Here is a 57,671-nt window from a genome sequence, read left to right as displayed (position 1 = left end):
ACGTAGCCGGTGCCACCCCCGACGAGTGGGATCAGCCGCTTCCGTACGAGACGGATCTGATCGTCGTGGGCGCCCGGCCCGTAGAAACCGCCGTAGCGCAGCACCGCCCCGCCAGCCCTGACGACCACGTCCTCGAGGTGGGTGATCGCCTTCGTCCCCTCGACCACCTCCAGCGGATCCTCCTCGGTCTTGACCCAGCCGCCGTCGCGGACTCCGTTCATGCTGGCGTGGCCCTGCGCGACGACGTGGGAGACACCGGTCGCCTCGGCCGCGGCCAGCAGGTGGTCGATTCCCTCGCTGCGCAGCCGGTTGGTGATAGACGCCCTCGGCGCCCATCTGCTCCAGCAACCCCAGCTTGCCCGCGCTCGTCGTCGTCGCGGTCACGTGATGGCCACGGGCCACCAACTGCGGCACCAGACGACGCCCGATAACCCCGGTCCCGCCCGCCACGAACACTCGCATAACTCATCCTCGTCATCCGGTACCGGCTCTCGTCACCGAGACGAGACGGCCCGGCAGCCCCGTGACATGGGAGACGGCCCCGCGGACGTCGGTTGCGTCGGAACATCATCGAACTCAACGGGTAACGCTCACCGGCGTGGCTCAGTTTCTGGCAGCCAGCACCGTTCTGTCCGACGAAAGACAGGTCGGTGGCATCCGATCGGAAAGTGTTAATCTGGCGGCGTTTGATAGGTGTCACTGACAGTGATCAAGTGTCGGACGCTTGGTAGGCGGATTTTCGGTAGGCGTGCTGCTGCTGGCGGGGGGCGGTCCAAGATGGGCGTTCGGCTGGGACAACTCCAGGTCGGAGCCGGCGTGATTCTCCTGCTGGCCGCCGGGTGCACCGACCCACCCGGCACCGAACCGTCGCCGGGCGCCGTCCCGCCGCCAACGACAACAACCGCGCCCGGCCCCGGCCCGAGCGCGCCCGGCGTACCGGCGCCCGCGCCGAGCCGATCCCTGATCGACGCGGTACGCCGAGACGGGACGCTACGGGTGATCGTCACCCTGGCCGCGCCGTACACCCCAGAGGCCAACCTGTCCGGGCCGGACGCGGTACGGCGTCAACGCGCCGCGATCGCGGCCGCGCAGGACCGTCTCCTCGACGAGTTGCGACCGCTCCAGGCCCGGGTGCACGCGAGGTACGAGCACACCCCGCAGCTCGCGCTCACCGTCAACGAGGCGGCGCTGCTCCGGTTGCTCGCGTCGCCGCTCGTCGGGTCCGTCCAGCAGGACGCGGCCGACGGCACCGCCACCGGCTAGCCGGGCGCCCAGGAAACCGCGAGCAGCTCGCACCGGCGGGCACCCGCCCGCTCAGCCCGAACGGAGGTCACGCATTCACCGACCGGTCGTGCCAATGCCGGCCCAACCCCAACGCTAGGAGAGTACGGTGCACCAGAGACCCATCTTCCACGCGCTGTCGGCCGTCGTGATCGCCGCCGTCACCCTCGCATTCGGACCAGCGGCGAGCCGGGCCGCCGGGCCTACCCCGCCGGACCCACAGGAGAGACAGCTCATCGCCAAGGCCGAGCGGGACGGGCCACAACGCGTGATCGTACGGCTGGCCCGGCAGGGCGACCAGGACGCCGTACTCGCCGCGCTGGCGGAAGGCCGGCACCGGTTCACCACCAAGGCAAAATACCACCGGTTTCCGCTACTCGCCCTGCAGGCCGACAGCGCGGCGCTCGAGCAGCTCACCCGGTCCCGGCAGGTGACCGGGATCCAACTCGACGTGCCGGAACGCGCGTCACTCGGGTCCAGTGTCCCCCACATCAACGGCGACGACGTACACGGGCTCGGGTTCACCGGCGCGGGCCGGACCGTCGCCATCCTGGACACCGGAATCGACCGCGACCACCCCTTCTTCGGCAACCGGATCGTTGCCGAAGCCTGCTACTCCAGCAGCGACACCAACCAGCAGACGCTCTGCCCCAACGGCCAGACCGGCCAGACCGGCGCGGGCGCCGCCGACGCGCTGACGGCCGCCTGCCAGAGCGGGGGCGCGAACCTCTGCGACCACGGCACGCACGTGGCGGGAATCGCTGCGGGCAGCGCCAGCGGGGTGGCCGGCGCGCCGGGCAATGGGGTGGCACCCGGGGCGGGCATCATCGCCATCCAGGTCTTCACCCGGTTCAACAGTGCGGCGGACTGCGACCCCGATCCCGCGCCCTGCATCAGCAGCTTCGTCTCCGACCAGATCCGTGGGCTGGAGCGCGTGCTGGACCTCAGCGGCAGCCACAACATCGCCGCGGTGAACATGAGCCTGGGCGGCGGGCAGCACACCAGCGCCTGCGACAACGACTCGCGCAAGCCCGCCATCGACAACCTACTCGCGGCCGGCATCGCCACCGTGATCGCGGCCGGGAACGAGGGCTTCGGTGCCGCGGTTGGCGCGCCGGGCTGCATCTCCAGCGCCGTCACGGTCGGCGCGACCGACGACGCCGACGCGGTGGCCGACTTCAGCAACCGGGGTACGCTCCTCGACCTGTTCGCCCCCGGGGTCGCCATCGACTCGTCGGTACCGGACAACGGCTGGGCCAACCTGCAGGGCACCTCGATGGCCGCCCCGCACGTGGCCGGCGCGTTCGCTGTACTGGAGCAGGCGCTGCCCGGCCGGACCCCGGCGCAGCAACTCGCGGCGTTGCGGGACACCGGCGTACCGGTGACCTACGCCAGCGGCGGCAACCAGGTCACGGCGCCCCGGATCGACCTGCTTGCCGCCACGGGTCCGGCGATCCCGAAGCCGCCCAGCGCGGACGCCGGCGGGCCGTACCAGACGGTGGAGGGTACGCCGGTGACGCTGGCCGGCAGCGGCACCAACGCCACGGCGTACGCCTGGGACTTCGACGCCGACGGCGCGTACGACGACGCGACCGGCACCAACCCGTCCTTCGGGCTGGTCGGTCGGGACGGGGTCTTCCCGATCAGCCTGCGCGTCACCGGTCCCGCCGGAACCGCCACCGATGACACGACGGTGACCGTGCGGAACGCGCCGCCGCAGGTCGACGCGACGGTCGACGGGCCCAAGCCGGAGGGTGGCACGGTGACCGTGACCGGCACGATCACCGACCCGGGCTGGCTCGACCCGCTGTCCGCGACCATCGACTGGGGCGACGGTACGAGCGGGCCGGTCTCCGGCACCGTGGAGAACAACCCGCCGAACGCCACCCTGTCGTTCACCACCACCCACGGGTACGGCGACAACGGCACGTTCACGGTCACCGTCTGCGGCAAGGACGACGATACGACGACGTGCGAGTCGGCGCCGGTGACGATCACCAACGTGAACCCGACGGCCCGTATCGACAAGTCCACCGCGGTGGACACGCCGGCCGGCAAGACCATCGTCACGCACGCGCACCACGAGGTGGGGCTCTCCGGACGGGTGACCGATCCGGGCAGTGACGACCTGACGATCACCTGGGACTACGGCAACGGCGGCCCGTCGCCGGACCGGACCACCACCTCGCTGGTCAACCCGCCGAACACGGACCCGCCGAACAGCCCGAGCGTGCAGCCGCGGGACGTGACCGACAACGCCGCGGTCACGTACCAGCGGGCCTGCGTCTACCAGGTGGGCTTCGCAGCCACGGATGACGACGGCGGCCACGGGTCGGACCAGGTCGCCGTGGTGGTCCAGGACAACGGCCTGCTGAAGAAGCTCGCCACCGTCTGGTACGTCGAGTTCCTGGTCACGTCGCTACCGCCCGAGCACCTGCCGGACGACGTACTGGAGTGCTACCTCGACATCGCCCAGCACATGAGCGGTGTCTTCGGCGAGGCCCAGGACGCGTCGACCATCGCCAAGGCGCGCGACGTGCTGACACTGCGGCTCCTGCCGACCGCCAGGCAGCAGTTCGACCGCGAACTCCTCACCGCGTGGCTGAACTTCGCGCACGGTCCGTTCGGGGTGACGGACGGGGTGGACACCAACTGCGATCTGCACGCCGACAGCACCTTCCTGGAGGTGGTACGGCACGCTGAGGCGGTCCGGCTGGATCCGGCCGCGACCAACAGCGAGGTCCGTGGGCAGGCGGCGATCCTGGAGCGGCTCAACCTCTGTAACCCACTCTGACCACCCCACCCGGACAGTCCGCGCCGGCCGGAGACTGATCCGGCCGGCGCGCCCGCCCAGCGCGGGCAGTTCGTGGGTCGTTCCGGCGTCCTCGCCATGGTGGGCGGCTCCGTCCGTGCGGTTCCAGTGCCCCCCGACGTAGCGCAGGTCGCGACCGAGCCACGTGCAGTACCGCGCGATATCCGTCGCAGTTGCGAGGCCAGCCGCGGCCACACCTACGCCCCCACCGTCTGGTGAACACAACGACAAGAGCCGTATAACCGGGAGACTGTTGCGTACGGTTCTGTGAGGGCCCGGGGGTGAAATCCCCCCCCTGGGGGGGCTACTCGGCATCTACGACCGGGTACCGATGAGCAACCCGAGACACATCTCGTCGGCGGTTCCGTCGCCCCATACGACGTAGCGGGGTGGAAGTGGTTGAAGCTGGGGGAGCATCTTGCGTAGCTGGGTGTCGTGGGTGCAGGTGACTCGGACCACGTCTCCCTTCTTGATCTTTGCCGGGATGGCTAGCGGCCGGATGGCCTGGTCGTCGAAGTTGTCCTGCACGGCGTCGTGGCACAGACTGCCGAGCGCGTGGTGAACGTCGCTACCATCGCCGTGGTGCCGTTCATCGCGGGCATCGTCGCCCGATTACTCGCGCCCAACTACCTCACCCTGCCGGGCCGCCGCTTGCAGATCAGCCTGACGGCGATCGTCGCCACCGAAGCAGCTGCCGTGACGGGCCGCCGGCGGTGACAAGTAGCGTCGGCACCCCGGACCACACGGGGGTGCCGACGCACTCATCGGATTTGGATACCCGTTGCGATCGAGCGAGCCCAGTGTCGGGGAGGGCCGCAGCTACCTGGGCCAGTAGTCCCCACCACGCAGCCGGTCGCGGGGGCGGGTGGTAACCCCGCCCGCGCCCGCTGCTACCCGCAGCGCAGTTCGTCGGCCGTGATGGTGCCGTTGACCTGGGCGATCCGGTGGTCGTAGCAGGTGCCGTGCGGGCCCGTCAGGCGGTACCGCTGCGCGGACTCACCAACGGCGTGTCGCTCTGAGCGTGGCACGCCGAGCGTCCAGGACGCTGAACCGGTGAACGTGTTCGCCAGCCGGCTCCAGGGCGCCTGCCCGGTGTCGGCGGTGGTCTCGTCGGCGTAGTCGCCGAGCGTCATGCGCGTGGTGAGCCGGTCGTCCGGCGCGAAGGCGATAGAGGTAGATCCGTGGAAGCACTCGGACCTGCTCTGGGCGCTGCGCGGAGCGGGAAACGGCAACTTCGGGATCGTCACCTCACTCACCTACAAGGTGGCTCCGTTGAAGAGTGTCGCCTACCTGCAGGCGACGTGGGAGGGCCTCGACGACCTGTACGGGGTCTTCGACACCTGGCAGCGCACCGCACCGTTCGCCGACAACCGCCTCGGAACCCAACTCGAGATCCACAAGTCCCAGATCCTGCTGTTCGGGGTTCTCGCGGAAGGATCGGAGGCGGAGGCGAAGAAGCTGCTGGAGCCGGTCCTCTCGGTGGGCAACCCCGAGGTCACGGTGCAGACCGGGGGCTGGGGCGACACCTATGCCGGATTCCAGATACCGACCGCGGACGAGCCCGCGAACTGGAAGTTCTTCTCCCAGTTCACCAGCGAGCCGTTCCCGAAGAAGGCGATCAGCGTGATCCGCGCCTTCATGGAGGACGCCCCCTCGGAGGACAGCAACTTCTTCACCCAGGCCTTCGGCACGGGAGCTCAAACGAGCGAACCCTTCGGCGGCACGGCGTTCCGGCATCGCGACGCGCTGTTCTACTCCGAGCCCGGCGTCGGCTGGGGCACTCGTGGAGAGCCAGACAGCGGCGACGCCATCACCCCGATCGCCCAGGCCTGGATCGCCGAGTTCAGCCAGGAACTGCGGCCCTACGTGAACGGCGCCTACGTCAACGTGCCGAACATCGGAATGGCGGAATGGGAAACCGCCTACTGGGGGCGCAACTTCGACCGACTGCGCAAGATCAAGGCGAAGTACGACCCCCACAACGTCTTCCAGTACGAGCAGAGCATCCCACCCGCAACACACTGACTTGCAGCTCGCCTCGGGAAACCCGATCCTGGTTGAGACACGAGCGCGCGTGACCCACGTCAGCCCGCAGACACGCTGTCACCACCGGCAAGGCATCGACGGCTGAAAGGCCAACTCGACCTGCGGCGGGCCGCCGCCACCGCGATCCGGGGGGTGCGCCGAACGGCCATCACACCGTCGACGAGGCGGCGTCGTATTGTCGGCTCGACGGCTCAACGCCCTGCACCAACCAGCCCGGGGCACGGTGTCACCGCAGTGGGCGCCCGGGCGCCGCGAGGAGGCCGCACACGTGGAACGCATCGCGGCCGGCTACGACCGCACCTGCTGCCTGTCCGAGGTCGACATCTTGGCCGACCTGTCCCCGACGGAGATGGACACGATCGCGGCCATCGCACCGATGAAGACCTGGTGACCTCGCCGACCGCGGGCTCATCCGCCTCGGCCGGCGGAAAGATCACCCTCCTCGACCCAGCCGGCATCTCCACCGAAGCCGGCTTGGCAGTCATCTTTTCCGCAGGCGGTCCCGGCGCGGTGCGTTGGCCTGCCAGGGCCAGCGGCCGTCGAGTTCCAGCTGCAGCGAGAAGCTCAGGAAGGTCCGGACCAGCACGATCAGGGCCAGTACGCCGACGCTGGTGAAGGTGGGCGAGACCGCCACCGTACGGATGATGTCGCCGCCGACCAGGAACTCCAGGCCGAGCAGGATGGCCCGCCCGACGCCCTGCCGGTACGGCCGGTAGACGTCGATGAGCCGACGGGTCCGCCACCAGCCGAGCACGAAGACGACCGTGGCAATGGTGACGCCGACCGCAATGACCAGTACCCCGGCGAGGTCGAGCAGCACGCCGATCGTCCCGATGACCTCCTTGGTCGACACCCCGAACCCCCGTACCCGGCTCTCCGCGGAACCCACCATCTCGCATACCTGGCTACGGCCGGGCCGGTTTCCGCAGTTCCGGGCGGGACGAACCGGGAAGAGACCAATGAGATCGAGCCGGCACGCGGCGAACTCCAAGCGGCCATGGCGGCACCCAAAGCGGGACAAAGCGGAAGCATGTCGGCCTAGTGCTGGTTAGGCTGTCGCAGGAGGTGGGCCATCATGTTGACAGACGCACCGGTGCAGGCGGCCATTCCAGCGAGCGACATGGAGCGGGCCAAGCGCTTCTATCGCGACACCCTGGGCCTGACCATCTCACGGGAGGCCGAGGACGCCGTCCATTTCGAGTCTGGTGGAACGCAGTTCTTCATCTATCCCACCTCCAACGCCGGGCAGGCGCCCCACACGTTGGCGGCCTGGTTGGTCGCCGACCTCGACGCCGAAATGGCGGACCTCCGGGGGCGCGGCGTGACGTTCGAAGAATACGAGCTCCCTGGTCTCAAGACGGTCAACTGTGTCGCAGAGTTTCCGACGATGCGCGGCGCCTGGTTCAAGGACAGCGAAGGCAACATTCTCGGCATGACCCAGCCCCGCGAAGGGTAATCCCCGTAGTCGCCATCCCGCTCAAGCACGGTCGCCGGTACCCGGTGCAGACGCTGGTCGCGAATCGGCCAGAGAGCGAGGCTCACCACTTGGCCCACGGCACGGTCCAATCGCCCAGACCGTCCATGAGCTCCATCTGCCGTGGCGTGCCTCGCGCGTCCCGGACGAGCCGATGCTTGCCAAGGTCGCCCACGGCCAAGGGCTGCGGCGAGTGGGTGCAGGAAGTCGTTTGCGGCCCACGACCACGGATCGATGGCCGCTCGCGCCGAACACTCATCTCGGTGGTGACGGGGCTTCGAGTGGCTTTCCCCGGGCTCGTGCCGAGTCGGTGGCGGCGATCCCGGTCAGGACCAGGGCTGCGGTGAGGGAGACCAGCAGGGGTGGGAGGAGGACCATCGCGGGGCCTGCCAGGAGGAGGATGAGAACCCCGATCAGCCGGGGACGGGAGACGCGGGCGAACACCACGTACTCGAAGTGGGCGCGGCCGGCGACGAACAGTGCGGGACCGCCGAGGATGACCGCGGCCCAGGCTGGCATGGTGTGGCCGAGCGGCTCGGGAATGACCAGTTCGTAGCCGACGGCGGTGACGATGATGCCGAGGATCATGACCCAGTGGGTGAAGGCAGCTACCCGGCCGAGATGGATGGGGTTTTTCGACGCGGCGATGGCGTCGGCGAGGATCTGCCCGGCTCGGTAGAAGTAAATCCGCCACAGCAGGACCGTGGTGGCGAAACCGATCACGAACGCCGCTGTCGACGCGACGTTGTACAGCCCCCTGGTGTAGGCCAGGGCGACGGCCAGGACGGATTCGCCGAGGGCGATCAGGAGGAACTGCCGGTAGCGGTCGGCCAGGTGTTCGCCGGCGGCGGCCCACACGGTGACACGCCGCGTGCCGAGCTTCGGCAGGGGCCAGCCGAGCCGTGCCGCGAGGTAGTCCGCGGCCGCGGCGGCAAGCCACAGCAGTACCCGGGTCTCGTCGTGGGTGAGTGCGCCGGCAGTCCACATGATGCCCGTCAGGGTGAACCAGACGAGTTCGCGGACGAATATGCCCTGGAGTTCGTGGCCGCGCAGCATGGTCGTGAAGACGACGGACCGGCCGATCTGGATGATGACGTACGGCAGGGCGAAAGCCAAGCCGCCAGCGCCGAACGCGGTAGGCAGCGCGGCCGACATGATCAGCACGCCGAACATGGGCAGGATGACCATGGCCTGCACGGGCAGCCGGCGCGGGTCGAACCGGGCCGTCGTCCAGGCGGCCAGGGTCCACAGCCAGGTCAGCGGCATCAGCAGCAACAGCGTCTTGCCCATGGTCGGGGCAGCGGTCCACCGGTCGGCGACACCAGGTTGGCTCAGTTGTTCGGCCATCCGCAGGGCGATCCGCTGGATCACGAAAAGAAAGGCCAGGTCGAAGAAGAGCTCCAGGAAGGTCGCCTGTTGGGGGCTTCCGGGTTTGCGGAGCAGGTCGGCCTGACCGCCTACCATCATCGCCAACCCCGCTTCGCTGATCCGTCAAGCGGTCTCACCATGCCACGCCGCCTCGCCAGCACGTGACTGATCGCGGCGATCCGACCGGGTCACGTGAATCGCGCTATTGCGGTGAAGAGACCGGCGCTAGGCCGTTGCCCACCAGGCGGCGCCAACGCGGGCTGAACCTTGAGTCGGCCAACCTGGTCAGTCGGACTGAGCCCGTCAGGCCAGCAGGACCTACCTACGTCTACGACCCAGGCGTCCAGGCGTGGAGTGCCCTGCCGAACCTGAGCGTCGCCCGGGAGGCGCGCCGACAACCCGAAGCCGCACGCCGGCGCGGCCGTGACCGTACTCGACGGCAAGATCTACATCGTCGACGGCTGCTCGGCCGGGTCCGACTGCGGCTGGACGGACGTGCAGGTCTACGACCCGGCGGCGAACTCCTGGAGTTCGGGCACGGCGTATCCGGAGCGGATCTCCTGACTCGGCTGCGGCGCCATCGGAGACAAGCTGTACTGCGCGGGCGGGTACCCGGCACCAAGCACGCCCACAGCTACGAGCAGGCATCCCGCAGCTGGACTCCCGTCGCCGACCTGCCGATCGACCTGTGGGCGATGGGTTACTCGGTGGCAGCCGGCAAGCTCCTCGTGTCCGGCGGCGTGACCAACCGCTCCACCACGCTCACCAACCAGGGCTTCGCCCACGACCCGGGTTCCGATACCTGGACCGCGCTGCCCAACTCCAACAGCACTCTCTTCCGCGGCGGCTCCGCCTGCGGCTTCTACAAGATCGGAGGTTCCACCGGAAACCGCTACGCTACGAAGAACTCGGAGCTGCTGCCCGGCTATGACCAGTGCGCCGACACGACCGATATCCCCTGGCTCTCAGTGGACAGGACGGAGGTGACGATCCAGCCGGGCGAGAGCGTGGAGGTCAACGTGAATTTCAACGCGAACATCGCCGAGATCGCCCGGCCGGGTACGTTCACCGCGCAGCTTTCGATCGGCGCGAAGACCCCGTACGGGGCGATCCCCTCGGTGCCGGTGACGCTCGTGGTGGACGCGCCCAAGACCTGGGGAAAGATCAGCGGGACGGTTACCGGGGCCGGCTGCACTGGCACGTCGGCCCCGCTGGCCGGAGCGACCGTGCAGATCACCTCGAAGACGGCGAGCTGCACGCTGAAGACCGACCGGAATGGTCAGTACGCGTTCTGGCTTGACGCCAAAGAGAGCCCGCTCACGGTGATCGCGGCCAAGGACGGCTGGGTGCCGCAGACCCAATCGGTCAAGATTACCGCGGGTAAGGCGACCACGATCGGCTTCTCTCTCAAACCCGACCACACCTGCACCTGATCCGACGCTCAGTGCGGGCCGAGCCTGGCCCGTCCCGCACGGACAGGCCACGGCCCCGCCATCAATACGATGGCGGGGCCGCGACCCTTCTCGGCCGAACCCGGACGGCGGCAGGCGCGGATGAGCAGTCGGCCTCGACGACTCACCGGGCGGATGGGCGGCTTTGACCTGGGCGGCGACGCTGTCGGCGACGGAGGGCGTCGACCTGGCTGCGCTGCGAACGACGGCCGGGTACGCGAGCGTGTCGACGACGATGAACGTGTACGTGCATGCGACCCGCCGGCACCACGAGCCGGCGCGGTGGATCGTCGGGGACTTCCTCGGCGTCGGCGCGTAACCACGGGGGCACCGGTCGGGTAGCGAGGTTTACCCGACAGTGAGCAGGCGGCTGGCCGGTTGGCCCGCCGCCCGCTCGGACGGGTCAGTCGCCAACGATTTGGTGGTGCAAGGCCTCGGCGAGGACCCTCCCCTCGGCTTGGGCCGGCGGGGCGATGCCGAGCAGGGCGGCGATCGTCGGCGCAACGTCGACATGCCGTGCCTGCAGGGGCGGCACGGTTCGGCGCACTCCGCGACCGGCGAGGAGAAGAGCGGCCTGCATCTCGCCGGTGCGGCCGTGGTAACCGCGCGGGCCGTCCGGGTCGTCCAAGGCGAACGACCAGCCGGCGACGGGCTCGGCCACGAGGTCACCTAGTAGCGGGCTGGCGTGGAAGGCGTCAAGGCCGGCCCGGTTGTAGACCCGCTGCACGTGTGGCACCGATTCGAGTGCGGCCTTGGCCCGGGAAACGCCGTCGACCGTTCGGGCTGCGCCCAACAGATGCACACTGGCGACGCCGCCGACGACCATCGCCACGTCTGTTTCCGGGAGAGGAGCGGAGCCGGGGGAGACGAACTCGGGCGTGAACCCTGCGCTGCTCAAGGCGGTAAGTGCGAGCCGGCCGAATCCACGGGTGAAGGTGGTCATGCCATGGTCGCCCAGCACCACGAACGCGGTCTCGCCGTAGATACCGACGTCCTTCGTCGCTTGCACCAGTCTGCCCAGATGGGAGTCGAGCGTCGCAAGCACTCCAGGCATGTTCGCCGACTCTGCACCCTCCTGATGACCTCGCGCATCCAGCTCATCGCAGTACACGGCAAGAAGCGTGGGCGGCTCCTCGACGGTCACCATCTGGGAGCCCGACCGCACCGGACGGCCGTTCAAGATATCGATCGCCAGGTCGATTCGGGTGGAGCTAGGACCGCCGGGCTGCAGGTAGAGGCCACGGGGGTCGCCGTACACGGTCCCGTGGTTCTGGACAATGAAGAACTGCACTGACGCGACTGTCCCGCCGGCGGCGGTGACTGCCTCGGCGATGCTCTCAGCCTCGAGCGTGCGGGATTGGCTCACCGCCCGCCCCGTAGAGGGGTCGAGGAAGTACGGGGTGTTCAGGTGAGTCTGTGGCCACGCGCCGGTCGCCACCGTCGCCCACGAGGTGTTGGTAATTGACGGGAAGCAACCGGTCGTCGTGCCGAGGCTGCCGCGCCGGGCCAACTCGCTGAGGTGCGGCGTCTCGACGAGGTCCAGGTAGGCCGGATCGAAGCCGTCCCAGGCAAGCAGCACGACATGCTTGGCGCGTGGTCCGGTGCCGGCCCAGGCCTGTCCCGGAGTCATCGCCACAGCGGCCGAACCGAGTCCGGCGGCGAGAAGGGAGCGGCGGCTCACTGGGCGGGCAGCGGCGGATTGGAAGATCGGTTGGTTCATACGTCCGAGATTCAAGGGCCGTGATGAACTTCTCTCGTCGTCGAGGAGGCAGTCGGCTGTCGACCGCGCGACCAGGCTCTGCCGCAGTCGGTCACGTCTTGCTGGCCCTGCTGGCAAGAGCGAATGCCGGCAGCGAACGCTCACTGAGACGAACTCTTCATGGGCAGAATCGGGCCATTGTGAAGGGCGGGCCGGGAGGCGCGGTGGGCCGCCATACCGGATTGACCTGGATCGCCAGGGACGGTGCATGCCAGGCATCCCCTAGCTGCTGGAGTGGGCCGAACTCGCGGCGAGGGCGATTGATGTTGGCACCAGCGAGGAAGTCGATCAACATGTCGTTGGCGTCTACCCGGCCGATGACCCTTGCGTGGAAGGTTGGTACCTCGACCACCGGGATCTTGATCGCCTGGCCGGGTGGGGCCTCGGTTGCGGTCGTCGTGGGCAGGAAGGCGATAACGCGTACGTCCGGGATCGGGCACAGAATCTGGTAGCGGTAGAAGGGCGCATTATCAAGCAGCGAACGGATGAACGGCTCATCGGGCGTGCTGGGGCCTCGGTTGCCGATGGTCGTCACGTGGAACATCACCCGCAGCAGCCATCCGGTGGCCAGCCCCCAACCGGTACTGGCCTCCGGCGGAGGATAATACGCCCGCCCGACGCGGATCAGCGGGCTGAACATCGCCAGGGCCCGCGCCGGAGAGTCGGGCCGGTTCCGCAGATGGGTGCGGGCCACCATCACCCCCTCGCTCTGCGCGATCAGGGCGATCGGCCGGCCGGTCCGCCGGTGTACTGCCTCGACCTGTGCGGCGAGCAACTGCGAGCTGGACTCCAACGACCGGTGGGTGGCCTCCGGTCGGTACGGCAGCGGACGACCACCCGAGTCCAGGCCGAGGTACGAGAACAGCTCCATGTTCGGATCCGCCGCGGGCCGGCCGTCGTACGCAGAGTCGTGTCCGGCCAGCAGGATCACCGCGTAGGGCACCTGCGGCGGCAGCGGCCGGTTGAAGATCGGCGGCATGAACGTGTTGGCCTGGTTGGGGGGCTGGGAGAGCACCTGCGACATCAGCGGGACGGCCAGGGCCAGCACCACAACGATCGGCACGACCGGCACCCGCAGCCAACGTACCCGTTTCTGCAGGACGGCCGCGCGCACCGATTGCTGCCACAGCAGGCCGTTGAGCGCGCCGGTGGCTGCGGCGACGAGTGGCGTCCACACATCCGGGGTGCGCCACACCAGCCCGCCGCCAAGGGTGATCACTGCGAAGTCGAGTAGCGACCAGCCGACCAGTTCGGCCGACGGCAGTCCGCGCCACAGGCGTCGGCCCACCGACATCCGCTGCAGGAATGGGGCGAGCAACAGCATCGGAATCAGCGAGGCGAACAGGAACCAGGACAGCGAGAGCACCGACGCCGCGACGGAGTACGCGGCGAACGGCAGGACGAGGACCGCCCCGAACGCCGCTACCCCGACGTTGCGCAGTACAAGCGCGCGGTACGGCGGCCGTGGCGTGCGCGTCGGCCAGGCCAGGCTGACTATCGTCGCGGACAGCACCCCACGCAGCGCGATCAGGCCGAGCAGGCCGGAGCCGAACATCAGCCAGGAGTTGTGGTAGACCAGCAGCCAGCGCATGTCGTGGTAGGAGTCGTACGGCCAGACGGCCGTGATCTGCGGCGCCAGTCCCTTTGCCGGGGTGAACCCGATCAGCAGCAGTATGAGGACCTCAGCCAGCGGAAGCGCCGCGGTGATCCCGAGCAGCGCCAACAGCCGGTGCGTTGGTCGCACGAGTCCTCCTTTGGTGCGCGCGGCTCTGCGCCGACTCGCGTTTGGCGTTCGCACTGGGCTAAACGACCAATCGGTCCGTCAGTTCCCCCCACGCAGCGATCGCGTCAGCAGTCGCTGACGCTGCCGGCCGGTCGCAGTCGGAGGACTCGGTCTGGCGACGGGCCGGTGGGGTTGCTGGGCGGGCCGGCAGAACCGCGGGCGAGGTACGGCTAGCCGCCGCAGCGAGCGGAGACGACCAGGCCGCCGGGTACCTGACCGTCATCGGAATGCCAGGTGGTGAGCAGCACCTCGGCGCTGTGCCGGGCTGGTTCACCATCATCCGTGGCGAGCAGGCCGTTCGTTCTACGCCGCGTTGGGCAGCGCGCAGCGACCCAGCCCGCCCGGAGGTCTGCCTGGACCGATGCCGCCGCGCCGTCGCCTGGTGGCGCTCAAGCCTGGAGGGCACCCGATGACGTCCCCACCGACCGTGACGGCACGCCGCTGGGTGATCATCACTGATTTCCCGCTCTGGCCGAGCCCGTACTTTGCTCACCTTCACCGGCATGCACCACAGGCTCTGCCGTTGACCTTCTGTCCGGACATGGCCGGCGTGAGCGCGATGGAGTCGCCCGGCGTGCTGAACCTGCATCGGCTCAAGCGGTTTTGCCACGAAGACCGGGCCATGCTCACAGGCCGTTACATTAACGTTAACGGCCTGGCCTCCCGGCCGTGGTTAGCTGTCGCGAGATCCGGGACGAGAGCACCGGTCAGGTGCGTCCCCGGCTCGTGCCGTCGTCGCCGAGCCTTCCGTGCCGCTTCCCTAATGGAGAGACACTATGCGAACCAAGACAATGGTGGCGACCGCCCTGTGCGCAGTGCTGCTGTCGGCGCTGCCCGTGGCCCCCGCTTCCGCGGCGACCGCCGCCTCGGCCTGCCATGAGGCGCCGATCAACCCGGTGAGCACCGGGGCGGTGTTCAACAACCCGGCAGCCGGTGACCCGACCGCGGTCGTACGCCAGATCTGCGGTCTTGTCCAGCAGGCACCTGCGGGTTCCCGGATCCGGATCGCCCACTTCGTCATCTCCGGCGCCGCCGGTCTCGACTTCGCCGGCGAGCTGGTCGCCGCCCGCCGGCGGGGCGTCGACGTTCAGGTCGTGCTCGACGGGTGGCAGGTGGCCAACCCGGCGGTGGGGATGCTGCGCGACGAGCTCGGCACCGACCGGTCGCGGGGATCGTGGCTGCACGTCTGCAGCAACCTTTCCCCGGAGGGGAACACCGCCGCCTGCATCGGCACCAAGGGCAACCACAACAAGTTCTACCTGTTCTCCGAGACCGGCGGCCGGTCCGACGTCGTCGTGCAGTCCTCGGCGAACTTCACCGACGTCAACTCGGCCACCTACTGGAACAACGCGATGACGCTGGTCGGCAACCGCCACCTGTACGCCGCCTACAATCGGTACTTCGAGGATCTGGCGGCCGAGCGGCGCGACGACGACTACTACCGCACGGTCGCCACCGGCATGTCGGGTGGCTCGGTCACCGCGTTCTTCTACCCCCGCGCCGAGGGCGACCCGATCGTGGAGCAGCTGGCCGGCATCGGTTGCGGCGCGGGTGCGACCATCCGGATCGGCATGTCGGAGTGGGACAGCTACCGGATCGGGATCGCAGAGCGGATCGCGGAGCTGGCCGACCAGGGCTGCCAGGTCCGGATCGTGCACGGCCTGATGGACGACGAGGTCTACGGCCTGCTCTCGGCCCACCCGAACATCTCCCTGCGCGAGCTCAACGGCGCGACCCTGCCCGGCCGCATCCACTCCAAGTACCTGCTGCTGGAGAGCGGGGAGGGCGGGCACTGGGTGATCACGGGTAGCCCGAACTTCAACCGGACCTCGCTGCGCCGCAACGACGAGGCGATGGTTAAGACCAACATCAAGTCGGTGTGCGAGCAGTACCGGGCCAGCTTCGAGGCGATGTACGCCGTCGCCGGCTAATATTTCAGCCGCACTTTCAGGTTTGGAGTCTGCGCTGGTAGTGGCAGCCAGTTCGGTGGGGTCGGTGATGCTGCGGCGGGGGCCTTTGACGCCGTCGCCGCTGCGGCGCTTCCACGCCGGATCCGGGTTCGGGTGGCGAGGGTGTCGGCGTGGGAGCTTCCGGTCTCGGTGGGATCTTCTGGTTGCAGGCAGGCGACGGCGAGGACGTAGCCGACGTGGCGTCGTTACAGCGCGGCGGGGAACCTGCTGTCCTTGCTGTGGGCCTCGTCGGCGGTGACCCACTTGGCTGGCAGCCCGGTGTCCAGCGCCCGGGTCAGCATGGTCAGGCCCTGCGCGGGTGTGGTCGCGAACGCCACCTGCTCGCCGATCCCGGCTTCGCTGCGCCGTGCTGGGTCGTCGCACCAGCGTTGCGGCAGGTAGAGTTCCCGGTCGATCAGGGCGCGTCCTTTGCTGCTGGCGTAGGCGAGGAACACCCCGAGCTGGCAGTTCTCGATTCGTCCGGCGGTGCCGGAGTACTGCCGTTGCACGCCGGCGGACTTGACGCCTTTCTTCAGAAAGCCGGTCTCGTCCACGATCAGGACGCCAACAGTCTCGCCAAGGTGCTCACGCATGTAGTCGCGGACCGCGTCGGCCTCCCACTGGTAGTCGTTGAGCAGCCGCTGCATCCCGTCCGGCGTGGTATCCCCGGCGGCCTCGGCGATGGTCCAGCGGTTCTTGCCCGCCAGCGGCGACAGCAGTCCGAGTAGGTAACCCCTGGCTCGGCGGCGCGGTTCCACGCGTCCGAACCGGCGCGCGATGCGCGCCATCACGTCAGACCCGCCACCCAGCCCACCACAAGATCCACGGACACCAGTCCGAAAGGTCGACGTCGTGGCGGCGCCGGCACCAATGCCTTGCCCGAACCAGCCACTACCAGCGCAGACTCCGAACCTGAAAGTGCGGCTGGAGTGCTAGGTGCCGGGGGAGTGCCGATCTCGCCCGGGGTCCGGGGCCGGTCTCTCCGCCGGCCCCTGACCCCGGGCTCCCGGCCGCCGTTCAGGGCCTAGGACTGAACGCTCTCCAGGCGGCCCGACGGGCGGACGAATCCGACACCCGGCCACGAGTCGGGCTGATTTTTAACGCACCGTCCCCGATGGTGTCATGGACCGTGACCGCACACCCCGCCGGTCGTCTCGAGCAGCCTTTTTCGACTCTTGACACCCCTGTGCGACGCCCGTAACCTACGGGCAATCTCAACGTTAACGCGCTCTGTCGGTAAGAGCTACATTAACGTTAATGGTGACGAGCGGAGTTAGTGTGACCCAGGCACCTGAAACCGTTGACATCGGTGAGCAGATCCGCCGGGCCAATCTGGCCTCGGATGTGCGACTGTCCCGATTCAACCCGCTGCCGAGAATCCTCTGTTACGACGACTTCAACACCGGCACCCACGGCTGGACCGAACTCATCGGCAACCACGACCATAAGGGTGACCTGTCGGTGGTCGACGACCACATGCGCGACTTCCGCCCGCCGCAGTTGAGCGCGTGCAACTTCTTCGACATCGGCACGCACGGCGCCATGTCAGGCACATACGCGCTGAAGGTGGCCACCAAGCCGCTGACCGGCCACACCGGTGTGGCCATCCGTCGGCTCACCATGGCCGGTCGCGGGAAGGTTCAGTTCGAGACCTACTTCTCCTACAACGCCGAGGCGGCGTCGGCCGAGAATCGGGCCGACGAGCAGGCGGGCAGCGCCGGGTGGGACGCCAACTTCCACCCGTCGGAGACCCAGTTCGGCGCGCTGACCGTCGCCACCGACATCTGCGACGGCACCCGGTACCACACCGTCATGCGCTACCTGAACACCGACCTGGACAACAACCTGAAGCGGCAGTGGGTCTACCCCACGGTCCCCGAGCCGACCCCTCGGGAGCATTTCGAGGGCAAGCTCAAGCTTCCGCGAATGGCCGACTTCACCGCCCCGAACCCGGACGACTGGAGCCCGGTCGGCGAGCCGCAGGAACTGTGCTACAACGAGGTGCCGACAAAGGTCAACTGGCACTACCTGCGCTGGGTGATCGACACCAGCACCCGAAAGAATGTCGAACTTCAGGTCAATGACCGGGTCATGAATTTGTCCGACATTCCCGTTCCGCCATACAGCGAGACGTATGGATCACTCAACAATCTGCTGAACTTCTACGTGAGTGTGCGCACGCACACCAATGTCCGCAATTTCGTGTACCTCGACTCCGTCGTTATCTCGACGGATTGGTAGGCCAATTCCATGCACAATTCTATGACCGCGGTCCTCGAGCGCGACGGCATTACCGGACCGCACTACACCACCGAACCGTACGAAGTGGCCTGGGCCCGCGAGGCCCGCTGGTTCCTGCGGGTGCTCGACCTGCCGGCGGGTGTGCGGGGGTTCGACTGCACCGTCCAGGTCTCTCCCGACGGGCTGTACTGGTGCGACCTCGACGAGCCGGCGACGACCGTCGACGCGACCGGGGTGTTCAGCTGGGTCACCCGTGAGTTCGGCGGCTGGCTGCGGCTGCGCGTCACCGTCCACGGCGATGCGGCCGACACCCAGGTTCCCACCCTCATCTATCTCGCGTTGAAGGCCTGACGACGCCCTCCGCGTCGCCGACGGCCCACCCCTTGAGGAGAAGGCGATGGACAACCACACCACCACCATCAACCGCCGGCGCTTCCTGACCATCGCCGGCATCGGAGCGGCGAGCGCCTTCCTGGCATCCTGCGGGGTGGCCGGCGGCGACGCGGAGAAGGCGAAGGCGGCCCTCCAGGTCTGTTTCGCGCAGCCGATCACCGACCTGGACCCGCTCAGCGCCAACACCACCGTCGATGAGCCGGCGCTCATGGCGCGCCGGCTCATCTTCGACACCCTGGTGCGCCGCCAGGGCGACACGTACGCCCCGGCGCTGGCCAGGTCCTGGACCCGGCCGGACCCGCAGACCTGGGTCTTCGAGCTTCGCGACGACGTGACGTTCCACGACGGCACCAAGCTGACCGCGGACGACGTGGTCGCCTCGATCAAGAAGGCGACCAGCAAGACCACCAACCTTTCCGCCCTTTGGGCGTCGGTGAAGTCGGCCGAGGCGACCGGCCCGACCACGGTCACTGTCCGCACCGACGGGCCGCTGGGCACCCTGCTGGTCAACCTCACCCTGCTGTTCATCCCGCCGGGAAACCGGCTCGACGACCCGGAGTTCTTCCGCAAGCCGGTCGGCAGCGGGCCCTTCCGGGTGGACTCCTTCGCCCCGTCGTCCAAGCTCAGGCTGGTCAAGGCCGACAAGTACTGGGGCGAGGCCGCGAAGAGCCCGGCGATCGACCTGCCGTACATCCCGGAGACCTCCACGGCGATCACCTCGCTGCTGACCGGCGACGTGGACGCGTTCTGGCCGGTGCCGCCGGACCAGGTGCGCGACGTGGCCGGCAAGAGCGGCGTCAAGGTCGAGCGGGTGCCCAGCTACGTGTACTTCCTCAACTGGTTCAACTGCTCCCGCAAGCCCTTCACCGACTCCCGGGTTCGCCGGGCGATGTGGCACGCCGTGGACATGGGCAACATCATCCGCGACCTGTACGGGGAGTCGGCGACGGTGATGGACGCGCCCATCCCGGCCGCCGTCTTCGGCGCCGCGCCGCAGCAGCCGTACGCCTACGACCCGGACCGGGCCCGGCAACTGCTCGCCGAGGCCGGCCTGGCCGGCGGGTTCACCACCTCGATGATGTGGTTCGCGACCAGCGGACCGCTGATCTCCCAGCTCGCCCAGTCGATGATCGCCAGCTGGGCCAAGGTGGGCATCAAGGTCGAGGCCCAGCAGGTCGAGAAGGCGACCTGGCTGGAGCGGCTCAACAAGCTCGACTGGGACATGGACCTGCAGACGAACACCGTCACCACCGGCGACGCCGACTTCACCCTGGGTCGGCTCTACACCTCCAAGGCCAACCGGATGGGCTACCGCAACCCGGCCCTGGACGAACTGCTGGCCAAGGCGCGCGGCTCGTCGGACCAGGCGGAGCGGAAGGCCCTGTACGCGCAGGCGTGCAAAACGATCTGGGACGATGCCGTCGGGATCTTCCCGGCGACCATCACCACCGCGTACGCGGTGCGGGACACGGTGCGGGGCTTCACGCCGGTACCCAGCAACCAACCAGATCTGTCCACAGTGCTGATGGGAGGCTGAGCGGTCCCCCGCAAGCCGCTCGACGTCACCATGAATTCACCTCGACGCGTCACGCTGCAAGACATCGCCACCTCGGTCGGGCTGTCGGTCAACACCGTCTCCCGCGCGCTCGCCGGCAAGAGCGCGGTGAGCGAGGCGACCCGGGCGATGATCAAGGCCGAGGCCGACCGGCTCGGCTACGTCCCGAACACCATGGCCCGGTCACTGGTCCTCGGCCAGGCCATGACCATCGGGGTGGTCATCACCAACCCGTCGAACCCGTTCTATTCCCGCATGATCAGCGCCGTCGAGCAGCGTGGCAGCGTGCTGGGCTACTCGATGCTGCTGGTGGTCTCCGAGGAGAACCACACCAACGAGCTGCGGGCCGTGGACTCGATGCGCCGCTGGGGCGTCGACGGCGCCCTCGTCGTACCGGTGCAGCCGGAGGTCGAGCACTGGCGGCGGTTGATGGCCGCCGGCACGGAGATGGTGCTGGTCAACCGGGACCTGCCCGAACTCGACTGCGACCTGGTCGGAATCGACTACGAGCGGAGCGCCTACGAGGCCACCCTGCACCTGCTCGACACCGGCGTCGAGCAGGTCTACCTCCTGGAGGAGGACCTGCAGATCTCCACGGTGCGCGCCCGGGTGGACGGGTTCCATCGGGCGCTGGCGGAACGGGGGGTGCCGCCGGAGTCGGTGCGCGAGCTGCGCGTACCGACCCGGCGGCGCGCCGCCAACACACTGCCGTGGGAGCCGGCCGAGGCGTACGAGCTGGCCCAGCACCTGGCCGCCGACGTCCCGCCGCGCTCGGGCATCCTGGTCGGCAACGACTCCTTCGCCCTCGGCGTCTACCGCGCCTTCAGCGAGGCGGGGCGGGTGATCGGCGACGAGGTGGCCGTCGTCGGCTTCGGCGACCATCCCTTCGCCGCGTACCTCGCCCCGGGCCTGACCAGCGTCCGACTCCCCGCCGAACAGGTCGGCGCCGCCGCCGTCGACCAGCTCGTCGCCCGGATCGGCCGGCGCGGGTCCGCAGCGCCCCGGGCCCGGATCAGTTTTCCGGGCGACCTGGTCGTCCGCGGCTCCTCCACCCACCGGCAGCCCGCTGCCGCCGACCCCGGGAGCAGCTGATGCTCAGGTTCGTCCTGAAACGCCTCGCGCAGGCTCTGCTGATCATTCTGGCCTCGCTGACCGTGGTCTTCCTCGTGGTCCGGGTGGCCCCCGGCGACCCCGCCGCGCTGATCCTCGGCGCGTCGGCCAGCCCGAGCGACCTGGCCGACCTGCGCCGGGAACTCGGGCTCGACGAGCCACTGCTGAGCCAGTACGCCACCTTCCTGCACGGCGTCTGGCAGGGCGACTTCGGGCGCTCCTGGCGGCTCGGCGGCGACGCCCTCGCCAACGTGCTGGACCGGCTGCCGGCCACCCTCCAGTTGTCCGCCTGCGCGCTGCTGGTCACCCTCGCGGTCGGCTTCCCCCTCGGCGTCGTCAGCGCGCGCCGGGCGGGCTCCTGGATCGACCGGCTGATCTCCGTGCCGACGCTGCTCGGCCAGGCGCTGCCGTCGTTCTGGGTCGGCGTGATGCTGATCCTGATCTTCTCCCGCACCCTGGGCGTGCTGCCGGCGACTGCCGACGGCACCGTCGCCTCCCTGGTGCTGCCGTCGGTGACGCTGGCGCTGCCGTTCCTCGGCTGGCTCGCCCGGCTGGTCCGCAACGGCGTCCTAGAGGAACTGGGCAAGGACTACGTCCGCACCGCCCGGTCCAAGGGCGTGGACGGCCGGGTGGTCTTCTACCGGCACGTCGTCCGCAACATGATGATCCCGGTGGTGACCCTGCTCGGGCTCCTGGTCGGCAACTTCATCGCCAACGCCGTCATCATCGAGGTCGTCTTCGCCTGGCCCGGCATCGGCTCGCTGATGATCGACTCGATCACCAACCGGGACTACTCCGTGGTCCAGGCGGCCATCATGACGATCACCGTCGCGTACGTCCTGCTGAACCTGCTGGTCGACTTCCTCTACGTCAAGCTGGACCCGCGGCTGAATCCGGAGCACATGTCATGACCGTCAATCCCGCGTCCCCGGCGCAGGCCCCCGAGCGGGCCACCGCCGACCCCGGAACCCCGGCCGGCCCCGGAACACCCACCCCCGAGGCGAACTCGGCCGTACCGGCCCCGGCCCGCCGCCGGATGCCACCCCGCGCCTGGGTCGCCCTGGGCTTCCTCGCCCTCGTCGTGCTGGGCGCCGCGGTCGGCCCGCTGCTGCTGCCGTACTCGGCCACCGAGACTGATCTGCCCAACCGGCTGCTGCCGCCGGGAGCGCGGCTTTCGGACGGGGGCGTCGCGCTGCTCGGCACCGACCAACTCGGCCGCGACCTGCTCGCCCAGATCCTCGCCGGCAGCCGGGTCTCCGTGATCGTCGGCCTGGCCACCGTGCTGATCGGCGGCTTCGCCGGCCTGGTCCTGGGGCTGCTGGCCGGGTACTTCGGCGGCTGGATCGACACCCTGATCTCCCGCCTCGGCGACGCCCAGCTCGCATTCCCCAGCGTGCTGCTGGCCATCCTCATCGCCGGCGTGCTCGGGCCCAGCCTGACCAATATCATCATCGCCCTGGCGGTGACCCGGTGGGTGATCTTCGCCCGGGTGGTCCGGGCGTCCGCGCTCACCGTCCAGGGCCTGGAGTACGTCGAGTCCGCCCGGGTCGTGGGCGCCGGTCACGTGCGGATCCTCGTCCGCTACATCCTCCCGTCCTGCTGGGCGCCGCTGCTGGTGGCCGGCACCGCCCAGATCGGGCTCGCCATGGTGGCCGAGGCGTCGCTGAGCTTCCTCGGCCTCGGCGTCCCGGTCACCCAGGCGTCCTGGGGCGCGACCATCTCCGACGGTCGTGACTATCTCTCCTCGGCGTGGTGGATCTCGACCCTGCCCGGCGTGGCCCTCGCCCTGGTGGTCGTGGTGGTGGGCCTGGTCAGCGACGCCTACCGCGACCACACCGACCCGAGGGCGGCACTGTGACAGACACCCGGCCGCCGCACGGCGGCACCCCCACCCCGACCGACGGCGCACCACTGATCAGCCTCACCGACCTGCGCCTGACCCTCGGCCGCGGCGCTGGCGCGGTGGACCTGGTCCGTGGCGTCAGCCTCGACGTGCCGCAGGGCACGACGGTGGCGGTCGTCGGCGAGTCCGGCAGCGGCAAGAGCCTCACCGCGCTGTCCATGATGGGCCTGCTCCCGCCCGGCGTCACCGTCGGCGGCGGCGACATCGTCTTCGACGGCACACCCGTGGCCCGGCTGACCGAACGCGAATGGCAGCCGCTGCGCGGCCGGCAGCTCGGCATGATCTTTCAGGACCCGCTGTCGGCGTTGAACCCCTGCATCCGGGTCGGCGACCAGATCGCCGAGATGTTCCGGCTCCGGGCCGGGCTGGGCCGGCGGGAGGCCCGCGACCGGGCCGTGGAGTCGATGGTCGAGGTCGGCATCCCCGACGCCGAACGGCGTGCCCGCTCGTACCCGCACGAGTTCTCCGGCGGCATGCGGCAACGTGTCATGATCGCCATGGCGCTGTCGCTGCAACCGCGGCTGCTCATCGCCGACGAGCCCACCACGGCGCTGGACGTCACCGTGCAGGCGCAGATCATGCGGCTGCTGATCGCCCGCAAGCAGGCCCGCGGGCTCACCATGATCCTGATCAGCCACGACCTCGGCGTGGTGTCGCGTTCCGCCGACTCGGTGGTCGTCATGTACGCCGGCCGGGTCGTCGAGTCCGGGCCGAGCCGCGAGGTCCTCACCCGGCCCGCCCACCCGTACACCGTCGGGCTGATGCGCTCGGTGCCCGACCGCCGGCGGCCGGGCGCGGCCCTGGAGGCCATCCCCGGCCAGCCGCCGGACCCCCGCACCGTGCCGTCGGGGTGTGCCTTCCATCCCCGGTGTCCGATGGCTCGGGACCGGTGCCGGACCGAGGTGCCCGCGCTGCGACCCGTCGGTCCGGCCCGGGCCAGCGCGTGTCACTTCGCCGACGAGGTCGTCGGGGGCGGCGCGAACCTGCCCGAGACCAACGACGCCAGCGAGGTGAGCGGACATGTCTGAGTCCACCCCGGTCCTGCGGGTCAAGGACCTGCACGTCGACTACCGGCTCACCGGCGGGCTGTTCTCCCGGGGCCGGCGGGTACGGGCCGTCGCCGGGGTGGACCTCGTCGTCCCGGCCGGCAGTACGGTCGGGATCGTGGGCGAGTCCGGCTGCGGCAAGTCCACCCTGGCCCGAACCATCGTGGGACTGCTCCCGCCGGCCAGCGGCCAGGTGCTGCTTGGCGACGTGGACCTGGCCACGGCCTCCCGGGCCACCCGCCGCCGACTGCGCCCCGACGTGCAGATGGTCTTCCAGGACCCGTACGCGTCGTTGAACCCCTGGATGACGGTCCGCGACCTGATCAGCGAGCCCTGGCAGATCCACCCCGGGATCGTGCCGCGCGAGCGGTGGGACGCCGAGGTCGACCGGCTGCTCGAACTGGTCGGACTGCGGTCCAGCCAACGGGGGCTACGACCGCACCAGTTCTCCGGCGGCCAGCGGCAGCGCATCTGCATCGCCCGTTCCCTCGCCGTGCGACCGAAGGTGATCGTCTGCGACGAGGCCGTCTCCGCGCTCGACGTGTCGATCCGGGCGCAGATCCTCAACCTGCTGCGCGACGTGCAGGCCGAGACCGGGGTGTCGTACGTCTTCGTCTCGCACGACCTGGGCGTGGTGCGGCACATCGCCGACAGCGTCGCGGTCATGTACCTGGGCCGCTTCGTCGAGCAGGGCCGCACCGACGAGGTGTTCGGCGCCCCGGCCCACCCGTACACCCAGGCGCTGCTGTCGGCCGCCCCGGCGGTGGACGACTGGCGACACGACCGGCCCGAGGAGATCGTGCTCGGCGGTGAGGTGCCCTCACCGCTCGCGCCGCCCAGCGGCTGCCGGTTCCGGACCCGCTGCTTCAAGGCGCGGGACAGCTGCGCCCAGATCGAGCCGGAACTCACCGACTGGGCGGCCGGACACCAGGTCGCCTGCCACTTCGCCGAGGCCGACGCGCGGTACGGAATCGTCGGATGACCCCCACACCACCACACGGAGGAGGACGCGTGCCCGAGACGATGCGAGCGGTGGTCTGTCACGGACCGGAGGACTACCGGCTGGAGGAGGTGCCCGTCCCAGTGCCCGGCCCCGGCGAGGCGCTGGTCCGGGTCGAGGCCGTCGGCATCTGCGCCAGTGACCTGAAGTGCTACCACGGCGCGACCAAGTTCTGGGGCGACGAGACCCGCCCGGCGTGGGCGCAGACGGAGGTCGTCCCGGGCCACGAGTTCGTCGGCGAGATCGTCCGACTGGACGACGCCGCCCGCGCCCGGTGGGGCGTCGAGGTCGGTGACCGAGTGGTCTCCGAGCAGATCGTGCCCTGCTGGGAGTGCCGGTACTGCCGGCGCGGCCAGTACTGGATGTGCGCCCCGCACGACATCTATGGCTTCAAGCGCCGTACCCCGGGGGCGATGGCGTCCTTCATGGTGTTCCCGGCCGGCGCCCTGGTGCACAAGGTCTCCCGCGACCTTCCGCCAGCGCACGCCGCGTTCGCCGAGCCGCTGTCCTGCGCGCTGCACGCCGTGGAACGCGGCGGCATCACCTTCGACGACGTGGTGGTGGTCGCCGGATGCGGGCCGATCGGCCTGGGCATGGTGGCCGGGGCGCGGGCGAAGTCACCGGCGCACGTGGTGGCCCTGGACATGTCCGACGAGCGGCTCGAGCTCGCCACCGCGTGCGGCGCCGACATCACCGTGAACATCGCCCGGCAGGGCCCGCTGGAGGTGGTCCGCGCGCTGACCGAGGGGTACGGCGCCGACGTCTACCTGGAGGGCAGTGGTCATCCGGCGGCCGTGCTCCAGGGCCTGAACCTGCTGCGCAAGCTCGGCACCTACGTTGAGTACGGTGTCTTCGGCTCGGACGTCACGGTCGACTGGAGCATCATCAGCGACGACAAGGAACTGGACGTGCGCGGCGCTCACCTCGGCCCGCACTGCTGGCCGGCGGCGATCCGGATGCTGGAGTCCGGCGTGCTGCCGATGGACCGGATCTGCACCCACCAGCTCCCGCTCGCCGACTTCCAGCAGGGGCTCGACCTGGTCGCCGACGGCACCCGGTCGGTCAAGGTGTCCCTCCTTCCCGGGCAGTAGGTGCGGTCCGTGAGCGACTACCTGATCGGCATCGACCTCGGCACCGCCAGCAGCAAGGGAGTCCTCGCCCGGCCGGACGGCACCATCGTGGCAACCGCCACCCGGCCGCACACCGTCTCCTACCCCCGCCCTGGCTGGGCCGAGGTGGACGCCGAGGCGGTCTGGTGGGCCGACGTGGTGGCGATCAGCCGCGAGTTGACCGCCGCCGCGGCGGGCGGACGCGTCGCCGGGGTCTGCGTCAGCGGCGTCGGCCCCTGCCTGCTGCTCTGCGACGAACAGGTCCGGCCGGTGCGACCGGCCATCCTGTACGGCATCGACATGCGCGCCACCGCCGAGATCGCCGAGCTGACCGAGCGGTACGGCGCCGAGGACATTGTCACCCGGGGCGGCTCGGCCCTGTCGTCGCAGGCGGTCGGCCCGAAGATGCTCTGGGCCCGCAGGCACGAGCCCGAGGCTTGGGCGCGGGCCACCCGCTGGTACAACTCCAGTTCCTTCGTGGTGGCCCGGCTCACCGGCGAGTACGTGCTCGACCAGCACAGCGCCAGCCAGTGCGACCCGCTGTACGACATCGCGGCCCGCTGCTGGAGCCCGGACCGGATCGCCGACATCGCCCCTGAGCTGCGCTTCCCGGAACTACTCTGGCCGGCGCAGGTGGCCGGCACGATCCACGCGGCGGCCGCCGCCGAGACCGGACTGCCGGAGGGCACCCCGGTCTGCGCCGGCACGGTGGACGCCTGGGCGGAGGCGTTCAGCGCCGGCGTCCGCAACCCCGGTGACCTGATGCTGATGTACGGCTCCACGATGTTCTTCGTCCAGGTGCTGTCGCAGCCCCGGACGCATCCGTTGCTCTGGACCACCTCGGGCGTCGAACCCGACTCGTACACGCTGGCCGCCGGCATGTCCACCTCCGGCCTGCTCACCGAGTGGATGCAGCGCCTGACCGGGGGAGTGCCCTTCGAGGAGCTGATCGCCGAGGCCGAGGCAACCCCGCCGGGCGCCGACGGGCTGATCCTGCTGCCGTACTTCGCCGGGGAACGGACCCCGATCTTCGACCCGTCCGCCCGGGGCGTGGTGGCCGGGCTGAGCCTGCGCCATGGCCGGGGCCACCTGTTCCGCGCGGTGTACGAGGGCATCGGCTACGGCGTCCGGCAGATCATCGACCTGCTCGACACGGCGGGCGGCGCGGCTGGCCGGATCGTCGCGGTCGGCGGGGGCGCGCGGGCCGGGCTGTGGACCCAGGTGGTCAGCGACATCACCGGCCGGGAGCAGATCCTGCCGGCCCAGACCATCGGCGCCAGCTACGGCGATGCCCTGCTCGCCGCGATCGGCACCGGCCTCGTCTCGGCGGAAACCGACTGGTCGCGGATGGCGCGGACGGTGGCGCCGGACGGGAGCAGGTCGGAGCTGTACGACCGGCTGTTCGGGAACTTCCAGTCGCTGTACCGGACGACCCGGGAAGTGGTGCACGAGCTGGCCGCCGTGCAGCAGGGGGAGTGAGGCCAGGGCCGGGAACGGGCGCGGAGCAGCCGCGGCCGGAACCGGTGGCGTACACCTCGGCCACCAGTCGCTCGGGTGTTGCGCGCCACCGTGACGGCGCCGTGCAACTCGCCGTTGGACTGCCTCGCGTCGGCGAGCGGCAGCACGTCGTCGGAGGTCTCCGCCGCCGTCCGGTCAGCACCTTGTTGGCGAGGAGATCGGTCGCCGCGGTGATCCCCAGCCCGGCGACGACCAGACCGAGGGAGGTTCGAAGCCACGCGAGGAGCGTGCGCTCATTGGCGAGGGTGAACCGCGGATCGCTCCGCGTCACCTTCGTACGCCGCGCTGGGATGCCACGGGGTCACGATGAGCCGTCATGCGTGTCGTGACACAGGTACGACGCGCAGTCGGGCTGGTGGGCACCGATCGCGGGCGGCTGGGTGACCGGGAGGTGGTTGCCGAAGAAGTCGTAACCGCCGTTGTCGGGGATGACAGCGCCGGCTCCGACAGCGGGGGAGTCGGCGCGTAGCCGGTAGCCGGCCGGGTCGACGCCGCCCGGAGAGCGCAGCCGCGGGTCCTCGGTGATCGTGTCCGTTGCGTTGGCCGGTGCGGGCAGGCCGTAGAACAGGTTGTGGTCGAAGGCGAACCGGCCGCTCATCAGGCGGTACGACGCGCGGCCGGTGCCGGTGCGGGCGACGAGGTTGTCGGCGAACCGGACGTTACGTGGCTGGGTGTTGTTCTCGTTGACGACAACCTGGTTCACGCCGTCGCCGACGTAGATCGTGTTGTTGTGGACCAGTCCCGACTCGACGTGGCCGCTGCAGTTCTCCACGCCGCGATGGCGGTCGTTGATGCTGATGTTGTAGCGGACGACGAAGTCGCGGATGCCGGTGCTGGTCGGGCACAGCAGCAGCCAGCCGCCTTCGTTGTCGTGGCTGAGGTTGTACTGGAACACGATGTCGCGGGTGGCGTGATCGATGTCCCATGCCATGCCGTCCAGCGTGGTGCGGCCGTGCGCGCCGACGTTGTGCTGGAAGGTGACGCGCTCGGAGTTCGCCGTCCACATGCCGGCGTTGTAGGTGCCGGAGCGCATGTTGTAGCCGTCCAGGCTGTTGCGCTCCACCAGGGCGTCGGTGTTCATCTTGACCGCGATGCCGTCGCCGCCGATGTCGGTGAGGATGTTGCCGCGCACCACCATGCCGGTCGAGGGGTGCCACGGCGCCGTGCACAGCCCGGTCCAGAAGCCGCCGAGCTCGGGGCGATTGCACCAGTTCGACCAGGTGTAGATGCCTTCGCGGTCGACGTGCCAAATTCTGTTGTCGAGGATGCGGAGACCGGTGAACGAGGTGGGCACGGTCGATCCGGCAGCCTCCACGACGATGCCGCCAGAGGCGTTGCCGAACTTGCCGTTCGCGGTCCGGGGACCATTGAGAATGCCCTGCACGTCGTGCACGTCGAGCCGGCGCAGCACGATCCCGGCGACGGTGCCGGCGTCCTCGGCGAAGACGTACACGCCCCGTCGGGTGCTGGTGTTGTCACCCGGCGCGGTGAGTTCCAGGTCGCGGACCTCGATGTGTGCGAGGTTGCGGAGCAGCACGGCCTCGGTGGCGCCACCGGCGTCGATCCGCGCCTTCGGCGCTGCGGGTTCGCCGTACGACGCGATGGTGATCGGCTGCTGCGGTGTGCCGGAGCCGTGTGGTGCCAGGGTGCCGGTGCACGTGCTGCCCCGCTTGAGCCGCACGCTCGTCCCCGGGGCAAGAGTCAGGGCGTTGACCTGCGCCAGCGAACTGAACGGGTCGAGCCGCGATCCGGAGCCGCCCGATCCGGACCGCGAGCAGTCGACGAAGACCGCGTCCGGCTCCGATGGCTCTGCGGCAGCGGCGTTCGGCGGGAACGCGAGCCCCGTGGCCGATGCGGCCAGGACCGCGGTTATCGCCATGATCCAGCTACGGTCACTCATCGCGGCACCCTCCCTTTCGACTCGATGGGGATCCACGGTGTGTCGCCGCAGTCCGCCTGGACCCGGGCGAGCTCCGTGGTCAGTTCGGCGCGCACTCGGGCGTACGCCGGGTCGTCGTACACGCTGTGCAGCTCCCACGGGTCGGTGCGTAGGTCGAACAGCTCCCACTCCGGCTCGTAGCGGGTATCGGACGTACCGGGGATGCCGAGCCCGTCGGAGTAGTAGTAGACGAGCTTGTGATCGTGGGTGCGTACTCCGTAGTGAGCCCAGACGTGGTGCTCCGCGTCGTCGTGTTCCCAGTAGCGGTAGTAGACCGCCTCACGCCAGTCGGATACCTCTTCCCCACGCAGCAGCGGGCGTAGCGAGCGCCCCTGCATGCGTTCGTCTGCCGGTACGCCGGCGAAGTCCAGGAACGTCTGTGCGAAGTCGACGTTCATCGCGAGGGCGTCGCAGGTCGTGCCGGCCGGGATCTCCGCCGGGTAGCGGATGAGCATCGGCATCCGCAGGGATTCCTCGTACATGAACCGTTTGTCGTACCAGCCGTGGTCGCCGAGGAAAAACCCCTGATCGGAGGTGTAGACCACGATCGTGTCGTCGGTGAGGCCGTGTTCGTCGAGGTAGTCCAGCAGCCGGCCGACGTTGTCGTCGACGCTGGCCACGCAGCGCAGGTAATCCTTGATGTAGCGCTGGTAGTGCCACAGTGCCGCCTCGTCCGCGTCCAGGTGCGGCGGCAGCAGCTCCTTGACGTCGTTGAGGGTCAGGTCCCGGTCGACGCGCATCCGGGCGGCCCGGGCAGCGGCCGCGTGCCCGTTGTGGTCGTCGGCGAACGTGGCCGGCACCGGAAGGTCCTCGAGGTACATGTCCCGGTGCTTGTCGTCGGGTTCCCAGTTGCGGTGGGGTGCCTTGTGGTGCACCAGCAGGCAGAACGGCCGGTCCCGGTCGCGCTCGTCCAGCCACCCGATGGCGAGGTCGGTGATGATGTTCGTGCAGTAACCGGGCCGGATCCGTTCGACGCCGTCCATCCCGATGAAGAGCGGGTCGCGGTAGCGGCCCTGGCCCGGCACGACCTCCCAGTAGTCGAACCCCCGTGGGTCGTGCGCGGGCCCGTGCCCGAGGTGCCACTTGCCCACCAGCGCGGTCTGATATCCCGCGCGACCCAGCAGCTGCGGGAAGACCAACTGCCGGTTGTCGAACTCGGTGGCCAGGGTGCGCACCCCGTTCACATGGTTGTAGGTGCCGGTGAGGATCGTCGCGCGGCTCGGCGCGCACAGCGAGTTGGTGCAGAAGCAGTTCTCCAGCAGCATCCCGCCCGCCGCGATCCGGTCGATGTGCGGCGTCTTGTTGAGCTTGCTGCCGTACGCGCTGATCGCGTGCGCCGCATGGTCGTCGGCCATGATGAAGACGATGTTCGGACCCACTGGCCCCTCTTTCCTGCGGTGGTGGAACGACGGTTCGGCGACCTCCCCGTCGCGGAAGGCTGGGTTCAGGCGGCGTACGCGGCGGCGTCGTAGTAGCTGCCGGGGTCGACCTCACTCGTGAGCTTGCCGAGCTCCTTGAACAGTCCGTTGAGCCCGTCGAGCCAGCCGGTGACCGTCCCGTCCTTGGACTTCGCGGCAAGTTCGTCGGAGCTGAGGAATCGCGCGTTGCGTGCCTCGGAACGCAGCTGGTCGACCGGAGCCTTGAGGAACGCCGCAGTGAGCTCGATGGCCTTGTCGAGGTCCGCCAGCCGCGCGTCGTTGGCCTCCCGCAGCAGCGCGACCATCTTCCTGACCACGTCCGGCCTGCTGGTGACGACCTCGTTGCGGCCGATGTAGGCCGACGGGAAGCTCAACTGCGGATAGAAGTCCTCGTTCTTGGCGAGCTCGACCAGGTCCGGCACCCGCTGCTTGATGGTGCCGACCAGTGGATACCAGATGCCGGCGGCGTCGATCTGCTTCGCGGCGAAGGCGGTCACGACGGTGCTCGGGTCCATCGCCACCTTCTTGACGTCGTCGATGGTCAACCCCTCACGCCGCAGCGCCAGGCGCAGGATCAGGTCGCCGGACGTGCCCTCGGGCACGCCCACCCGCTTGCCCTTCAGCGATGCGATGGTGGAAATGCCCTGTTGGGCGATGATCCGGTCGGCGAATCCGAGTGAATTGATCGCGACGACGCGCGCCTTACCGCTCGCCGGCAGCCACATCGCGCCTGGGCCGATGTATCCGAAGTCCAGGTCGCCGGCGCCGAGGGCCTGCACCTGGAGCGGCCCGTTGGTGAAGACCTTCAGTTGCGGCTTCAGGCCGTGCTTGGACCACAGACCCTTTTCCTCGGCGATGGCCATCAGGCTGGCGCCGGTGAAGTCGGCGATGTAGCCGACCTTCACCGCCGATGTGCCGCCACCGGCCGGTTCGTCGTCCTTGCCGCATGCGCCAAGGGTGAGTGCGGCGCCGATGCCCGCGAACCCGGTCAGTACCGTGCGGCGCGACAAGCTGCTCATCTTGAGGTTCCTTCCGTGGGGGTCTGGTGGTAGACGGCGTGCCACACCCGGTTGCGGATGGCGGTGAACTGTTCGGACAACCGGATGGCCTCGGTGCGAGGATGGGGTAGGTCGACGTCGATGACCTCGTGGAGCCGCCCGGGGCGGGCGGCCATGACGATGACGCGGTTGGCCAGATAGACAGCCTCGTCGACGTCGTGGGTGATGAACATGACGGTGCGCTTCTCGGCGGTCCAGGTGGCGAGCAGTTGATCCTGCAGCTGTACGCGGGTCAGCGCATCCAGCGCGCCGAACGGCTCGTCCATGAGCAGGATGTTGGGGTTGACCGCGTACGCCCGGGCGATCGCGCACCGCTGCCGCATGCCGCCGGAGAGTGTCTTGGGCAGGGCGTCGGCGAAGTCGCTCAGGCCGACCAGGTCGATGAAGTGCCGCGCCCGCTGTCGTCGCTCGGCGCGTCCGACCTTCGCGACCTTGAGCCCGAACTCGACGTTCTGCTGCACGGTGAGCCAGGGGAACAGGGCGTACTGCTGGAAGATCACGCCACAGTCGGGGCCGGGCCCGGCGACCGGACGGTCGTCCACCCGCACCTCGCCGTCGGTCGGTTCGATCAGCCCTGCGGCGATGTTGAGCAGGGTCGACTTGCCGCAGCCGGAGGGTCCGACCACGGTTACGAACTCGCGGTCGGCGATGTCGAGGTCGACGCCGTCCAGGGCCCGGAACTCGTTGTCCCCGACCTGGAAGGTGCGGGTGACCGAGCGGAAGGAAATTTTGGTGGTCATCGGCGCTCCTGCCATCCGGTGAGGCGCTTCTCGGCCAACAGCAGTAGCCGGTCCATGATCAGGCCAAGCACGCCGATGGTGATCAGACCGACGAAGATGGTGGCGAGGTCGTAGTAGATCTGGGCCTGTTGCATGCGGTAGCCGAGGCCCTCCTGGGCCGCGATCAGCTCGGCGGCGACCAGGGTCGCCCACGCGGCCCCCAGGCCGACCCGCATGCCGACGAGGATGAACGGCGTCGAGGCCGGCACCACGACGCGGCGGAACACGACGGCGTCCCCGGCGCCGAGCACCCGGGCCGCGTTGATCAGGGTGTTGTCCACGCTGACCACGCCCTGGAAGGTCGCGACCACGCAGGAGAGGAAGGCGGCCAGGAAGATCACGAAGATCTTCGGCGTCTCCTCGATACCCAGGAGCACGATCGCGAGCGGAATGATGGCCAGTGGGGGGATCGTCCTGAAGAACTGGATGTACGGTTCGATCAGCCCGCGCGCCAGCGTGTACCACCCCATCAGGAAGCCGACCGGCACCGCGAGCGCGCTGCCCAGGGTGAAGCCGATCAGCACCCGCCGCAGGCTCGCCGCTGCGTCCGTGAGCAGAGTGCCGTCGGCCAGCAGTTCCCCGGCCCGTACCGCAACGGACTGTGGGCCGGGCAGCCCGGAAACGCCCGCCCCGGCCAGGGCCGCCCAGCCGGCGATGCCGAGCACGATGGCGAGCACGTTCAACAGGGCCATCCGCCAGCCCGGTCTGGCCGGCGATCGGGTCGCTGTGCCAGATCTGCCCACCCGGGGCAGTGCCTTTTCTACCGAAGTCACGTGAAGCCTTCCGTCAGGCCGAGGCCGGCTTGCCGCGCCGGGGGCCACCACACCTCGACGTACGGGAGTCTGTGATCCTGGCCGTAATCCTGTCAACCCTCCGGAATAATTCCGCAGGAGAATAATCCGAAAGGTTGACATTATTGAGTCGCGCCTGCGACGATGCGGTCGTCGGGACTGTCCCCCGCGCACGGGATGGGGTCGCCGGGTGCGGCATCGAACACGGCGATCGTCGTCGGGCCGTGCGAGTAGAAGACCGGTCCAGGCGCGACGCGTGCAGCGGGGTGGACCAACGGGTGAAGGGGGCGCACCGGTCGGATGGCCATCGGTGAAGACGGAACGGTGGCGGAGCGGGTCGACGCCATGCAGCGGGTGCGACTCGGCCACACCCAGGTTCTCCTCGATCAGTTGCGTCGCGTCGGTCCGCTCAGCCGCGCCGAGTTGGTCCAGCGCACCGGCCTGTCCCGCACCACCCTGTTCGACATAATCGGCGATCTCGTTGATCGTGGCGTCCTCGTGGAGCGAGGGCCGGTCGCCGCCGGTCATCGGCGTCGTGGCCGGCCGTCTGCGAAGATCAGCCTCAATCCGGGCGCCGGGCGGATCATCGGCGTCGATCTCGGGAGAGCGCGCATCGGTGTCGCGATCGCCAACGTGAGCCACGACATCGTGGCCGAGGCCAGCCGGCCGGTTGACGTTGCCGCCGGTGCGGCGCGACGCGCTGCGGCGGCGATCACGCTCATCGAAGACCTCGCACGTGAGCACGCGATCGACCTCGACGCCGTGGAGGGAATCGGTCTCGGCCTCGCCGGGTTGGTCGGCGACCCAGGCCGTCCCCCTGGCAGCAAGGCGTTACTCCGGACCGCTCGGGATGTCGCGGGCCACTTCCGTCGGCGCTTCGACGCCCCGGTCCTGCCGGACAACAATTCGCGGCTCGCCGCGCTGGCCGAGGCCACCTGGGGCGCGGCCCGCGATGCGCACGGTGTCATCTACGTGCGGTGGACCGAAGGCGTCGGGGGGGCCCTCATTCTCGACGGACGCCTGGTACGTGGCGCGCACGGCGCTGCGGGCGAGCTGGGGCACGTCAGCGTCGAGCCGGATGGACCGCGGTGCCCTTGCGGCGGGCAGGGGTGCCTGGAGCTGCAGATCGGGGCCAAGGCTCTCGTCCGCCACTGCACCGAGCGCGGCGTCACGCCGCGCGACCCGCACGACCTGGTCACCCGGGCCGTTGCCGGTGACCCGACCGTTCGCGCGGTGGTGCGCGACGCGGCGACACTGCTCGGCCAGGTGCTGTCCGGGCTGGTGGTCGAATTCGACCCCACCGCCGTCGTGATCGGCGGCGCTCTGGCAGAACTCGGCATCCTCGTGCTGGATCCCATGCGCACTGAGATCGACCGGCTGGCCATTCCCCGCCATCCCCGCTCGGTCCAGGTGATGGCCGCCAAGTTCGGCGATGAGGGGGCTGCGTTGGGCGGGGTGGCTTCCGTACTGCAGGCCGGCGCCGCAGGGCCGCTGCCGGGACCGGTCGGCCTGCCCACCGCGACGATCCGCGCCGGCGACTCGTGACGCCCGGAACGCGTCCCGCCTCTCGTCCCCACCGCCCGCTTCCCGAGCTGTAGCGAGACGCCGAGTAATCTTGCCAAGAGCCCTGGCGTAAGTCGTGGCCAGGCGCAGACTCGGCTTCTCCTGCCCGCGAACGGCCGAATGACCAAGTCAGCCTGGAGACGGGGGGACCGGATCGGTGAGCAACGACGGGGTGCTCCGCAAACTGCGGCGGGAGCACGAACTGCGGGTGCTGACCATCCTGGTGGAGCGCGGCCCCTGCTCTCGGCGAGAGCTGGAGAACGGCACCGGACTCTCCCGGACCACGATGTCGGCCATCGTCGCCGATCTTGTCCGGCGTCGTGCCGTGGTCGACGACGCCCAGCGACCGGCGTCGAGTCGGGGACGGCCGACCACGCTCATCCGGCTCAACCCGCGTGCCGCGTCGGCGGTCGGGGTTGAGCTGGGTCGTGGTCACGTCAGCGTCGCGGTGGCCGACATCGGGCGTTCCGTGCTTGTCCATGTCACCGAACCGGTCGCGGCCGACCGTGGCCTGCCGACGCGGATGGACATCGCTCTCTCGCTGCTCCGGAGCGTCACGTCCGCGCACAAGCTGGAACTCGACGGGCTTGCGGCGGCGGGGCTCGGGCTCTGGGGGCACCATCCCGATCCGGAGATCGACGCCGAGGACCCGGCTGGTGATCGAGTTGTCGCCGGTCTCGTTGATCGTCTGCGGGTGGCGCTCGGCGTGCCCGTGACCTGGGACCACAACATCCGGCTTGCCGCCGTGGCGGAGCGGCGGGCGGTTGAGCTGCCGGCTCGTGCCGATCTGGTGTACATCGCTCTGTCCAACGGGGTCGGCAGCGGCGTGGTGATCAACGGCATGCTCGCCCGCGGCGCCTCGGGTACCGCCGGCGAGATCGGACACATCAGCGTTGAGCCGACCGGTCCACCGTGCTGGTGCGGCGGCCAAGGCTGCCTCGAGCAGTATCTGACCGTCGATGCGGTGCTGGCCCGCGCCCGCGCCGTCGCGCCAGACGTGGTCGACGTGGGCAGCCTCGTCGCGGCGATGGACCGGGGTGAGCCCGCCGTCATCGAGGTGGTGAACTGGAGCGCCGAACTGCTCGGCCGGGCACTCGGGATGGTGGTGACCCTGCTCGACCCGCGGCGGATCGTCATCGGTGGCGAGCTTGCCGATCTGGGCGAGTACCTGCTCGGGCCGGCTCGCGCGGCCCTGGCCCGGCAGAAGCTGTCCATCCGTGACCGGCGCCTGGAACTCGACACCGCCCGGATCGCCCACGGCGCGGCCGCCGTCGGGGCGGCGCTGGTGGCGCTCGACGAGCATGCGTCGCTCCACGGCCTCAACGCCGACTAGTTGACGTTCTCTCCGCCGTAGAGGGGTGGAGATTCCCTCCGTGCACGCGCGGGACAGCGTGTGGCGCCTGGGTGGATTCCTACTTCTCGGCGCGGTGCCGCGGGAAGCGAGCCCGGCGACATCCCGCCTCGGCCCGGTCGCCGCGGTCTGCGACCGTGGCGGCGAAGTCGTCGTGGTGTTGGTCAGGACGCCGAGGTAGCGGCCCATGACCATGTCCGCCGACGTCGGGATCGGTGCGCCTGAGCGGATTGCGGTAGGACCAGTTCCGCGATGTAGCGGCGTAGCACATTCACCGACCCTGACGCGCGATTTATGTTCAGGCTATTGACGTAAAGAGGTGGTGCGCCGCACACTCTGGCGACAACCCCTGTACACGCTGCCCGTGTGGCAGGCAGTGGGCCGACGTTCGCGAAGGAGCCACGTTGGACGCTCAACCCCGTTCCATGACCCGGCCGAGAAATCGCTTGGCCCTGACTGCCCTGCCGGCCGCGCTTGCGGTGGCGCTGCTGGCGTCACCGGCCGCCGGTGTGCAGGTGCCTGCCTCGTACACCGCGATGTCGGTGGACACCGCCGCAGCGGCCCCGGCCGACCTGGCCCTGGTGCCGAAGCCGGTAGCGGTCGAGCAGCATGACGCGCCGCCGTTCACGCTGCACCGAAACACGCGCATCGTCGCGATCGGGGACGGGGCGGCTGTGCCGGCGGAGTATCTGGCCGGTGTTCTTCGCCGATCGAGCGGCTACGACCTGCCGGTGGTCGAGGAGGGGTGGGGGCCGGCGCCGATCATCATCGAGGTCGGGCCGGGCAACGCACCAGACGGCCACCAGGCCGAGGGCTACACCGTCAGCGTCGATGCCGAGCGGATCCGGATCGGCGCCGACACGCCCAACGGTGCGCTCAACGGGGTGCAGACGCTACGCCAGATGTTCTCGCAGTGGGTGGAGTCCGACACCGTCGTCGAAACGGAGTGGACGGTGCCGGCGGTGAGCATCACCGACTACCCGCGCTTCGACCACCGCGGCATGATGCTCGATGTCGCGCGCAGCTTCTACCCGATGGATGAGGTCAAGACCTACATCGACTCCGCAGCCCAGTTCAAGATCAATCGCCTGCACCTGCACCTCTCCGACGACCAGGGCTGGCGGATCGCGATCGACAACCCGGCGGACAACCCGTCCGGCATCGACTACGGGCTGCTCACCGGCGTCAGCGGCGCCACCGCGATGACCCACAACAGCAACGGGCAGCTGATGGGCACCGAACTCGGCGTCACCGGCTACTACACGAAGGCCGATTACGCGGAGATCATCCGTTACGCGGGTGAGCGTGGCATGACCGTGATTCCCGAGATCGACCTGCCCGGCCACACCAACGCCGCGCTGCACGCGATCCCGCAGCTCAACACCCCCGGGGCCTGGCCGAAGCCGCAGCCCGGGCAGCCAACCGTGCCGCACAACGGCACCCCCGCCGTCGGCTACTCGTCACTGGATGCCAACAGCGCGGTGACGTACGAGTTCGTCACGCACGTGCTCGCCGAGATCGCGAAGATGACCCCCGGGCCGTACCTGCACATCGGCGGCGACGAGGCGCATGTGACCAGCCGCGCCGACTACGTCACGATGGTCAACGCGTTCACCCGGAAGGTCGCCGCGCTCGGCAAGACCGTCGTCGGCTGGAACGAGTACGCCACGACCGACCTGCCGCAGGACAACGCCGTGGTGCAGTTCTGGAACGGAAACCGGACCGCCACGGCCACCGCGGTGAACACCCGGGGCGCCCGGGTCATCCTCTCCCCGGCTGGGAACACGTACCTGCCGCAGAAGCAGGACCCCCGTCAGCCGCAAGGCGGCACCTGGGCCTGCGGCGGGGTGTGCGGGCTGGATCGCCACTACAACTGGAACCCGGGCACGTACATCCCCAACATCGACGAGTCCCGGGTACTGGGCGTCGAGACGGCCCTGTGGGGTGAGTTCATCCGGCACGTCGAGCAGGCGCAGTACTACAGCTTCCCGCGGCTCATCGCCAACGCCGAGGTGGGCTGGACCCCGCAGGCGCAGCGCGACTTCGCCGACTTCACCACGCGCCTGTCGGAGGTGGGCGGCCGGTTGACGGCACAAGGAACGAACTTCTTCCCCACGGCGAACGTGGCCTGGCGGATGCGCGTGCTCGGCACCTCGGGCACGGTGCGGGCCGGCGAGCCGACCGCGGCCGCCTGGACCATCACCGCCCCGGGACTCGCCTCCGCCGATCTGTCGGCGACCATCACCTGGAGCGACGGCGTGCAGGAGCCGGTCTCGCTGACGACCACGCGCGCGGGGAGCATCCCGGGTATGTGGATCAACGACGCGTTCACCGCGACGTCCGGCCGTACCTTCACCAGGCCAGGGAGCTACACCGCGACGCTGTCGGTCCAAGCCCCCGGCCGGGCACCAGCGCAGGGATCGCTGAAGCTCACCGTCTACACGGCGCAACCGCTGGTTCCTGCCGGCAACGGCGCCTGATGCTGCTCCGTCGCCCGTTAACCCGCCACAGTGCGGGGTGACGGGCGGCCTGGGCGGGCGCGACCACCAACACCAACCACATTCACTGCGGCCACCCGGCGTGCCGCTGATTTCGCGGCCGTCCGGCATCTTCAGGCTGCCGCGGAAGCGAGTCGCAGCTGAAGAAGCACGACTTAGCCGACATCTCCCTGACAAGAATCCACGATTTGGGGTTGCCTGCACCCCCGTAGGAGCTGTATATGTCTCATCCCGCCTCCGAGCGACCATCCCGCCGCAGATCGCGTCCGGTCGCGTTGACCACGATGGTCGGACGCGTCCGGGCGCTCATCGCGGCACTGGCTGTCGCCGCAGTCACGGTGATCGCTGTGTCGGCTGCGGCCTCCGCCACCACCTCCGCCAAGGATCCCGTCCCGTCCACGAAGGCCGCCGGCCCGACCTCGCCTGGCCAGCACCCCACCAATCAGGTGTGCGCCAAGCCGTCGAAAGCCGGCGAGATGTCCTGCCTGTCCATGGTCCGCACCGACGTCACTGCGGTGAAGGGTGTGCAACGCGATGCCGCTCCCGCCGGTTTCGGTCCGGCCGACCTGCGTAGTGCGTACAGCCTGCCGGCGGCTGGGTCCACGGAGACGGTCGCGGTCGTCGTCGCGTTCGACAACCCGAACGCCGAGGCGGACCTGGCTGTCTACCGTCAGCAGTACGGGCTGGCGCCGTGCACCGCGGCCAACGGCTGCTTCCGGAAGATCGACCAGCGCGGCGGCACGAACTATCCGTCACCGGACTCCGGGTGGGCCGGCGAGGCAGCGCTCGACGTCGACATGGTCAGCGCGACCTGCCCGACCTGCAAGATCCTGCTGGTCGAGGCCGACGACAACTACCTGGAGAACCTCGGCGCGGCCGTGAACCAGGCGGTCGCCCAGGGTGCCAAGTACGTCTCCAACAGCTGGGGCGGCAGAGAAGGTTCCGACGAGAACCAGGCCGACGACGCCTACTTCCGCCACCCCGGTGTCGCGATCACCGCCAGCAGCGGTGACTACGGTTACGGCGTCTCGTACCCGGCCGCGTCGCAGTACGTGACGGCGGTCGGCGGCACCTCGCTGGTCAGGAACACCGCCACCACCCGCGGCTGGACCGAGGGCGCATGGCGGGGTGCGGGCAGTGGCTGCTCGGCGTACGTGCCCAAGCCGTCGTTCCAGAAGGACACCGGCTGTGCCCGTCGTGCGGTCGCCGATGTGTCCGCGGTGGCCGACCCGAACACCGGCGTCGCGGTCTACCACGGTGGCTGGAAGGTCTTCGGGGGCACCAGCGCGTCCGCCCCGATCATCGCCGCGGTCTACGCGCTGGCCGGCACGCCGGCCACGGGTTCGGCGCCGAACTCCTACCCCTACGCCCAGCCGTCCGCGCTCAACGATGTGACCTCCGGAAGCAACGGCAGTTGCCCGCCTGCCTCCTACTACCTGTGCAGTGCGGTGCCGGGTTATGACGGGCCGACCGGGCTCGGCACCCCGAACGGGCTCGCCGCGTTCCGTTCCGGGCCGCACGGCACTGTCGCGGGTACGGTGACCGACGGTACCGCTCCGCTGGCGTCGGCCAAGATCACCGTGGGTGACGTGACGGCGATGACGGACGGGCAGGGGCGCTACACCGTGACCGTGCCACCGGGAACGTATGACATCAGCGCGAGCAAGTTCGGGTACGCCGGCAAGACCGTTTCGGGTGTCGCGATCGCCGACGGTCAGACGGTGACCGAGAACTTCGCGCTGGGTGCGAGGTCGCTTGTCAGCGTCACCGGTGTGGTCCATGACGGTTCCGGTCACGGCTGGCCGCTGTATGCGACGGTGCGGGTCAAGGACGAGCCGACGGCGGTCGCCTACACCGACCCCAAGACCGGGCAGTACACCCTGAGCGTGCCCGCCGGGGACACCTACACTCTTCAGGTCGACCCGTTGTATCCGGGTTACCAGCGGGACTCGCAAGACGTGCAGGTGGGTTCGGCGGATGTGAAGCATGACGTCAACGCGCCGGTCGACCAGACGACCTGCAGCGCGGCCGGCTACGGCTTCCACTACGCCGGCCTCACCGAGTCGTTCAACGGCTTTACCACGCCGTCGGGCTGGACCGTCGATGACAAGGTCGGCGCCGGCCAGACCTGGGCGTTCAACGACCCCGGCCGGCGTGGCAACAGGACCGGCGGATCCGGCGGGTTCGCCACCGTCGACAGCAGCTACTACGGTCACGGAAAGACGCAGGACACCTCGCTGATCAGCCCGGTTACGGACTTCAGCCAGCGAACCCACCCGTCCTTGATCTTCCGCACCGACTACTACGGCTACGCGTTCGGGCAGACCGGGGACGTCGATCTCAGCGTCGACGGCGGCCAGACGTGGACCAACGTCTGGCACCACACCAAGGACAGCGCCCGGGGGCCGCGGACCGAGGTCGTGGACCTGTCCCAGGCCGCCGGCCAGACCAACGTCCAGGTACGGTTCCACCTCACCGCCACGTGGGGGTGGTGGTGGCAGGTCGACGACGTCTTCCTCGGCGACCGCACGTGTGACCCGACACCGGGCGGCCTGGTCGTCGGCCGGGTGACCGACAAGTACACCGGGGCCGGCATCAACGGCGCCACGGTGATCTCAGCCGACCAGCCCGCGAACAAGACGACCTCGGCGGCGACGCCGAACGACCCGAACCTGGGCGACGGCTTCTACTGGATGTTCTCCTCGCTCACCGGGGAGCACACGTTCACCGCAACGGCGGCGAACTACTACACCGCGCAGGACATCACCGTCAACGTCGCCCCGGACCAGGCAACGGACGGCACGTTCGCCCTGCCCGCACCCCGGATCGAGGTCAGCCCGGCCCAGCTCAGCAAGACCGTCGACTGGCAGGGCCAGGGCAACTCCACCATGACCGTGAAGAACACCGGAACCGCCCCGGTGACCGCCCAGATCGGTGAGTGGCCGGGCGGCCACCAGCCCGCTGCGGCGCAGCAGGGTGCTCCGCTGCAGGAGGTGAAGGGAACCTACAGCCCCCTGCGATTCCGGCCCGGCAAGACCACGCAGGCGGCGGCCGCCAAGCCCTTGGCGACGCCGAACGCGTCGCCGTGGACCACGGTGGCCGACTACCCCTTCCCGGTCATGGACAACGGCGTGGCGACCATCGACGGCAAGGTCTACTCGGTCGCCGGAGTCGACGGTACGCATGTCCTCGCCAAGGCATACGTCTACGACCCAGGCGCCCAGGCGTGGAGTGCCCTGCCGAACCTGAGCGCCGCGCGGGAGGCGCCGCAGGCGGCCGCCTATGGCGGCAAGCTCTACGTCTTCGGCGGCTGGGGCTGGAACGGGACTCCAGTGGCCAAGACCGAGATCTACGACCCGGCGACCGGCGCCTGGTCTACCGGCGCCGACAACCCGAAACCGTACGCCGGTGCCGCCGTGACCGTGCTCGACGGCAAGATCTACATCGTCGGTGGCTGCACGTCGTCCAGCTGCGGCAAGACGGATGTGCAGGTGTACGACCCTGCGTCGGACTCCTGGAGTTCGGGTGCGGCGTATCCGGAGCCGATCGCCTGGCTCGGCTGCGGCGGCGTCGGGGACAAGCTGTACTGCGCGGGCGGGATGACCGGCAGTGGCAGCACCAAGCACGCCTACGGCTATGACCCGGCATCCGCCGGCTGGGCTCCAGTCGCCGACCTGCCGATCGACCTGTGGGGGATGGGCTACTCGGTGTCAGCCGGCAAGCTCCTCGTGTCCGGCGGCGTGACCTACAGCTCCAGCACGCTCACCAACCGGGGTTTCACCTTCGACCCGGGTTCCGATACCTGGACCGCGCTGCCCAATTCCAACCGAACTCTCTACCGCGGCGGCTCCGCCTGCGGCTTCTACAAGATCGGAGGTACTACCGGAAAAGTCGCCTTCACGACCTCGGAGCTGCTGCCCGGCTATGACCAGTGCACCACAACCGATGTTCCCTGGCTGTCGGCGGACAAGACCGAGGTGACGCTTCAGCCGGGCGAGAGCGTCGACGTCAACGTGAGCTTCAACGCGAACATCGCCGAGATCACCCAGCCGGGCACGTTCACCGCGCAGCTTTCGATCAGCGCGAAGACCCCGTACCGGATCGCCCCGGTGCCGGTGACGCTCGTGGTGAACCCGCCCAAGACCTGGGGAAAGATCACCGGAACGGTCACCGGGGTCGGCTGCGCTGGCACATCGGCGCCACTGACCGGAGCGACCGTGCGGATCACCTCCGAGAAGGCGAGCTACACGCTGAAGACCGACCGGAACGGTAAGTACGTGCTCTGGCTCGACGTCAACAACAACCCGTTCACGGTTACCGCGGCCAAGGACGGCTGGGCGTCGCAGACCCAATCGGCCAAGATCGGGCCGGGCAAGACGACCACGGTCGACTTCTCTCTGGAACCCGACCCCACCTGCACCTGATCCGACACTCCGTGCGGGTCGGGCCGGGCCCGGCCCGACCCGCACGGACCACCATGGATACGCCGCACCCGGCGTGGTTCCCGCTGTCCACGGACCAGCACCGCGTGGACGTTCACGTGCGCCTGGCAGGCCAGTGGCAAGGAGCAGGGAGACAGCTGGTCTGGACCGGACACGCCGCATGGGCTCTGACAAGTGCCCGCCGCTGGTACGGGTGCTGTCGGGGTCCTGCCATACGGGTAAGATCAAGTTGGCGGCAGCCCCATCCGTCGTCGAGCTGCCTGGTCTCGTGCGGGATGCCGGCCGCGCGATTCCGCCCTGTAACCTCTGCTTATGTTGCTCCCTGACCGCCGAGACGGCGGTCAGCGCTGTCCACGGACGGAGCGAATGAATACCAGCGGGACTGATGCGGGTAGCCGCTCGGCGATCGCGTTGCCCGGCATGATCGGACGCGAACGCGAACTTGCCGCCCTGAGAGCGGCGCTGTCGGATCCGCCGGTGATTGTGCTGGTCGAGGGCGAAGCCGGGATCGGCAAGAGCCGGTTGGTCCAGGAGCTGCTCGCGACGCGTACCCCGGCCCGGCGGGTGCTGCTGGCGACCTGCCCGGCGTTCCGGCAGCCGTTCACGTTCGGCCCGGTGGTGGACGCGATCCGAACGGCGACCGAGGATGTCGTCGGGCTTGGCCTGAGCGGGTTGGCGGGGGAACTCCGGCCGCTGTTCCCCGAGTGGGCGTCGGCGCTGCCGCCGGCGCCCGAGCCGGCCGAAGACGCAGCAGCGGCACGACACCGGCTGTTTCGGGCCCTCGAGGAGATCCTCGAAGGGCTCGACATCGGGTTGCTCGTGGTCGAGGACGTGCATTGGGCAGATGAGGCCACCCTGGAGTTTCTGCTGTTCCTGGCATCACGCCCGCGGCAACTGGTCAGCTCGCTCGTGACCTACCGTCCGGAGGAAATCGCGCCGGCCTCTCTGCTGCTGCGGTTGTCGTCCCGGCAACCTGCGGGAACGGCGCGGCTGCGGCTGTCGCTGGAGCCGTTGGACGTTCCCGGGACTGCCAAGATGGTGTCCTCGATGCTCGGCGGGGAACGGGTCTCCGACGAATTCGCGACCTTCCTGCACGACCGGACCGACGGGCTTCCGCTCGCCATCGAGGAGTCCGTGCGGCTGATGTGGAACCGCGGCGATCTGATCCGGCGGGGCAACTCCTGGGTGCGGCATCGGCTGAGTGAGATCGACGTACCGCCGACGGTGCGCGACGCCGTACTGGAACGCAGCGCGCGGCTCGGCCCGGCGGCGCAGGCGGCGCTGCGTGCGGCCGCCGTACTCACTGACCCCGCCGCCGAGGACACCGTCCTCGAGGTGATGGCGCCGGCCGGCGAGCCGGCGAGCCGGCTGGCCGGCCTGGCGGAGGCCGTGGGTTCCGGGCTGCTGAGGGAGGACCCGGGTGGGCTGGTCTCGTTCCGGCACATGCTGGCATGTCGCGCGGTGTATGACGCGATTCCGATGCCGGAGCGGCGGGCGATGCACCTGCGCGCCGCACACATCCTCGAAGGCGTCACCCCGCCACCGGTCGCCCAGCTGGCGCGCCATTTCCGAGAGGCCGGCGACACCACGGCGTGGTTCCAGTACGCGGAACAGTCGGCTGACCTCGCCATCGCCTCGGGCGACGGTGCGACGGCCGTCGTCCTGCTGCACGATCTGCTCACCAACGCCGAGCTGCGGCCCGCCGACGTGGTCCGGCTCACCGACAAGTTTCCGTTCGGCCTGCTCAGCGGGCGCGAACGCTACCGCGAACTGATGGACGCCCTCCGCCTGGTGTTGGACACCGGTGAGCCGACGCCGAGCGAGGCGGCGGAGATCCGCTTCCAGCGCGCCCGGCTGCTGACGCAGATGGAGGCGTTCGAGCAGGGCCGGACTGAGATGGAACGGGCGCTGCCCGATCTCGGACACGACCCGGCGAAGGCAGCCCGCGCGATGATGTTCCTCGGCCTGTCGTACGGGACAACGACGCCGGCGGCCGAACTCCTCAGGTGGCTGCGGCGGGTGGCGCAGGTTCCGGCTTCGTCGATGGCGCCGGCGGATCGGCTGAGCGTCCGGGCCGGACGGGCGAGCGGACTCCTGGTGCTCGGTGAGGAGGAGGGGTGGGCGGAGGCGGCGTTGATCGGCGACGACGCGCCCACCACCGCCGAGCGGCTGAACGTCAGTGCCGGCCAGCTCAACGTCGGGCACATGGCGCTGATCTGGGGGCGGTACGCGGAGGCGAGGCGGGTGCTCATGCTGGCCATCGGGCTGGCCGAGAAGTATCAGTACCCCAAGGATCATGGGATTGGGCGGGCAACACTGACCCAGCTGGACTGGCTCACCGGTGCCTGGGCCGGCCTGGCCGACCGGGCCGGATCGCTGGCTGGTGACGAGGAGCTGCTGCAGCCGGTGAGCCGCCTGGCCCCGGCCATGGTCACCGGATTGCTGCATGCGGCCCGCGGCGACCAGGACAGCGCGGACGAGTGCCTGCGGACCGTCCTTGAGCAGGCGGACCGGCAGGGCGGGGCGGAATACTCCGTCGAGCCAGCTGGTGCCCTGGCCAAGCTCCGGCTGGGCGTCGGACGGATCGACGACGTGCTGCAGTTGACTGACGGGCCGATCCGGTTCATCGCCGGCAAGGGCACCTGGATCTGGGCCACCGAGCTCGCCCCGGTCCGGGTCGAGGCGCTGCTCATGGCCGGTCGCGTCGGCGACGCCGCCGACCTGGCCGACGCTTTCACGGCGGGTGTGGGCGATCGCCGCGCACCTGCCCCGCACGCCGCCCTGGCGACCTGCCGGGCGATCCTGGCCCAGTACCGAAGCGATCCCCTCAGCGCCGCCGCCCTGTTCGCCCGCGCGGCCGAGGCGTGGCAGAGTCTCCCGCGGCCGTACGACGCCCTGCTCAGCCGCGAGCGACAGGCCGCCTGCCTGCTGCGCGCGGACCGGTCGGACGCCGCACTCCCCGTCCTCGCGGAGACCTTCGAGGGACTGTCCGCCCTCGGTGCTCGTGCCGACGCCGTACGCGTCATGCACACCCTGCGTGCACACGGTGTCGAAGTGAAGCGCCCGTCGTGGCGGGGTGGACGGCGCAGCTACGGCGATCAGTTGTCTCCGCGGGAGCTCGACGTGGTCCGGCTGCTCGTCGAGGGCCGGACCAACCGGGAGATCGCTGGCGTCCTCTTCCTGTCACCGAAGACGGTCGCACGGCACGTGGAAGCAGCGATGCGCAAGCTCGATGTCTCGTCCCGGACGGCGCTGGCCGTTCGGGTCGTGGAAACCGGCGTCGTCGCCGAGGGCCCAGCCGGCGACGACCGCTAGGCGGGTGCGTGGCGGCAAAGTTGGGTCATCTGCCCAGTCGTCCGGTAACCGGTGCGGGAACAACACTCGACTGTCATGGAAACCCCACCAGTCCAGCGGTCGGACGAGCCGGACCAGCAGCCTGAGCAGCCCCGGCCGTCCGCGCCGTCCACGGAGCCGCAACAGCCCACGGCCGGTGCCAGCAGCGTGCCCCCGCACGACGACGGCTACGAAGCCGTGTGAGTTCCGATTCGCACCAGGGCAGCCCAACCAGCACACCCATCGCAGTCACCCGACGCGGCGACCAATCTCCTCGACGGTGTCCGCGCGCCCTCGTTCCCCCTCAGAGAAAGGTCACTGCCGTATGCGACAGTCAGACGCGGCTGGGACAACGAGCTTCCCAGCCCACCCGACCATCCCCACACTTCATCGCTCATCGTCTCGTCCCACTCGGGCACTCGTGGCGCTGCTCGCCGCGGTCAGTGTTTCTGGGGCGCTCAGCATTGCTAGCGTCGCCGCCGCGGGCGCGCCAGCCGCGCAGGCGGCCCAGCCGCAGCAGAACGGCCCGGTCGTCGCCACACACACGGTCACCCTCGTCACCGGCGAGGTCGTGACGCTGGAGCGCCACGCCAACGGCTTGCAGGCGGCGACGGTCGAGCCCGCGCCGGACGGCACTCCGGCGGCGTTCTCCGCCATGAAGGTGGGCGACGAGGTCTACGTCATCCCGGACAAGGCACAGCCGTACCTTGCCGCGAACGAGCTCGACCGCGAGCTGTTCAACGTCACCAAGCTGGTCGAGTACGGCTACGACGACGCGCACCGCCCCGCCGTGCCGCTGATGGCGACCTTCTCGGGCGCACCGGGCAAGGCGGGCAAGGCCCTCAAGCAGGCCGCGCCGGCCGGTTCGGTGAAGGCCGACGAGCTGCCCAGCGCCAACGCGGTGGCGCTGCGCGCGAGCAAGAAGAAGGCGGCGACGTTCTGGGAGGCGGTCGACGACGACAGCGCCGCCGCGACGACCGCGCCGAAGCTAGCTGCCGGCATCAAGAAGCTCTGGCTGGACCGGCCGGTGAAGGTGACGCTGGATCAGAGTGTGCCGCAGATCGGCGCGCCGGAGGCGTGGGCGGACGGCTATGACGGCACCGGCACCAAGGTGGCCGTCCTCGACACCGGTATCGACCCCAACCACCCTGATGTGGCGGGGCGGGTGAAGCAGACGCAGAACTTCACCGACGACCCCGACGCGGTCGACCACCACGGTCACGGCACGCATGTCGCCTCGACCATCGCCGGCTCGGGTGCAGCATCGGGCGGCAAGTACAAGGGTGTGGCGCCGGGCGCCGACCTGTACGTCGGCAAGGTCCTCAACAACGCCGGTGAAGGCCCCCAGTCGGGGGTCATCGCCGGCATGGAGTGGGCGGTGGCCGAGGGTGCGGACGTCGTCAGCATGAGCCTGGGTTCGGAGGCCCCCAGTGACGGCACCGACCCGCTCAGCGAGGCCGTCAACCAGCTCACCGCGTCCTCCGGCGCGCTGTTCGTCATCGCGGCCGGCAACACGGGCCCGGGCAAGTCGACCGTGGGCGCGCCGGGTGCCGCCGACGCCGCGCTGACCGTCGGCGCGGTGTCCAAGCAGGACCAGCTCGCGAACTTCTCCAGCCGCGGCCCGCTCAAGGACACCTTCGCCGTCAAGCCGGAGATCACCGCACCGGGCGTGGGCATCGTCGCCGCGCGCGCCGCCGGCACCTCGATGGGTACCGCGGTCGACGCCAACTACACCGCGGCCAACGGCACCTCGATGGCCACCCCGCATGTGGCCGGCGCGGCGGCGATCCTGGCCCAGCGCCATCCGGACTGGACCGCTGACCGGCTCAAGCAGGTGCTGGTCGGCACCGCCAAGCAGGGCTCGTACACCGCCTACCAGCAGGGCAGCGGCCGGGTCGACGTGCCCAAGGCCATCGACGTCACGGTCTACTCCAGCCCCGCCGTCGTCAGCATGGGCAAGTCGACGGCCGAGAGCGCGCCGGTCACCAAGACGATCACCTACGTCAACACCTCCGCGGCGGACACCACACTGTCGCTCGGCCTGGCCTCTTCCGGGGAGACCGGGCCCGCACCGGACGGCACGTTCACGCTCAGCGCCACCAGCGTGACGGTCCCGGCGAACTCCACCGCGAGCGTGACGGTGACCTACCACCCCGAGCTCGGCGCCCTGGGTGACTACACCGGTGTCATCACCGCCACCGCGACCGACGGCACCGCGTTCCACACGACCGTCGGCGCGACGAAGGGCGTGCCCACCGTCGACCTCACCGTCAACACGATCGACCGGCACGGAAACCCGGCGACCGGCGAGCTTGCGGTGTTCAACCTGGACACGGGGGCTCTCCAGCAGGTCTTCCCCCAGGGCGGAACCAAGACTGTCGCGGTGCCGCTGGGACGCTACTCCGTCATGGGTGTCGTACACACGAGGGACGAGGCCTCGTCCCTGGTCACGGACTACACCCTCGCCGGCGAGCCCGTCGTGGAACTGACGGCGGACCGGACGGTCACGCTGGATGCCCGGCTGGGTAAGGAGGTCAAGGTCGCCACGCCCAAGGAGTCCGAGCAGAGCCAGTTCAAACTCGGGTATCGCCAGCAGCTCCCCGGCAAGCTGGGGATCGACTTCATGAAGGGCGCGTCGAGCCCGCTCTGGGACCACGCCTATGTGGTGCCCACCGAGCCGGTGGAGCTCGGCACGTTCGAGTTCCACTTCCAGCAGCGCAGGTTCTCGCCGGTGATCCGGGCGTCCTATGCCGGGCAGGAACGCGCGCTCCCGCTTGAGCCAGTGGTGTATGCGGCCCGGCTGTACGGCCCCAGCACGCTCCAGGCGGTCGACGCCGGCATGGCACGGCCGGAGGACCTGGCCGGCAAGGACCTCAATGGCAAGCTCGCGGTCGTCACCCGCGAGAGCACCCCGTTCAGCTACACGAAGTCTGCCGAACTGATCGCCGCAGTGGCCGATGCCGGCGCGAAGGCAGTGATCCTCGTCAACGACCGGCCCGGCCCCTTCGCCACCACCGTGCCGCGCAAAACCGGCACTGCCATTCCGGCCTGGTCCCTCACCCAGGACGAGGGCGCGGTGCTCTTCGGCCGGATGGCCGACGGTCCCACGTGGCTCAACCTGAAGGGCATCACAGGCGTCCCCCAGGTGTACAACATCGTGACGATGGTTCCCGGCAGGATTCCGGCCGACCCCGTCGACGCGGTCACCGCGGAGAACTCGACCGTGGTGAAGTCGCACTACCGCAGCACCAAGGGCACCGTGATCGGCGACGCCGCCTTGGCGTTCCGCCCGAACGATTCCCTCGTCTCCGCCGTCCTGGACTCCTTCGTCGCGCCGGTGGACCGGGAGGAGTGGTACTCCACCGGCAGCAAGTGGCCGATGATGAACCAGATTCGGTGGGCGCACAGCGTCTACCCGGACCGCACCGACATCTCCCGCGGTATGAGGAAGGGACTCCGCACCTACCAGCCGGGCGAGCAGCACGAGGAGACCTGGCTGGGCGCGGCAAACGGCCCGGCCGGACCGGAGGCCAGCCAGGCGGTCCGTGAGGGTGACAACATCACCCTCACGGTGCCGGAGATGAGTGACAGCGAACCGGGGCACTACAGCTTCTTCGAACACAACGCCGACAAGCGGACGGCGCGGATATACCAGGACGGGAAGCTCATCAAGGAGGCGCCGCGACTCTTGTGGACCACGCTGCCGGTCAGCCCTGACCCGGCGACCTACCGCGTCACCCTGGACACGGAGCACCCGGCGTGGTTCCCGCTGTCCACCAAGACCAGCACCGCGTGGACGTTCAAGTCCGCCCGGCCGGCGAGCGGCAAGGAGAACCTCGCGCTGCTCTGGCCGAAGTACGGCTTCGACCTGGATGCGGAGAACACCGCCGTCGGTGGCGCCATCGACGACTTCAACCTGGCGTTCGCGCTCCAGACCGGCGCCACCCCGGACATCGACGGGGTCAAGGTGGAGGCGTCCACCGACGACGGTGCCACCTGGAGCCCCGCGACGGTGAAGACCAGGGCCGACGGTCACTACACGGTGTCCGTCCGCAACCCGGCATCGGGCTACGTGTCCCTGCGCGTCAAGGCACAGGACGCCAACGGCAGCCAGATCGAGCAGACCCTGATCAGGGCCTACGCCGTGCGCTGACCCTCGCGGCAAACCCTGATCTCCTGGCCGCACCCCTGGGACAAGGCACATTCTTGTGCCAGGGGTGCGCCCCTCCGCCGACGGGATCTCCCTGAAGGTGGACTCCGAAAGCGGCGATCCGGCGAAAGTGTGACGGCGGCAGCTCTCGTAACGGCACACGCGGGGTGACAAGTGCTCACGAGAATGGACCTGGCCGATATTCAGGTGCCTCGTGTGGCTGCGGTTGGTCTGAGCCGGTATTTGCGGGTGAGTGGCCGATGCCGCCTAGGCAGTATCGGCCGGCTCTTTCCGGTCCACGAATGCTCTCTGGTTTGATCACCGGGGAGCTCACGGTACATTTTGCCGTGCTATGCCCGTCGCGCCTGATCAGCATTATCAAGGCGGGGTGGCGTACCCCCGCCGGTTGTCTGGCCGATTGGGGTGGCGGGTTTGCGTCATGGAGCAAATCCGCCACTGTCAATCGGTTGCCTCGGTCCGCGCCGAGCCCGAGTATCTGCAGGATGCGGCAAGAATTTCCTGTGTCGCCACGAGTAGGAGGCGCTCATGCATTCCCCACGCCATGTTCACGGCGTACCCGAAAGAACGGCATCTCAGGAGGCCGGGCGATGAGGCGTTTCGGGCGACGGTGGGCCACCGCGGTCGCCGGCATCACCGTCCTCGGGATGGTCATGTCGACCACCTCGGCGAATGCCGCCAGCCCACCCCCCGCCCCGTCTGCCCCTACCGCCCTCAACCTGAACCTGCCCGCGTCGGTCCGCGACAACGTTCTCCGGGCTGCCGCCGGAACTCAGGCAAGCCTGCCGCTGACGCTGGTGACCGGCGACAAGGTGCAGATCGGGGTCACCGCCGACGGGCAGCCGGTCGTCCGCGAGATCGAACCCGCGACCCGGCCCGGGCACGAGTCGGTTCTCTTCCACACCATCACCAGGAGCGGCCAGCTCTACGTCGTACCGGACGACGTGTTGTCGCTGCTCCGTGCCGACCTGCTGGACTGGGAGCTCTTCAACCTCGCCAAGCTGGCCGCTTGGGCGGCCGAGGGTACGACCGGTGAGGTCCCGGCGATCGCCGAGTACACCGCGAAGACCAACGCCCGGACGGCGCCGACCGCCGCCGGTACCACCGCCAAGGCCGTCCTGACGAGCGTCAACGGCCGCTCGATGAGGATCAAGGGCGATGGCCGGTGGTGGCGAGAGGTACGGGAGAAGAACGCCGGCAAGTCCGCCTCCGCCGCCCGGGCCGCCGGCCCGCTGGCCGGAGTGGAAAAGGTGTGGCTGAATGAGCTGACGACGATCGAGCTCGACAAGTCCGTACCGCAGATCGGCGCGCCCGCCGCCTGGAGCCGCGGCTATGACGGTTCGAACGTGAAGGTTGCGGTGCTGGACAGCGGCATCGATGCCACCCACCCCGATCTCGCCGGCCGGATCGCCGAGGCGGTTGACTTCACCAACAGCCCGAAGGGTCCGGTGGACGAACACGGACACGGTACCCATGTGGCTTCCACGATCGCCGGCACCGGACAGGCCTCCGACGGGCTGCGTCGCGGTGTGGCGCCTGGTGCGAAGCTGCTCATCGGCAGGGTCTGCGACCACGAAGGCAGGTGCGCTGGCGACGCCGTCATCGCCGGCATGGAGTGGGCCGCCCAGTCCGGTGCCGAGGTGGTGAACATGAGCCTCGGCGGCCCGCCCTCCGACGGAACGGACGCGCTGAGCAAGTCGGTCAACCAGCTCAGCCGTGCCTACGGCACCCTGTTCGTCATCGCCGCGGGCAACAACGGCCCGACCGCCAAGACGGTCGGGTCGCCGGGTGCCGCCGACGAGGCGCTGACGGTCGCGGCCGTGGACAAGAGCGACCAGATGGCCCCCTTCTCCAGCCGCGGGCCTCGGGTCGGGGACGGCGGGGCCAAGCCGGACATCGCGGCTCCGGGCGTCGCCATCGTCGCCGCCCGCGCCAAGGGCACCGCGATGGGTAAGACCGTGGACGACTACTACACGACCGCCAGTGGCACTTCCATGGCCACCCCCCACATGGCCGGCGCCGCGGCGATCATCGCCCAGCAGCACCCGGACTTCACCGGGCGGCAGATCAAGGCGCTGCTGATGGCCACCGCCAAGGACCTCGGGCACGACCTGTACGCGCAGGGCGCCGGCCGGGTGGACGTGGCCCGTGCGATCGATCCGAAGATCATCCCGGACGGGAACCTGAACTTCGGCCGATCTGAATACCCGCACTCGTCGGCGTCCAGGACGGTCACCTACACCAACTGGACCGACGAGCCGATCACGCTCACGCTTTCCGCCTCGACCTCCTCCTCGGGCAAGCCCGCGCCGGCGGGGCTGTTCACGATCAGCGCCAACCAGGTGACTGTGCCCGCCAAGGGGTCGGCCGACGTGACGGTGACCCTGGACGGCCAGGTGGTGGACGCTGCCGGGCAGTACGGCGGATACACAGGCGCCCTGACCGCCAAGGACAGCACGGGGACGACGCTGGGAACGTCGCGGATCTCGGCGTTCCTGGAGCCGATCCGTCACGACCTGACCATCAAGGTCATTCCTCCGGCCGGCGCCACCGACATCCGGTACGGCAACGCGCTGATCGTCCCGATCAACGAGGACAAGCTGAACCTTTACGAGGACGCGGAGGTGGCACCGGGCGGCGAGACGATCAAGGCCAGGGTCTTCGCCGGCACTGTCGCGGCGGCCCTCGCGATGACGTGGCGGGACGCGGCCGGTGAGCTGCACCGGGCCGCACCGATGGCATCGCAGGTGCAGGTCACCGGGGCGACCACGGTGGAGCTGGACTTGCGGAAGGCCAAGCCGATCAGGGTGAACGCCACGGAGCCGACGGAGACATACCGCGCGGCCTTCCAAATCAAGCGGACCTCTGTGGACAGCAATTGGGGGCTTACCGCACAGCTGGGCACCAACTACGGTCCCGGTGAACCGAACTGGTGGGCACTGCCGACCAGCGAGGTGAGCCTCGGCACGCTCGCCTTCAACAGCCAACATGTCCTGGTACCGCCGTCAGTAACGATGAAGGTAACGGGCAACGGTGACTCCTTCGACCTGGACGCCCGCTACGCGACGCCGGACACCTCCATCCACGGCGGGACCCAGCAATGGAAGGAAAACGGGAGGGCCGTGAACCGCTTCGTGCGGTTGACGATCCCCCGACTGCCCACCAACGGGCAGAAGCCCGTGGTCTACGCGGGCACCGGCTCGGCCGAGGAACTCGCCAAGATCGACGCGACGGGTGCGCTGGTGCTGGTGCGGCCGACCGACATCTGCAAGACGACCTGCAACTTCACCGCACTCCGTGAGCGAGTGGCAGCGGCTGCCGCAGCGGGTGCGGTCGGGGTGCTGGTGACCGGCGCGACCGATCGGGTCACCCTGGAGTCGTACGGGACCCGGCTCTACAACTGCGAGAACGGTCCGGACAGCTGCCCGCCGGTCGAGCCGTACGCAGCGTTGCCGATCGTGACCATACCCCCGGCCGAGGCCGCCACGCTGATCCGGCGGATCGGGGGCGGGGCGAGGTCCGGCGTCCAGGTCGAACTCGGCGGCAACAGCGAGGTGTCGAAAAGCTACGCGCTGGCGTTCAACACCAGCGGTCGGATCCCCGCCAGCCTGCCGCACCAGGTCCTGCCCGAGGAGCTCGACCGTGTCGACCACCGTATCCACGCTGACCGGCCCGGGGTGACTACCTACTTCGGCTGGAGCCGGACCACCGACGCCGGCCCGGTTGCAGTGGAGATGGACCTGCCCAAGCCGGCCAGCCAACGGCAGCTCACCACGTGGGTCACGCGGGACGACAACGCGATCGACACATTTGAGCTGGCCACCAGGCATTACATCGCGCCGTCCGTGGCGACTGCATCGGGCCCGGGCGAAGCTCAGGACCTGGCGCTCGACAGGAAGAACACGATCGACTGGAACTCGGGTCCGTCCCTGCCCGGCGCGGTGCCCCAGGTCCGCACCAAGTCGGGCTTCACCACCAGCACCGGCCTGCCGTGCGCCGGCTGCCGGGAGGCCGACCGTTTCTGGCCAACCATGTACCTGACCGGCAGCGGAGGCGGCCGCCAGGCCGTGATCGGCATGGTCAATGAAACGATCTTGTTCCCGCTCCTCTTTGGGATGCAAACCTGTACCACCTGCGACGTCAGCCTCTCCAACCAGGCCGGCGACGAACTCGAGCAACGGCTCGTCCCGCTCGAGTTCGCCTTCCAGCTCGGCGAGCCCGGCAACGCGCCGGACCTGGTGTCGGGGAGCAAGCAGTGATGACCGAAGCGAGGAAGGAGACCGGTCCGATGAACGCGACCGCGCCATCGAGGTGGCGCCGGACAGTGAACCTGGCGGCGCTGACAGCCGTAGGGGTGCTTGCGGTGGCGGGTTGCGGTAGTGCTGACGTCATCACGTATGACCTGCCTGCGGAATCAGCCCGCTACTCGTTCGAGGCGGAAACCAACGGGGTCAAGACCGTGTGGGAGTACATGTCCGACCGGCCGACCAAGCCTGACGCGCCGACGTCGCAGCCGTGCATCGCGGACATCATCGTCAAGGATCCAGGTTCGTGCCGTCCGGAGCCGTTGATCTTCCTGCGGTACGACCTGGGCCTGGAACTGGACAACACCGCCAAGGCCGACGGCCTCCACCTCATCACCGTCACCGGCTACTACCAGGAGCGGCTCAGCACGCCACCGACCGTGACCGAGCTGCGGGTCGAGGCCAGCTTCGACGGCGGCAAGACCTGGCAGCCGGCAATCACCCAGGCCGGCGGGCAGAACACGTTCACCGCGCAGATCAAGCACCCGAAGCGTGACGAGGCTCCCGGAGGAGTCGGACTGCGGATCACCGCGACCGACAGTGCGGGGGACACCGTCAAGCAGACGATTCCCAAGGCGTACCAACTGCGCTGAGGTGAACCGATTAAACGGTGAGCCAACCCGGAGGGGCCACGGCCGGGGCGAGACTGGGGGTCTCGCCCCGGCCGTCTCTCGCGTTCTCGGTGAAGTCCTCGCCGAACGCGGGCAGCGCCGATTCGCCCTTGGCAAGATCGAGCACGCGGAGCTCCTTCCATGGCGCAAACGTGCCAGGCCGAGGTACCGACAGACAGGCGGAGGAGCATCGTGCTGTCAGACGTGTTGGGACTGACCCCCGAAGAGGCGGAGATCTACCGCACGCTGATCTCGGTAGCCTCCGCCACCCCCGCCGAACTCGCCGAGTCCGTCGGCTGCGACGCCCGCCAGTTGGTGCGTACCCTCGGCATGCTCGAAGGCCGGGGGCTCGCCGCGCGCAGCCTCGGCGATACCGCCCGGTTCGTGGCCTCCCCACCGGCGGCGGCGCTGCGGGCGCTCCTGCTGCAGCGACAGAACGAGCTCAAGCTGGCGGAACTCGAACTCGAGTCCCTCGACGAAATTTACCGCGCGGCCACCCTCGGGCGCGGCGTCGCGGACGTCGTCGACGTGATCCACGGCGCCGAGGTTGTCCGCGAGCGCGTCGGACAAATGCAACTCGGCGCCCGGGAAGAGGTCATGAACTTCGCCAAGGTGCCAGTCATTTCGGCCGGTAACCTGACCGACGGTGCGGTCATCGCGCGCGGCGTTCGTTACCGGGTGATACTCGAACGCGCGATGCTCGACGAGGGAGCCACGTCGTTCGACGAGATCGTCCAGGCGCGGGCCACCGGAGAGGAGGTCCGAATCGCTGAGACGCTGCCACTGAAACTCTTCATCGTGGACCGCGAGTTCGCCATTGTTCCACTCCTCGGTTCGGCCAATGCCGCAAAGACGGGAGCCCTGCTCGTGCACGAGAGCAGCCTGCTCGATGCGCTGATAGCGCTGTTCGAGTCCGAATGGGGGAGAGCGACGCAGTTCGTCACCTCCGCAGGTGCCGTGCAAAATGCATCCGCCATAGAGGATCTGGATGCACAGATCCTCAGCCTGTCGCTGACCGGCCTCACCGACCAAGCGATCGCCGCCCAGCTACGCACCTCCCTGCGGACGGTGCAGCGCCGGGTCCGGCACCTGATGGATATCGCGAAGGTGCAGACTCGCATGCAGCTGGGCTTCCAAGTGGCACGGCTGGGCTGGCTCGAAGCCGAGCGAGACGGCAACCAGACCGCATGAGGCCGTGGGCGATGGGACGCGACGCGCGAGCAGACCGTCTCCTTTGGCCCTCGACTACGACCTGCGGCGCATCCCCCAGCTTGCATGCTCCCCGGCGGGCGCGCAATTGGCTGGCCGGTGCTCGCCGGCCACCGTAAACTCCTCGCAGGTGAGGAAATGGTCGTTATTGCGACCAACGAGATATCCGGTCAGCGCGACGACCGTGACGGTAGCTGCGGCGCCGACCTTCAGCCGCTGGCCGGGTAGCGCGAAGTACCGAGGCGCGAGCAGTCGCGCGATCACCCAAAAGATCACGGGAAGCGTCAGCACGTTCGCAGTAAGCAAAACATCCGCGGCTAGTACGGCAGCCCGGGTTCGTTATGTAGATGACCGGCGATGAGTTCAGCCTGGGCTGGTCGGCGTGTCTGCGGGCATGCAGACGGCCGCC

Annotated in this window: 42 protein-coding genes and 3 pseudogenes (1 of these 45 running past the window's edge); 29 read left to right on the top strand and 16 right to left on the bottom strand. The window is 69.3% G+C overall.

Annotation, left to right across the window (positions count from 1 at the left end):
* Positions 1-221 carry the beginning of a hypothetical protein gene (locus AB0I41_RS08015; RefSeq protein ID WP_357103294.1) on the bottom strand. 313 nt of this gene lie to the left of the window's left edge, so 221 of the gene's 534 nt are visible here — the first part of the coding sequence; it begins with the start codon at positions 219-221; its stop codon lies off the left edge, out of view.
* Between the two features lie 595 nt (positions 222-816).
* On the opposite strand from AB0I41_RS08015, the gene AB0I41_RS08010 reads away from it, so the two are divergent.
* Both AB0I41_RS08010 and AB0I41_RS08005 read left to right on the top strand, forming a co-directional pair.
* The gene (locus AB0I41_RS08010) at positions 817-1,263 is read left to right on the top strand and encodes a hypothetical protein (RefSeq protein ID WP_357103291.1); all 447 of its coding nucleotides are present in this window, start codon (positions 817-819) and stop codon (positions 1,261-1,263) included.
* A gap of 127 nt (positions 1,264-1,390) precedes the next feature.
* A complete protein-coding gene (locus tag AB0I41_RS08005) occupies positions 1,391-4,075 on the top strand; it encodes a S8 family serine peptidase (RefSeq protein WP_357103287.1) in 2,685 nt (894 codons plus the stop codon).
* 333 nt (positions 4,076-4,408) lie between these two features.
* On the opposite strand, the gene AB0I41_RS08000 is transcribed toward AB0I41_RS08005, so the two are convergent.
* The gene (locus AB0I41_RS08000) at positions 4,409-4,621 is read right to left on the bottom strand and encodes a hypothetical protein (RefSeq protein WP_357103284.1); all 213 of its coding nucleotides are present in this window, start codon (positions 4,619-4,621) and stop codon (positions 4,409-4,411) included.
* A 6-nt stretch (positions 4,622-4,627) separates the two neighbouring features.
* Here AB0I41_RS08000 and AB0I41_RS07995 point away from each other — a divergent pair, with 6 nt between their 5' ends.
* A complete protein-coding gene (locus tag AB0I41_RS07995; protein WP_357103281.1) occupies positions 4,628-4,810 on the top strand; it encodes a hypothetical protein in 183 nt (60 codons plus the stop codon).
* Positions 4,811-4,983: 173 nt separating this feature from the next.
* On the opposite strand, the gene AB0I41_RS07990 is transcribed toward AB0I41_RS07995, so the two are convergent.
* Complete coding sequence (locus AB0I41_RS07990) at positions 4,984-5,226, bottom strand: hypothetical protein (RefSeq protein WP_357103278.1); 243 nt, start codon at positions 5,224-5,226, stop codon at positions 4,984-4,986.
* Positions 5,227-5,233: 7 nt separating this feature from the next.
* On the opposite strand from AB0I41_RS07990, the gene AB0I41_RS07985 reads away from it, so the two are divergent.
* Complete coding sequence (locus AB0I41_RS07985; RefSeq protein WP_357103276.1) at positions 5,234-6,118, top strand: BBE domain-containing protein; 885 nt, start codon at positions 5,234-5,236, stop codon at positions 6,116-6,118.
* 289 nt (positions 6,119-6,407) lie between these two features.
* Complete coding sequence (locus AB0I41_RS07980; protein WP_357103273.1) at positions 6,408-6,530, top strand: hypothetical protein; 123 nt, start codon at positions 6,408-6,410, stop codon at positions 6,528-6,530.
* 90 nt (positions 6,531-6,620) lie between these two features.
* On the opposite strand, the gene AB0I41_RS07975 is transcribed toward AB0I41_RS07980, so the two are convergent.
* Positions 6,621-7,031, bottom strand: a complete 411-nt coding sequence (locus tag AB0I41_RS07975) for a DUF1622 domain-containing protein (RefSeq protein WP_357103270.1) — start codon at positions 7,029-7,031, stop codon at positions 6,621-6,623.
* 183 nt (positions 7,032-7,214) lie between these two features.
* Here AB0I41_RS07975 and AB0I41_RS07970 point away from each other — a divergent pair, with 183 nt between their 5' ends.
* Entirely contained in the window at positions 7,215-7,595 is a 381-nt protein-coding gene (locus AB0I41_RS07970) for a VOC family protein (RefSeq protein WP_357103267.1), read from the top strand.
* A 273-nt stretch (positions 7,596-7,868) separates the two neighbouring features.
* Here the strand turns inward: AB0I41_RS07970 and AB0I41_RS07965 are convergent, their stop codons facing one another.
* Entirely contained in the window at positions 7,869-9,080 is a 1,212-nt protein-coding gene (locus AB0I41_RS07965) for a low temperature requirement protein A (RefSeq protein WP_357103505.1), read from the bottom strand.
* A gap of 318 nt (positions 9,081-9,398) precedes the next feature.
* Between AB0I41_RS07965 and AB0I41_RS07960 the strand changes: the two are divergent.
* The 3 genes and pseudogenes from AB0I41_RS07960 to AB0I41_RS07950 form a co-directional block, all read left to right on the top strand.
* Positions 9,399-9,545 (top strand): annotated as a pseudogene (locus AB0I41_RS07960) (kelch repeat-containing protein); the annotation flags it as partial.
* A gap of 143 nt (positions 9,546-9,688) precedes the next feature.
* Positions 9,689-10,414 carry a carboxypeptidase regulatory-like domain-containing protein gene (locus tag AB0I41_RS07955; protein WP_357103264.1) on the top strand — a complete coding sequence of 242 codons (726 nt, stop codon included), beginning with the start codon at positions 9,689-9,691 and terminating at the stop codon, positions 10,412-10,414.
* Positions 10,415-10,577: 163 nt separating this feature from the next.
* Complete coding sequence (locus AB0I41_RS07950) at positions 10,578-10,751, top strand: hypothetical protein (RefSeq protein ID WP_357103261.1); 174 nt, start codon at positions 10,578-10,580, stop codon at positions 10,749-10,751.
* Positions 10,752-10,835: 84 nt separating this feature from the next.
* Here AB0I41_RS07950 and AB0I41_RS07945 read toward each other — a convergent pair whose 3' ends face one another.
* Both AB0I41_RS07945 and AB0I41_RS07940 read right to left on the bottom strand, forming a co-directional pair.
* Positions 10,836-12,152: an alkaline phosphatase family protein gene (locus AB0I41_RS07945; protein WP_357103258.1), complete on the bottom strand. Its 1,317-nt coding sequence runs from the start codon at positions 12,150-12,152 to the stop codon at positions 10,836-10,838.
* 157 nt (positions 12,153-12,309) lie between these two features.
* A complete protein-coding gene (locus AB0I41_RS07940) occupies positions 12,310-13,935 on the bottom strand; it encodes a hypothetical protein (protein ID WP_357103255.1) in 1,626 nt (541 codons plus the stop codon).
* Positions 13,936-14,750: 815 nt separating this feature from the next.
* On the opposite strand from AB0I41_RS07940, the gene AB0I41_RS07935 reads away from it, so the two are divergent.
* Positions 14,751-15,905: a phospholipase D-like domain-containing protein gene (locus AB0I41_RS07935; protein ID WP_357103252.1), complete on the top strand. Its 1,155-nt coding sequence runs from the start codon at positions 14,751-14,753 to the stop codon at positions 15,903-15,905.
* A gap of 251 nt (positions 15,906-16,156) precedes the next feature.
* On the opposite strand, the pseudogene AB0I41_RS07930 reads toward AB0I41_RS07935, so the two are convergent.
* Positions 16,157-16,711, bottom strand: a pseudogene (locus tag AB0I41_RS07930) (IS701 family transposase); the annotation flags it as partial.
* A gap of 469 nt (positions 16,712-17,180) precedes the next feature.
* Here AB0I41_RS07930 and AB0I41_RS07925 point away from each other — a divergent pair.
* The 10 genes from AB0I41_RS07925 to AB0I41_RS07880 are packed head-to-tail and all read left to right on the top strand — an operon-like array spanning position 17,181 to position 27,759.
* Positions 17,181-18,164, top strand: coding sequence for a DUF6772 family protein (locus tag AB0I41_RS07925; protein WP_357103249.1), 984 nt, complete (start codon positions 17,181-17,183; stop codon positions 18,162-18,164).
* A 21-nt stretch (positions 18,165-18,185) separates the two neighbouring features.
* Complete coding sequence (locus tag AB0I41_RS07920) at positions 18,186-18,515, top strand: hypothetical protein (RefSeq protein ID WP_357103246.1); 330 nt, start codon at positions 18,186-18,188, stop codon at positions 18,513-18,515.
* Between the two features lie 46 nt (positions 18,516-18,561).
* Entirely contained in the window at positions 18,562-20,094 is a 1,533-nt protein-coding gene (locus AB0I41_RS07915; RefSeq protein ID WP_357103243.1) for an ABC transporter substrate-binding protein, read from the top strand.
* A 30-nt stretch (positions 20,095-20,124) separates the two neighbouring features.
* Positions 20,125-21,204 (top strand): LacI family DNA-binding transcriptional regulator, encoded by a 1,080-nt coding sequence (locus AB0I41_RS07910; protein ID WP_357103240.1) that lies wholly within the window; start codon positions 20,125-20,127, stop codon positions 21,202-21,204.
* Positions 21,204-22,133 (top strand): ABC transporter permease, encoded by a 930-nt coding sequence (locus tag AB0I41_RS07905; protein ID WP_357103237.1) that lies wholly within the window; start codon positions 21,204-21,206, stop codon positions 22,131-22,133. Before AB0I41_RS07910 ends, AB0I41_RS07905 begins: the two co-directional genes overlap by 1 nt.
* A complete protein-coding gene (locus AB0I41_RS07900) occupies positions 22,130-23,080 on the top strand; it encodes an ABC transporter permease (RefSeq protein ID WP_357103234.1) in 951 nt (316 codons plus the stop codon). The genes AB0I41_RS07905 and AB0I41_RS07900 overlap by 4 nt, the downstream gene beginning before the upstream one ends.
* Complete coding sequence (locus AB0I41_RS07895) at positions 23,077-24,153, top strand: ABC transporter ATP-binding protein (RefSeq protein ID WP_357103231.1); 1,077 nt, start codon at positions 23,077-23,079, stop codon at positions 24,151-24,153. The genes AB0I41_RS07900 and AB0I41_RS07895 overlap by 4 nt, the downstream gene beginning before the upstream one ends.
* Complete coding sequence (locus tag AB0I41_RS07890; protein WP_357103228.1) at positions 24,146-25,153, top strand: oligopeptide/dipeptide ABC transporter ATP-binding protein; 1,008 nt, start codon at positions 24,146-24,148, stop codon at positions 25,151-25,153. The genes AB0I41_RS07895 and AB0I41_RS07890 overlap by 8 nt, the downstream gene beginning before the upstream one ends.
* Positions 25,150-26,262 carry an alcohol dehydrogenase catalytic domain-containing protein gene (locus tag AB0I41_RS07885; RefSeq protein ID WP_357103225.1) on the top strand — a complete coding sequence of 371 codons (1,113 nt, stop codon included), beginning with the start codon at positions 25,150-25,152 and terminating at the stop codon, positions 26,260-26,262. The genes AB0I41_RS07890 and AB0I41_RS07885 overlap by 4 nt, the downstream gene beginning before the upstream one ends.
* A gap of 9 nt (positions 26,263-26,271) precedes the next feature.
* Positions 26,272-27,759, top strand: coding sequence for an FGGY-family carbohydrate kinase (locus AB0I41_RS07880; protein ID WP_357103222.1), 1,488 nt, complete (start codon positions 26,272-26,274; stop codon positions 27,757-27,759).
* Between the two features lie 214 nt (positions 27,760-27,973).
* On the opposite strand, the pseudogene AB0I41_RS07875 reads toward AB0I41_RS07880, so the two are convergent.
* From AB0I41_RS07875 to AB0I41_RS07850, 6 genes and pseudogenes are all read right to left on the bottom strand, one after another.
* A pseudogene (locus tag AB0I41_RS07875) lies at positions 27,974-28,069 on the bottom strand (DUF202 domain-containing protein); the annotation flags it as partial.
* Between the two features lie 30 nt (positions 28,070-28,099).
* Positions 28,100-29,698, bottom strand: a complete 1,599-nt coding sequence (locus AB0I41_RS07870; protein ID WP_357103219.1) for a right-handed parallel beta-helix repeat-containing protein — start codon at positions 29,696-29,698, stop codon at positions 28,100-28,102.
* Positions 29,695-31,116: a sulfatase gene (locus tag AB0I41_RS07865; RefSeq protein WP_357103216.1), complete on the bottom strand. Its 1,422-nt coding sequence runs from the start codon at positions 31,114-31,116 to the stop codon at positions 29,695-29,697. The genes AB0I41_RS07870 and AB0I41_RS07865 overlap by 4 nt, the downstream gene beginning before the upstream one ends.
* A 65-nt stretch (positions 31,117-31,181) precedes the next feature.
* Positions 31,182-32,174, bottom strand: a complete 993-nt coding sequence (locus AB0I41_RS07860; protein ID WP_357103213.1) for an aliphatic sulfonate ABC transporter substrate-binding protein — start codon at positions 32,172-32,174, stop codon at positions 31,182-31,184.
* Positions 32,171-32,953: an ABC transporter ATP-binding protein gene (locus AB0I41_RS07855; RefSeq protein ID WP_357103210.1), complete on the bottom strand. Its 783-nt coding sequence runs from the start codon at positions 32,951-32,953 to the stop codon at positions 32,171-32,173. The genes AB0I41_RS07860 and AB0I41_RS07855 overlap by 4 nt, the downstream gene beginning before the upstream one ends.
* The gene (locus AB0I41_RS07850; RefSeq protein WP_357103207.1) at positions 32,950-33,684 is read right to left on the bottom strand and encodes an ABC transporter permease; all 735 of its coding nucleotides are present in this window, start codon (positions 33,682-33,684) and stop codon (positions 32,950-32,952) included. The genes AB0I41_RS07855 and AB0I41_RS07850 overlap by 4 nt, the downstream gene beginning before the upstream one ends.
* Positions 33,685-34,083: 399 nt before the next feature.
* Between AB0I41_RS07850 and AB0I41_RS07845 the strand changes: the two genes are divergently transcribed.
* From AB0I41_RS07845 to AB0I41_RS07810, 8 genes are all read left to right on the top strand, one after another.
* The gene (locus AB0I41_RS07845) at positions 34,084-35,328 is read left to right on the top strand and encodes an ROK family transcriptional regulator (protein WP_357103204.1); all 1,245 of its coding nucleotides are present in this window, start codon (positions 34,084-34,086) and stop codon (positions 35,326-35,328) included.
* 175 nt (positions 35,329-35,503) lie between these two features.
* Positions 35,504-36,679 carry an ROK family protein gene (locus AB0I41_RS07840; protein WP_357103201.1) on the top strand — a complete coding sequence of 392 codons (1,176 nt, stop codon included), beginning with the start codon at positions 35,504-35,506 and terminating at the stop codon, positions 36,677-36,679.
* A 464-nt stretch (positions 36,680-37,143) separates the two neighbouring features.
* Positions 37,144-39,177 (top strand): beta-N-acetylhexosaminidase, encoded by a 2,034-nt coding sequence (locus tag AB0I41_RS07835; protein ID WP_357103199.1) that lies wholly within the window; start codon positions 37,144-37,146, stop codon positions 39,175-39,177.
* A gap of 302 nt (positions 39,178-39,479) precedes the next feature.
* Complete coding sequence (locus AB0I41_RS07830; protein WP_357103196.1) at positions 39,480-43,619, top strand: carboxypeptidase regulatory-like domain-containing protein; 4,140 nt, start codon at positions 39,480-39,482, stop codon at positions 43,617-43,619.
* Between the two features lie 438 nt (positions 43,620-44,057).
* Positions 44,058-46,952, top strand: a complete 2,895-nt coding sequence (locus AB0I41_RS07825) for an AAA family ATPase (protein ID WP_357103194.1) — start codon at positions 44,058-44,060, stop codon at positions 46,950-46,952.
* Positions 46,953-47,391: 439 nt separating this feature from the next.
* Positions 47,392-51,123, top strand: coding sequence for a S8 family serine peptidase (locus AB0I41_RS07820; protein ID WP_357103191.1), 3,732 nt, complete (start codon positions 47,392-47,394; stop codon positions 51,121-51,123).
* Positions 51,124-51,728: 605 nt separating this feature from the next.
* Positions 51,729-55,397, top strand: a complete 3,669-nt coding sequence (locus AB0I41_RS07815; RefSeq protein WP_357103188.1) for a S8 family serine peptidase — start codon at positions 51,729-51,731, stop codon at positions 55,395-55,397.
* Entirely contained in the window at positions 55,397-56,035 is a 639-nt protein-coding gene (locus tag AB0I41_RS07810) for a hypothetical protein (protein WP_357103184.1), read from the top strand. Before AB0I41_RS07815 ends, AB0I41_RS07810 begins: the two co-directional genes overlap by 1 nt.
* A 10-nt stretch (positions 56,036-56,045) precedes the next feature.
* Here AB0I41_RS07810 and AB0I41_RS07805 read toward each other — a convergent pair whose 3' ends face one another.
* On the bottom strand, positions 56,046-56,180 hold the full coding sequence (locus AB0I41_RS07805; protein WP_357103181.1) for a hypothetical protein: 135 nt from the start codon (positions 56,178-56,180) through the stop codon (positions 56,046-56,048).
* A gap of 65 nt (positions 56,181-56,245) precedes the next feature.
* Here AB0I41_RS07805 and AB0I41_RS07800 point away from each other — a divergent pair, with 65 nt between their 5' ends.
* A complete protein-coding gene (locus AB0I41_RS07800) occupies positions 56,246-57,244 on the top strand; it encodes a helix-turn-helix domain-containing protein (protein WP_357103178.1) in 999 nt (332 codons plus the stop codon).
* 54 nt (positions 57,245-57,298) lie between these two features.
* Here the strand turns inward: AB0I41_RS07800 and AB0I41_RS07795 are convergent, their stop codons facing one another.
* Positions 57,299-57,553: a hypothetical protein gene (locus tag AB0I41_RS07795; protein ID WP_357103176.1), complete on the bottom strand. Its 255-nt coding sequence runs from the start codon at positions 57,551-57,553 to the stop codon at positions 57,299-57,301.
* Between the last annotated feature and the right edge of the window lie 118 nt (positions 57,554-57,671).

This window comes from Micromonospora sp. NPDC050200 (assembly GCF_040656135.1).
GTDB lineage: Bacteria > Actinomycetota > Actinomycetes > Mycobacteriales > Micromonosporaceae > Micromonospora.
This window is presented reverse-complemented; position numbering and strand designations above follow the sequence as displayed.

Coding starts and splice junctions, on each gene's coding strand:
- AB0I41_RS07965 (WP_357103505.1), bottom strand. CDS start 9,080: ATGATGGTAGGCGGTCAGGCCGACCTGCTCCGCAAACCCGGAAGCCCC.
- AB0I41_RS07815 (WP_357103188.1), top strand. CDS start 51,729: ATGAGGCGTTTCGGGCGACGGTGGGCCACCGCGGTCGCCGGCATCACC.
- AB0I41_RS07945 (WP_357103258.1), bottom strand. CDS start 12,152: ATGAACCAACCGATCTTCCAATCCGCCGCTGCCCGCCCAGTGAGCCGC.
- AB0I41_RS07920 (WP_357103246.1), top strand. CDS start 18,186: ATGACCGCGGTCCTCGAGCGCGACGGCATTACCGGACCGCACTACACC.
- AB0I41_RS07825 (WP_357103194.1), top strand. CDS start 44,058: ATGATCGGACGCGAACGCGAACTTGCCGCCCTGAGAGCGGCGCTGTCG.
- AB0I41_RS07910 (WP_357103240.1), top strand. CDS start 20,125: ATGAATTCACCTCGACGCGTCACGCTGCAAGACATCGCCACCTCGGTC.
- AB0I41_RS07915 (WP_357103243.1), top strand. CDS start 18,562: ATGGACAACCACACCACCACCATCAACCGCCGGCGCTTCCTGACCATC.
- AB0I41_RS07990 (WP_357103278.1), bottom strand. CDS start 5,226: ATGACGCTCGGCGACTACGCCGACGAGACCACCGCCGACACCGGGCAG.
- AB0I41_RS07885 (WP_357103225.1), top strand. CDS start 25,150: ATGACCCCCACACCACCACACGGAGGAGGACGCGTGCCCGAGACGATG.
- AB0I41_RS07890 (WP_357103228.1), top strand. CDS start 24,146: ATGTCTGAGTCCACCCCGGTCCTGCGGGTCAAGGACCTGCACGTCGAC.
- AB0I41_RS07935 (WP_357103252.1), top strand. CDS start 14,751: ATGCGAACCAAGACAATGGTGGCGACCGCCCTGTGCGCAGTGCTGCTG.
- AB0I41_RS07850 (WP_357103207.1), bottom strand. CDS start 33,684: ATGGCCCTGTTGAACGTGCTCGCCATCGTGCTCGGCATCGCCGGCTGG.
- AB0I41_RS07870 (WP_357103219.1), bottom strand. CDS start 29,698: ATGAGTGACCGTAGCTGGATCATGGCGATAACCGCGGTCCTGGCCGCA.
- AB0I41_RS07970 (WP_357103267.1), top strand. CDS start 7,215: ATGTTGACAGACGCACCGGTGCAGGCGGCCATTCCAGCGAGCGACATG.
- AB0I41_RS07855 (WP_357103210.1), bottom strand. CDS start 32,953: ATGACCACCAAAATTTCCTTCCGCTCGGTCACCCGCACCTTCCAGGTC.
- AB0I41_RS07860 (WP_357103213.1), bottom strand. CDS start 32,174: ATGAGCAGCTTGTCGCGCCGCACGGTACTGACCGGGTTCGCGGGCATC.
- AB0I41_RS07905 (WP_357103237.1), top strand. CDS start 21,204: ATGCTCAGGTTCGTCCTGAAACGCCTCGCGCAGGCTCTGCTGATCATT.
- AB0I41_RS07845 (WP_357103204.1), top strand. CDS start 34,084: ATGGCCATCGGTGAAGACGGAACGGTGGCGGAGCGGGTCGACGCCATG.
- AB0I41_RS07925 (WP_357103249.1), top strand. CDS start 17,181: ATGGTGACGAGCGGAGTTAGTGTGACCCAGGCACCTGAAACCGTTGAC.
- AB0I41_RS07830 (WP_357103196.1), top strand. CDS start 39,480: ATGGTCGGACGCGTCCGGGCGCTCATCGCGGCACTGGCTGTCGCCGCA.
- AB0I41_RS07900 (WP_357103234.1), top strand. CDS start 22,130: ATGACCGTCAATCCCGCGTCCCCGGCGCAGGCCCCCGAGCGGGCCACC.
- AB0I41_RS07975 (WP_357103270.1), bottom strand. CDS start 7,031: ATGGTGGGTTCCGCGGAGAGCCGGGTACGGGGGTTCGGGGTGTCGACC.
- AB0I41_RS07810 (WP_357103184.1), top strand. CDS start 55,397: ATGACCGAAGCGAGGAAGGAGACCGGTCCGATGAACGCGACCGCGCCA.